45 protein-coding genes (2 of these 45 only partly in view) are annotated in these 57671 nt (G+C 72.7%); 24 read left to right on the top strand and 21 right to left on the bottom strand.

Going from position 1 to position 57671, the window contains the following annotated elements:
* The 3 genes from CcI49_RS28185 to CcI49_RS28175 form a co-directional block, all read left to right on the top strand.
* Nucleotides 1-2852, top strand: the 3' portion of a protein-coding gene (locus CcI49_RS28185) for an AAA domain-containing protein (protein WP_076831033.1). It extends 1717 nt beyond the left edge of the window; the window shows 2852 of its 4569 coding nt (coding positions 1718-4569); the start codon falls outside the window, past its left edge; the stop codon is at nucleotides 2850-2852.
* 13 nt (nucleotides 2853-2865) lie between these two features.
* Complete coding sequence (locus CcI49_RS28180) at nucleotides 2866-3333, top strand: hypothetical protein (RefSeq protein ID WP_076831030.1); 468 nt, start codon at nucleotides 2866-2868, stop codon at nucleotides 3331-3333.
* 267 nt (nucleotides 3334-3600) lie between these two features.
* The gene (locus CcI49_RS28175; protein ID WP_076831027.1) at nucleotides 3601-3816 is read left to right on the top strand and encodes a hypothetical protein; all 216 of its coding nucleotides are present in this window, start codon (nucleotides 3601-3603) and stop codon (nucleotides 3814-3816) included.
* 97 nt (nucleotides 3817-3913) lie between these two features.
* Here CcI49_RS28175 and CcI49_RS28170 read toward each other — a convergent pair whose 3' ends face one another.
* Both CcI49_RS28170 and CcI49_RS28165 read right to left on the bottom strand, forming a co-directional pair.
* A complete protein-coding gene (locus CcI49_RS28170; protein ID WP_054567166.1) occupies nucleotides 3914-4330 on the bottom strand; it encodes a hypothetical protein in 417 nt (138 codons plus the stop codon).
* Between the two features lie 212 nt (nucleotides 4331-4542).
* The gene (locus tag CcI49_RS28165) at nucleotides 4543-5766 is read right to left on the bottom strand and encodes an enoyl-CoA hydratase/isomerase family protein (protein ID WP_241840272.1); all 1224 of its coding nucleotides are present in this window, start codon (nucleotides 5764-5766) and stop codon (nucleotides 4543-4545) included.
* Between the two features lie 328 nt (nucleotides 5767-6094).
* Here CcI49_RS28165 and CcI49_RS28160 point away from each other — a divergent pair, with 328 nt between their 5' ends.
* From CcI49_RS28160 to CcI49_RS28130, 7 genes are all read left to right on the top strand, one after another.
* Nucleotides 6095-6853 carry a DUF3050 domain-containing protein gene (locus tag CcI49_RS28160; protein WP_347280145.1) on the top strand — a complete coding sequence of 253 codons (759 nt, stop codon included), beginning with the start codon at nucleotides 6095-6097 and terminating at the stop codon, nucleotides 6851-6853.
* Complete coding sequence (locus CcI49_RS28155) at nucleotides 6850-8967, top strand: class I adenylate-forming enzyme family protein (RefSeq protein ID WP_083749756.1); 2118 nt, start codon at nucleotides 6850-6852, stop codon at nucleotides 8965-8967. Before CcI49_RS28160 ends, CcI49_RS28155 begins: the two co-directional genes overlap by 4 nt.
* Nucleotides 8964-9695, top strand: coding sequence for a carboxymuconolactone decarboxylase family protein (locus CcI49_RS28150; protein ID WP_076831019.1), 732 nt, complete (start codon nucleotides 8964-8966; stop codon nucleotides 9693-9695). The genes CcI49_RS28155 and CcI49_RS28150 overlap by 4 nt, the downstream gene beginning before the upstream one ends.
* An 84-nt stretch (nucleotides 9696-9779) precedes the next feature.
* Nucleotides 9780-10709 (top strand): NAD(P)-dependent oxidoreductase, encoded by a 930-nt coding sequence (locus tag CcI49_RS28145; protein ID WP_054567163.1) that lies wholly within the window; start codon nucleotides 9780-9782, stop codon nucleotides 10707-10709.
* Nucleotides 10710-11337: 628 nt separating this feature from the next.
* The gene (locus tag CcI49_RS28140; protein WP_076831016.1) at nucleotides 11338-12738 is read left to right on the top strand and encodes a hypothetical protein; all 1401 of its coding nucleotides are present in this window, start codon (nucleotides 11338-11340) and stop codon (nucleotides 12736-12738) included.
* A gap of 79 nt (nucleotides 12739-12817) precedes the next feature.
* Nucleotides 12818-15046: a BTAD domain-containing putative transcriptional regulator gene (locus CcI49_RS28135; RefSeq protein ID WP_076831013.1), complete on the top strand. Its 2229-nt coding sequence runs from the start codon at nucleotides 12818-12820 to the stop codon at nucleotides 15044-15046.
* 102 nt (nucleotides 15047-15148) lie between these two features.
* The gene (locus CcI49_RS28130) at nucleotides 15149-16744 is read left to right on the top strand and encodes an amidohydrolase family protein (RefSeq protein ID WP_116437520.1); all 1596 of its coding nucleotides are present in this window, start codon (nucleotides 15149-15151) and stop codon (nucleotides 16742-16744) included.
* 99 nt (nucleotides 16745-16843) lie between these two features.
* On the opposite strand, the gene CcI49_RS28125 is transcribed toward CcI49_RS28130, so the two are convergent.
* The gene (locus CcI49_RS28125) at nucleotides 16844-18646 is read right to left on the bottom strand and encodes an ABC transporter ATP-binding protein (RefSeq protein WP_076831006.1); all 1803 of its coding nucleotides are present in this window, start codon (nucleotides 18644-18646) and stop codon (nucleotides 16844-16846) included.
* A 44-nt stretch (nucleotides 18647-18690) separates the two neighbouring features.
* Entirely contained in the window at nucleotides 18691-20592 is a 1902-nt protein-coding gene (locus tag CcI49_RS28120) for an ABC transporter ATP-binding protein (RefSeq protein WP_076831003.1), read from the bottom strand.
* A gap of 311 nt (nucleotides 20593-20903) precedes the next feature.
* On the opposite strand from CcI49_RS28120, the gene CcI49_RS28115 reads away from it, so the two are divergent.
* Both CcI49_RS28115 and ligD read left to right on the top strand, forming a co-directional pair.
* Nucleotides 20904-21956 (top strand): PAS domain-containing protein, encoded by a 1053-nt coding sequence (locus CcI49_RS28115; RefSeq protein ID WP_235497956.1) that lies wholly within the window; start codon nucleotides 20904-20906, stop codon nucleotides 21954-21956.
* A 71-nt stretch (nucleotides 21957-22027) separates the two neighbouring features.
* Entirely contained in the window at nucleotides 22028-23020 is a 993-nt protein-coding gene (gene ligD, locus CcI49_RS28110; RefSeq protein WP_241840271.1) for a non-homologous end-joining DNA ligase, read from the top strand.
* A 113-nt stretch (nucleotides 23021-23133) separates the two neighbouring features.
* Here the strand turns inward: ligD and CcI49_RS28105 are convergent, their stop codons facing one another.
* The 14 genes from CcI49_RS28105 to CcI49_RS28040 all read right to left on the bottom strand — a co-directional run bounded on the left by CcI49_RS28105 (nucleotide 23134) and on the right by CcI49_RS28040 (nucleotide 35738).
* Complete coding sequence (locus CcI49_RS28105; protein WP_054567157.1) at nucleotides 23134-23487, bottom strand: antibiotic biosynthesis monooxygenase; 354 nt, start codon at nucleotides 23485-23487, stop codon at nucleotides 23134-23136.
* Complete coding sequence (locus tag CcI49_RS28100) at nucleotides 23484-23807, bottom strand: antibiotic biosynthesis monooxygenase family protein (RefSeq protein WP_006538104.1); 324 nt, start codon at nucleotides 23805-23807, stop codon at nucleotides 23484-23486. The genes CcI49_RS28105 and CcI49_RS28100 overlap by 4 nt, the downstream gene beginning before the upstream one ends.
* Complete coding sequence (gene fabG, locus CcI49_RS28095; RefSeq protein ID WP_006538103.1) at nucleotides 23807-24544, bottom strand: 3-oxoacyl-ACP reductase FabG; 738 nt, start codon at nucleotides 24542-24544, stop codon at nucleotides 23807-23809. Before fabG ends, CcI49_RS28100 begins: the two co-directional genes overlap by 1 nt.
* A gap of 90 nt (nucleotides 24545-24634) precedes the next feature.
* Complete coding sequence (locus CcI49_RS28090; RefSeq protein WP_198955648.1) at nucleotides 24635-25861, bottom strand: beta-ketoacyl synthase N-terminal-like domain-containing protein; 1227 nt, start codon at nucleotides 25859-25861, stop codon at nucleotides 24635-24637.
* 65 nt (nucleotides 25862-25926) lie between these two features.
* On the bottom strand, nucleotides 25927-27219 hold the full coding sequence (locus tag CcI49_RS28085) for a beta-ketoacyl-[acyl-carrier-protein] synthase family protein (protein ID WP_054567319.1): 1293 nt from the start codon (nucleotides 27217-27219) through the stop codon (nucleotides 25927-25929).
* A gap of 50 nt (nucleotides 27220-27269) precedes the next feature.
* Entirely contained in the window at nucleotides 27270-27701 is a 432-nt protein-coding gene (locus tag CcI49_RS28080) for a cupin domain-containing protein (RefSeq protein ID WP_006538100.1), read from the bottom strand.
* 11 nt (nucleotides 27702-27712) lie between these two features.
* Nucleotides 27713-28201, bottom strand: coding sequence for an SRPBCC family protein (locus CcI49_RS28075; RefSeq protein WP_054567155.1), 489 nt, complete (start codon nucleotides 28199-28201; stop codon nucleotides 27713-27715).
* 42 nt (nucleotides 28202-28243) lie between these two features.
* On the bottom strand, nucleotides 28244-28501 hold the full coding sequence (locus tag CcI49_RS28070; RefSeq protein ID WP_054567154.1) for an acyl carrier protein: 258 nt from the start codon (nucleotides 28499-28501) through the stop codon (nucleotides 28244-28246).
* Between the two features lie 499 nt (nucleotides 28502-29000).
* Nucleotides 29001-29378, bottom strand: a complete 378-nt coding sequence (locus CcI49_RS28065) for a TcmI family type II polyketide cyclase (protein WP_054567153.1) — start codon at nucleotides 29376-29378, stop codon at nucleotides 29001-29003.
* 323 nt (nucleotides 29379-29701) lie between these two features.
* Nucleotides 29702-30700, bottom strand: a complete 999-nt coding sequence (locus CcI49_RS28060) for a LuxR family transcriptional regulator (protein ID WP_076830993.1) — start codon at nucleotides 30698-30700, stop codon at nucleotides 29702-29704.
* Between the two features lie 63 nt (nucleotides 30701-30763).
* Nucleotides 30764-31387 carry an ATP/GTP-binding protein gene (locus CcI49_RS28055; RefSeq protein ID WP_054567152.1) on the bottom strand — a complete coding sequence of 208 codons (624 nt, stop codon included), beginning with the start codon at nucleotides 31385-31387 and terminating at the stop codon, nucleotides 30764-30766.
* Complete coding sequence (locus CcI49_RS28050) at nucleotides 31368-31739, bottom strand: DUF742 domain-containing protein (RefSeq protein WP_006538094.1); 372 nt, start codon at nucleotides 31737-31739, stop codon at nucleotides 31368-31370. Before CcI49_RS28050 ends, CcI49_RS28055 begins: the two co-directional genes overlap by 20 nt.
* A 259-nt stretch (nucleotides 31740-31998) precedes the next feature.
* The gene (locus CcI49_RS28045; protein WP_006538093.1) at nucleotides 31999-32418 is read right to left on the bottom strand and encodes a roadblock/LC7 domain-containing protein; all 420 of its coding nucleotides are present in this window, start codon (nucleotides 32416-32418) and stop codon (nucleotides 31999-32001) included.
* Nucleotides 32418-35738 (bottom strand): nitrate- and nitrite sensing domain-containing protein, encoded by a 3321-nt coding sequence (locus CcI49_RS28040; protein ID WP_076830990.1) that lies wholly within the window; start codon nucleotides 35736-35738, stop codon nucleotides 32418-32420. Before CcI49_RS28040 ends, CcI49_RS28045 begins: the two co-directional genes overlap by 1 nt.
* Nucleotides 35739-36775: 1037 nt before the next feature.
* On the opposite strand from CcI49_RS28040, the gene CcI49_RS28035 reads away from it, so the two are divergent.
* From CcI49_RS28035 to CcI49_RS28010, 6 genes are all read left to right on the top strand, one after another.
* Entirely contained in the window at nucleotides 36776-39319 is a 2544-nt protein-coding gene (locus tag CcI49_RS28035) for a WD40 repeat domain-containing serine/threonine-protein kinase (protein ID WP_076830986.1), read from the top strand.
* 155 nt (nucleotides 39320-39474) lie between these two features.
* A complete protein-coding gene (locus CcI49_RS28030; protein ID WP_241840280.1) occupies nucleotides 39475-40521 on the top strand; it encodes a hypothetical protein in 1047 nt (348 codons plus the stop codon).
* 326 nt (nucleotides 40522-40847) lie between these two features.
* Complete coding sequence (locus tag CcI49_RS28025) at nucleotides 40848-41198, top strand: DUF6343 family protein (RefSeq protein WP_235497955.1); 351 nt, start codon at nucleotides 40848-40850, stop codon at nucleotides 41196-41198.
* A gap of 155 nt (nucleotides 41199-41353) precedes the next feature.
* Entirely contained in the window at nucleotides 41354-42643 is a 1290-nt protein-coding gene (locus CcI49_RS28020; protein ID WP_076831182.1) for a DUF445 domain-containing protein, read from the top strand.
* 213 nt (nucleotides 42644-42856) lie between these two features.
* Nucleotides 42857-44422: a glycosyltransferase family 87 protein gene (locus CcI49_RS28015; protein ID WP_076830979.1), complete on the top strand. Its 1566-nt coding sequence runs from the start codon at nucleotides 42857-42859 to the stop codon at nucleotides 44420-44422.
* A 665-nt stretch (nucleotides 44423-45087) separates the two neighbouring features.
* Complete coding sequence (locus CcI49_RS28010; protein ID WP_054567148.1) at nucleotides 45088-46527, top strand: DEAD/DEAH box helicase; 1440 nt, start codon at nucleotides 45088-45090, stop codon at nucleotides 46525-46527.
* A 138-nt stretch (nucleotides 46528-46665) separates the two neighbouring features.
* Here CcI49_RS28010 and CcI49_RS39985 read toward each other — a convergent pair whose 3' ends face one another.
* Nucleotides 46666-46842, bottom strand: a complete 177-nt coding sequence (locus CcI49_RS39985) for a hypothetical protein (RefSeq protein ID WP_165615411.1) — start codon at nucleotides 46840-46842, stop codon at nucleotides 46666-46668.
* Between the two features lie 191 nt (nucleotides 46843-47033).
* Between CcI49_RS39985 and CcI49_RS28005 the strand changes: the two genes are divergently transcribed.
* The 6 genes from CcI49_RS28005 (at nucleotide 47034) to CcI49_RS27980 (ending at nucleotide 55300) form a co-directional block, all read left to right on the top strand.
* Complete coding sequence (locus CcI49_RS28005) at nucleotides 47034-48452, top strand: pyridoxal-dependent decarboxylase (RefSeq protein ID WP_054567147.1); 1419 nt, start codon at nucleotides 47034-47036, stop codon at nucleotides 48450-48452.
* Between the two features lie 354 nt (nucleotides 48453-48806).
* Complete coding sequence (gene dnaE / locus CcI49_RS28000) at nucleotides 48807-52343, top strand: DNA polymerase III subunit alpha (RefSeq protein ID WP_076830976.1); 3537 nt, start codon at nucleotides 48807-48809, stop codon at nucleotides 52341-52343.
* A gap of 73 nt (nucleotides 52344-52416) precedes the next feature.
* The gene (locus tag CcI49_RS27995; RefSeq protein ID WP_076830972.1) at nucleotides 52417-53187 is read left to right on the top strand and encodes a methyltransferase domain-containing protein; all 771 of its coding nucleotides are present in this window, start codon (nucleotides 52417-52419) and stop codon (nucleotides 53185-53187) included.
* Between the two features lie 211 nt (nucleotides 53188-53398).
* Nucleotides 53399-53830, top strand: a complete 432-nt coding sequence (locus tag CcI49_RS27990; RefSeq protein WP_076830968.1) for a PPOX class F420-dependent oxidoreductase — start codon at nucleotides 53399-53401, stop codon at nucleotides 53828-53830.
* 30 nt (nucleotides 53831-53860) lie between these two features.
* Nucleotides 53861-54808 (top strand): NAD(P)-dependent oxidoreductase, encoded by a 948-nt coding sequence (locus CcI49_RS27985; RefSeq protein ID WP_076830965.1) that lies wholly within the window; start codon nucleotides 53861-53863, stop codon nucleotides 54806-54808.
* A gap of 78 nt (nucleotides 54809-54886) precedes the next feature.
* Nucleotides 54887-55300: a VOC family protein gene (locus CcI49_RS27980; protein ID WP_083749755.1), complete on the top strand. Its 414-nt coding sequence runs from the start codon at nucleotides 54887-54889 to the stop codon at nucleotides 55298-55300.
* A gap of 29 nt (nucleotides 55301-55329) precedes the next feature.
* Here the strand turns inward: CcI49_RS27980 and CcI49_RS27975 are convergent, their stop codons facing one another.
* Together CcI49_RS27975 and CcI49_RS27970 are read right to left on the bottom strand one after the other, a co-directional pair.
* Complete coding sequence (locus tag CcI49_RS27975; protein ID WP_076830962.1) at nucleotides 55330-55935, bottom strand: HAD family phosphatase; 606 nt, start codon at nucleotides 55933-55935, stop codon at nucleotides 55330-55332.
* 750 nt (nucleotides 55936-56685) lie between these two features.
* Nucleotides 56686-57671, bottom strand: the 3' end of a protein-coding gene (locus tag CcI49_RS27970; RefSeq protein ID WP_076830959.1) for an ABC transporter permease. Its footprint extends 1828 nt past the window's final position; only the last 986 of its 2814 coding nucleotides appear in the window; its start codon lies beyond the right edge, outside the window; its stop codon occupies nucleotides 56686-56688.

Genomic DNA, 57671 nt, shown 5'->3' with positions numbered 1-57671 from the left:
TGCCCCTCGACGAGCTCGAGGAGCTCTTCGCCCTGGCCCGGCGGATCCCGCCGGCTCAGGCGGAGGCCGCCGGCCTCGACCTGCCCGACCCGGTGGCGCTGCCCGGCGCCGCGCCGCTGTCGGCCCTGTTCGAGCGCCTCGACGAGCTCGACGAGGAGGTGTCCGAAGGGGAGCGTCTGGGCCTCGCGCCCGACGCGGTCGACCGGCTCGGCGCGGCGGGGCTCGCCGAGCTGCGCACCGAGCTCCTCGCCGGCGCGGAGGTCCTGCGCCCGTTGGAGGAGCCGTGGCTGGACCGCCTGCGGGAGCAGTGTGCGTACTCGCCGCGGCTGGCCGAGTTCTGGCAGGTCCAGGCGGATGAGCTGGCCGCGGCGGTGGCTGAGCTGCACGACCTGCGCGGGCAGCTGTTCGGGCACCGGGTGGGTGTTCCCGACACCGATCCCCGCACCCAGCTTGAACAGCTCGACGAGCTGCGCGGCCGGTTCGCGGCCGGGAAGAGCCTGCCCCGCTTCGGCGGGCGGGACCTGCGGGACTACGCCGAGGCACTGCTCGTCGACGGCTACCCGCCCCGTACCGCCGACGACCTGGACATCGTGCGCGCCGCGATCATCGGCCGGATTCGGGTCGGCACCGCGCTGGGCCGCTACTCCGATGTCGCCGAACAGCTCGGCGCGCCAGGCATCCCAGGCCCCGCGGGTCCCGCGGGGCCCGCGGGTCCCAACGATGACCGTGGCGGATCCGCCGCGGCGGTGTTCGCGCCCGTTCCCACGCTGGACGCGGTGAGCGGGCAGCTGGCGGCCGCGGTGGGCTGGGAGGCCGGCCAGGGCCGCGAGCTGGCGCACCGGCTGGTGGCGGTGTTCCGCGAGGCACCCACCCGGCCGACCGCGGCCGATCTGGTGCACCACGCCGGCCTGCTCGACCTCGCCGAGAAGCGGATCGCGCAGCAGGCCGCGCGGGCGGAGCTCGCCGGTCTCACCGAACACCTGCGCGTCGGCGCGTCGACGCCGGCGGCCAGCCCGCTGTGGGCCGAGCTGGGTGACGCGCTCGATCACCGCGACACGCTCCGCTGGGCACAGGCACTCGGCTCCGCGACCCGGCTGCGTTCGGCCCGGCCCGAGGTCGAGCGCCGGGCCGAGCTCGCCGGGCGGCTCGCCGCCGTGACACCCCGGTGGGCGGCCCGGGTGCTTGCCGAGCACGGCGACCAGGCCACCTGCGGCGATCCGGGGCTGCTCGCCGAGCTGTGGCGGTGGCGGCAGGCCGAGACCTGGCTCGCCGACCTGCATGCCGGCGCCGACATCCCGGCGCTGCAACGGCGCCTCGGCGCGGCGACCGAGGAGAGCCAGCGGCTGGTGCTGGAGGTGGCCGGTCGATCGGCGCGGTTGGCACTGGCGCGCAACCTCGGCTCCGAGCAGCGTCAGGCCCTGACCGGGTGGGTGCAGGCCCTGAGCCGGGTCGGGAAGGGCACCGGCCGGTTCGCCGGTCGGTGGCGGGCCGAGGCCCGTGCCCACATGACCGCGGCCATGGGCGCGGTCCCGGTCTGGATCATGCCGATCCACCGGGTGATGGAAAGCTTCGACCCGCGGGTCAACGAGCCCTTCGACGTCGTCATCGTCGACGAGTCCAGCCAGTGCGACGTGCTCTCCCTCGGCGTGCTGAGCCTGGGGCGCAAGGCCGTCGTCGTCGGCGACGACCAGCAGACCAGCCCGTCCGCCGTCGGCGTCCCGCGGGACAGGGTCTTCGCGCTGATCGAGAACCACCTGCCCGACGTGGCGCACCGCTCGCTGCTCGACGTCGAGGCCAGCCTCTACGACACCGCGGCCCGGGTGTTCCCGCGCACGGTCGTGCTCAAGGAGCACTTCCGCTGCCTGCCGGAGATCATCGGTTTCTCCAACCGGTTCTACGACCAGCAGATCCTGCCGCTGCGCGAGACTCCGGAGATCACCGTCGGCCCGGCGCTGCGCCCGGTCCGCGTCGCCGGGGGCGGGCGGGCGTCGGGCCGGTTCGGTGATGCCAACGAGGTGGAGGCCGCCGCGGTGGTCGACCAGATCGTCGACTGCTGCGCCGACCCGGCCTACGCCGGCATGACGTTCGGTGTGGTGACCCTGCTCGGGTCCGGCCAGCCCCGGCTGATCGAGCACAGCCTGGTCGAGAAGCTCGGGGAGGAGGAGTACGTCCGCCGCCGGATCCGGGTGGGCGACCCCTACCAGTTCCAGGGCGACGAGCGTGATGTGATCTTCGTGTCCGTCGTCGCCGACGACAACCGCTCGGCGGCGACCCGGCGCCGTGACCTGCAGCGGGTCAACGTCGCGGCGAGCCGGGCCCGCGACCAGCTCTGGGTGTTCCACACCGTCGCTGCGGAGACGCTGCGCGACGACGACGTCCGTCGCCAGCTCATCGAGTACATGTACGCCGCGCCCGCCGCCGAGGAGGTCGCCCGCCTCGCGGACCGCTGCGAGAGCGAGTTCGAGCGGGCGGTGCTGCGCGAAATCCTCACCCGCGGCTACCGGGTGCGCCCACAGCACCCGGTGGGGCGTTTCCGCATCGACCTGGTGGTCGAGGGCGACGGTACCCGGCTGGCCGTCGAATGTGACGGCGACCGCTACCACGGCCCGGAGCAGTGGGAGACCGACCTTCGCCGGCAGCGGATCCTGGAACGGCTCGGCTGGACGTTCTGGCGGATCCGCGGCTCGGAGTTCTACCGCCATCCGGGCCGGACTCTCGACGGCCTGTGGAAACAGCTCGACCAGCTGGGCATCCACCCGGCACCGGCCACACCCGCCGTGCCACCGGCCGCATCACCTGCCGATCCACCGGCGCCGGGGGCGTTCCCGGGGGCAGCAGCCGCCCTCGGTTAGCTACCCTCGGTTGATGCCAGGCCACCCGTCATCGCTGCGCGTCAGGCTGCTGTGGGCAGCCATGTTCGCGCTGATGGCGCTGGTCGCAGCGGTGCCGAGCACGGCCACGCTCCCGAGCGGGGCCGCCCTGGCACTGGCATCCGCGCCCGCGACGCCGACGGCAACGGCAACGGCGCAGCGGCTGTCGGCGACGGAGGGGCTGGATCTCTCCGAACCGGCCGAGGCCGTCGCTCCGGCGGTGCCGGGCCGCGCGGACATCCTGCGCTCCTGGCTGGACGCCAAGCCTCCGGCGAGCAGCCAGCACCAGCGTGCCGACCATCAGGTTCCCGCGTTGGTCGCGGTGCTGTGCGCGCTCGCCGCCAGCACCGCCTGGGTACGGGCACAGCGGGGCCCGCACGGGCGCGGGCCGCGTGAGGCCGGCGGCGGCGCGGGCTCCCGTGGGCCGCCGGGCAGCCGACGCCGCGTCGAAGCGTCAGCCTGACGCCGGATCCGGCGCCGCGTCACTTCGCACGCACAGCGAGGTGCCCACCCCTGAGCACAGGCCCCCGGGCCGTCTGCAAGGTGCCCGCGGCCGCATGCCGCGCACACCTCTCGCGCACCTGCCGCGTCTCGCGCATCTGCCGCGCCATCCGTGCCATGTGAGCCATCTGTGCCATGTGAGCCATCCGTGCCTCTCGCGTTGTCCGCGGGAGTTCGCACGGGGATGAGCGCTGCCGCGGCCCGGAGCTCCCGATCACCAGGAGCCCAGATGGATCCACAGTTCGAATGGGATCGACTGCTCGTCGCGGTCGCCCTGCTCAGCATCATGTTCATCATCCCGACGATCATCATCATTCGTGACCACCGGGCGGACCGCCGCCGCTTCGGCGAGGCGGCGACCAGCGCGCCGATCCGCTACAGCGTGGACGGGCACCGCTACCGCGAGGGTTACCCACCGCCCGAGCCGGTCCGCACGCAGGCCTGAGACCTGCCCAGGTCTCAGGCCTGAGACCTGGGCAGGGACCGATCCCGCCGGCCGGTGTGGGCGGCGGCTCCGCGGAGCCGCCGCCCACACCGCTCCATCACGGAAAGTGGAAGGTCCGGGGATACAGCTGCGGCCGGATCGGCAGCATGAACGGGAAGGCGGAGCGGCGTGGCGGCCACTCGTCACGAACCCCGGTGCGCCACGACGGCCAGGTAACCGACCGTGCCTGCCGCGGGGAGACCGGACCGGGCGTCGGCGGCCGCTCCTGGAGCGGGGGCAGCGGGGAATCCGACCAGTCGACCCGCAGGCCACCGCAACTCAGGCAGACCGGGCCGCTGCGCGGGGAAGGCACCGGCACGCCGTTGTGCCGGTAGACCTCCATGTAACCACCATCGTCCTCGAACCATCGAGCGACCGTGTACGAACGATGCCAGGTGCTGTGGCACCGGCGGCACCGGAAGTAGATCTCCTCGGTCGCGCTCTCGACATCCAGCACGTGGCGCTCGCCGGTCATCTGCCGAGCCCTTCGTCCGCTTCGATGGGGTCAGGCCTGTCCTGACCGTGCCCCGCCACGGGCGCGCTAACCAGCCCCGAGTGATCGTCGAGTGGTGCGATCGACGTTCGCCCGGAAGTGCGGGCCCGGCCCGAAGGTGGGCCCCGGCGCTGACCGGTTCCGTCGGTCGAGAGGACTTCCGTGATCGGACTTCCGTGAYCGGACTTCCGTTATCAGCGTTCGGGGTGCTGGTCACCGCCGACYGGGCGCACCTCGTCGACCAGGCCCCAGTCCGCCGCGACGGACGTGTCCAGGGCCCAGCCCGTCAGGGCCATGAACGCGGTGCGCTCGCGGCCGACGCGCCGGACGATGCTCGACGTCCCACCCGCGCCCGGTACCAGGCCCATCGCCAGCTCGGGCAGGCGGAACGTGGTGGCCGGGTCGGCGACGACCCGCTCCGCGAACGCCGGGATCTCCACCCCGGCCCCGACACAGGTCCCGTGCACGTAGGCGGTGACGGGACGGCCGCAGCGCAGCAGCGCCAGCGGAATGCTGCGCGTGGTCCGCACCGCGTGGGCCCGCGCCGGATCCGGCAGCGTGCCGAACTCGGCGAGATCCCCGCCGCTGCAGAAGGTGCGCCCCGCCCCCCGCAGCCGCACCCGGGTGATGGACGGATCGGCCCCCGCCAGCGCGAACGCCGACACCAGCCCGTCACGGACGTCCCTGCTGACCGCGTTGTGCACCCGCGGCCGGTTGAGGACGACCCACAGCTCGTCGCCGTCCCGCTCGACGAGCACCGCCGGGTCAGTCGTCGGGGCAGTCGCGGGCCGACCCTCCGGGGCGGGTGCGGGCCCGCCGGCCGCGGCCCGCCGGGCCGCACGGCGTTCCCGCTCGGCGCGGTGCCCGGCCAGCCACGCCGCGAACTCGGGGCCGCCCTGCAGCGTCGAGTAGGTGAATGACTCGGCCACCACGGCGTCGTCCACATCGACACCCGCCGAGTAGCGCACCAACTGCGCGAACGCGACGGCCGCGGACGGCACCGCGCGCGCCGTCGCGGCGATCGCCGCGAGCGCGTCCCCGGTGGTCTGCCCCGGCCGCAGCGGGCCCACCCACGGCGCCGGCGGCGCGTTCTGCGGCGTCAGCAGGACGTCGAAGCCAGCGGACTCGACACCGGACGGCGCATCGGCCGGGTCCGCGGCGACACCGACGAGCACGCAGGGCAGCCGCCGGGCGAACGCGGCGACCTCGAGCGCCCGCGGACCGCACACCCGGACAGCCAACAGCGGCTCCCCCGTGAACGCCGCGAACATCTCCGGGTCGGCGCGCAGCAGGGACAGTGCCGTCTCGGGGTCCAACAGGCTGACCGGCGCGGCCCCGAGGGGCGGCGAGTCGCCGGGGGCGGGCGGCATCGCTGCCACCGGAGGCCCACCGCCACCGTGCGTCTGATCCACGTCCACCGGACCACGTTAGGGCGCGGTGTGCGGCGGCGGGAGGACTGCCGCCGGGTAGCGGCGGCGGGTGGCGGCCTGCTGGCGCAACGCTACCGGGACGCTACCCGGGACCGGGAACCTGCCGGCTACCGGCCAGCGCCGGTGGTCCACATCGCAGGTCAGCCGGCCGCAGGGCCCTTCCCGACGTCGACGGAGGTCGACGCGGTCGACGGGTTCGAGCGTAGCGGCGCCGGGTGGCCCACCGCCGCGGTTCGGCCCATGTCGTGTTCCGGTACTCCCGAAGGGTTGATGACCCGTGCCGAGTCGCTATTCCTGGGGCGGCGCCCATCCGTCGATCGTCTGGCTGACCGCGGAGACAGCCCCGGTCCGCGACACCGTCCTCGCCCACCCGGTGTACGCCCGCCTGGTCAGCCCGGACGACGTCACCGCCTTCATGACCAGCCACGTCTTCGCGGTCTGGGACTTCATGTCGCTGCTGAAGTCCCTTCAGCGCACCCTGACCTGCGTCGACGTGCCGTGGACGCCGACCGTCCACCGCGCCTGCCGCCGGCTGATCAACGAGATCGTCCTCGTCGAGGAGAGTGACGAGTACGGCGGCTCCTACATCAGCCACTTCGAGCTCTACCTCGAGGCGATGGAGCAGGCGGGCGCTGACACCGGGCCGATCAGGCGGTTTCTCGACGAGCTCGCCGCGGGCACGCCGGTACCCGCCGCGATCACTCGGGCAGCGGTTCCGGCCCCGGCCGCCGCGTTCGTGCGGGCCACCTGGGACCTGCTCGCCACCGCTGCGCCGCACGCCCTGGCGGCCGCGTTCGCCTTCGGCCGCGAGGACCTGATCCCCGAGATGTTCACCCAGGTCCTGGCCGGCAACGTGGAGATGGCCACCTTCCGCGACTATCTGGCCCGGCACGTCGCCGTCGACGGGGAGCAGCACACCCCGATGGCCATGGAGATGCTCGTCGCGCTGGCCGGCGACGACCCGCGGCGCTGGCGGGAGTGCGCCGATGTGGTGCGGGGCTGCCTCCAGGCCCGCGCCGCGCTGTGGGACGGCATCGCCGCCACGCTCCCCGATCGACAGCCGGTGTCCCGATGATCGTCGCCCTGTTCGTCCTGCTCGGACTCGCCGCCGCCTACGTCGCCTTCGTCTGCGCATCGGTCGCGCTGCCCCGGCGGCTGTGGCTCGCGCTGGGCCCGATGTCGCTGGAGCGGATCCCCGACCGGGCCGCCCGTCGGCATCGCGACCGGGTCCTGTTCACCAGCGACGAGCCCTGCACCTGGTCCCTGCCCAGTCCTGCTCCCGGTGCTGGTTCCGGTCCTCGTCCCGGGCCGCCCCCCGGTCCTCGTCCCGGGCCGCCCCCCGGCCCTGGCCCTGGTCCCGGTGCCGGTCCCGGTGCCGCGCCCGGTGCCGCGCCCGGTGCCGGTCCCGGTGCCGCGCCCGGTGCCGGTGCCGGTACCGCGCCCGGCCCGGTCGCCTGGACGGCGCGGGACATCCAGGCGACCGCCGGCCTGGTCGCGGCCGCGCTGCGCGCGCTCGGTCTGCGGCACGGGCAGCGGGTCGCCATCCTCAAGCGGAACCATCTCGACATCCACCTGCTGCACCTCGGCGTCGTGCGGGCCGGTGGCGTCGCCTGCCCCATGAACGGCGCGTTCGCCGCGGGCAAGGTCGCGCCCTACCTGCTCAACATCGACGCCCGGATCCTGTTCGCGGACGTCCCGACCCTGCTGCGGGTGCTGCGGGAGGGCGGAACGCCCGGCGGCGTCGACGCCGTCGTGCTCGTCGGGCGGGCCGCCGACGTCCCCGCGGCGGACGTGCGGGAACTGACCGCGGCGCTGGGTGGCGTCACGGCAGCCGCCGTCCACTGGATCGAGGATCTGCTCGCCGCGGCCGGCGAGCCCGCCGCCGCGGTCCGCCGCGGTCCCCGGGAGCCGCTCCTGCTGGTGCACACGTCCGGGACGACCGGGTTCCCCAAGGCCGTGATCCTGCGCAACGGTCCACAGTCCCGCGCCGTGCGGGGCTGGCTGTGCTACGTCCACGTCTCGCCGCGGCGCGACCGGGGGTACCTGGCCGTCCCGAACAACCACCAGGCGGTGATCCTCACCTTTAACTCGATGCTGCTGCTGGGGATCCGGGCGCACTGGACCACGGCGACCGGACGCGACTTCGACGCCCCCCGCGTCGTCGAGGAGCTGGCCCGGGAGCGGTACACCGGCTTCTTCGGCTTCCCCATCACCTACACCCAGCTCAAGGAGGTGCCCCTCGCCGCCCATGACCTGCGTGCCATGCGGTTCTGGGCGAGCACCGCCGACGCCGCGCACGAGGAGATGATCCGGCCGTGCGTGCGGGTGGGTGGCACCTTCCGCCGGCTGGGACTGCCCATGCGTGGATCCGTCTACCTCGACGCACAGGGCTCCAGTGAGGTCGGGACACCGTCGGTCCTGCGGTACTACTCGCCCGTCACCCGCCGGTACGACCGCCGGATCGGCCGACGGCACTCGGCTCCCTTCGGGCCGAGGGTGCGCATCGCGCGCGACGGCGTGCCGGTCGGCCGCGGGGAGGTGGGACGGCTGGAGGTACGTGGGAAGACGCTGTTCGAGGCCTACTGGAACAACCACTCCCTCACCTACGAGGCGGTCCGGGACGGCTGGTTCTTCACCGGGGACGTCGCCCGCTGGTCGGGTGGTCACGTCGTCCAGCTCGACCGCGAGGTCGATGTCATCCACACCGGTGACGGCGACGTCTACAGCCTGCCGATCGAGGAGCGTGTCCACCGGCATGCCGCCGTGTTCGACGTCTGCGTCTACGGGGCGCGCCAGCCCGACGGAACGCAGCGGCCCGCCGCGGCGGTGGCCCTGCGGCCCGGCGTCGAGATCGGCGCCGAGCGGCTGCGGGAGGAACTGAACGCGCTGCTCAGCCCGGCGGAGGAGCTGGTCGCGCTGCAGATCATGCCGTGGTCGGAGTTCCCGATCGGTGTCACCGGCAAAACCCTCAAGCGGGAGTTCCGGGACGGGACGGAGCCGTCGCCGGTGCCCGAGGCGAACCGCCCTGTCACCTTGCGGACCTCCCCGCCGCCTCCGCCTCCGCCGTCCCCGCTGGCGACGGCGGTCCCCGCGGCGGGTACGGCCACTGGGACCGCCCGGTCCGAGGTGGCCGTCTCGCCGGCCCAACCCGCCGGCCAGGCCCTCGTCGCCAGCAGGTCGGACTGGTGACCGCGGCGCCGCCCGCCCAGAGCGGGGAGAGGACGGAGGAGCCGCCTGCCGCTGCCAGCGGTCGCGGGGGCCTCGGGGCCCGGGACCGGCACCTGGTGCGGCTCGTGTGCCTGGCGTCGTCCGGGGCCACCGAAGCGCTCGCCGCCAGAGTGCGCGAGGTCCTGGAGCGGGAGGAGATCGGCCTGGGCGATCTGCTGGAGTTCGTGCTGCACTACGCCGTCTACGCGGGCTGGCCGCGCGGATCCGAGCTCGAGGCGATCGTGCGGCTCCAGTGGGCGTCCGTGCACGGCGAAGGCTCGGAGCACCGGGCGACCTGGCCGGCGCTCGAGTCCGACACCCCGCTGAACGAGGAGACCACGCGGGAACGTGTTCGGGCGGGCGAGGAGGCGTTCCGCACGGTGAACCGCGTCGAGGCACCATGCCCGGACAGCCCCTTCGTCGAGGCCGGCATGCTCGCGTTCGTGTTCGGGCACGTGTGGCGCAGACCGGGCCTGACCGTGCGCGAGCGCCGCCTCGTGGCGATCAGTGCCTGCGCGTCCGCGGGCGCGGTCCATCCGCTGCGGCACCACCTGCGCTCAGCCCTCGCCTCCTCGGACCTGTCCACCGCCGACCTGCGGGAGCTGATCGCGGAGATCGACGGCCGTGTACCCGCCATGGCCACGGCCGCTCTGCGGGACGGACTGCGAGACGGGCCGCCGGACAGGCCGCGCGGGCCCGACCACCACTGAGGCCCGGCCACCGCCGAGGCCCGGCCACCACCGACGAAACTCCGCCAGGTCCCTGACCAGAAACCATCTTGAGGAGAGCCCGCCATGCACACCGCGCACACCGCCGCGCAGGGAGACGGTCCGTCGGACACCGAAAGCTACGGTTTCGTCGGCCTCGGGCACCAGGGTGCCCAGATCGTCCAGGCCTGTGTGGCGGGCGGACTGCGGCCGATCGTGTACGACCTGCGAGCCGACCGGGTCGAGCAGGTCCGCTCCGCACGCGTCGAGGTGGCCGGGAGCCTGTCCGACCTCGGCCGCCGGGTCACGATCGCGTCCGTGTGCGTCTTCTCCGACGACGACGTCCGCACGGTGGTCGCCGGGCCCGGCGGCCTGCTGGAGACGATGCCCTGGGGCGGCCTCATCGTCATCCACAGCACCTGCTCGCCCGGGACCTGTGCCGAGCTGGCCGCCCTCGCCCACGAGCGCGGACTCGTGCTGCTCGACGCACCGGTCAGCAACGGAGCGCGCACGGAGTCCGGCCGGGCGCTCGTCGTGCTGGCCGGCGGTGACGAGGAGCAGGTACGCCGGTGCGCCCCGATCTTCGATCTGTTCGCGCACACCGTGCTGCACACCGGCGAGGTGGGCAGCGCCCAGCTCGTGAAGCTGCTGAACAACGCCGTGTTCGTCGTGCACCGGGGCGCGGCGGTCGACGCGCTGCGGGCCGCGCGCGAGCTCGGCCTGGACCCGGACCGGGTGCGCCTCGCCCTGCAGGCGTGCAGCGCCAGCGCCCGGGCGCTGCCCCCCGGCGACCGGCCACTGGGTCTCGCCGGCGGCGGGCCCGACCTGAGCGCGCTCGCCGCGCTGCTCCGCAAGGACCTGTCGCTTCTCGGCTCGGCCCTGGCCGACGTCCGCCAGGACGCCGGCCCGTTGGGCGCGCTCGCCCGGCAGGCCCTCGACGCGCTGCTCGACCCGCTCGCCGCCACGGCTCGCCCCGACCCGTCGTCACGGCTGGCCGTCGCGGAGCTTCCGGGCTGATCACGGACACGGTGGGAGCACCCGGGGAGACCTGGCCGTCGTCCCGGCGATCGCGGCGCGGGCCGGGCACCGGACGTCCGCTTCCGCCCACGCCGGTCAACCGATTTCGCGGATAACCGCGAGATCGCGCGCCGCCCCACGGGCCGGTGGTTTTCCGATACGGACATCCGCAGAACCCGCCAGTAACCGAAACGGAGAACAACACCCCCCGGGCCGCGCCATTCCCTGCAACACAGGCGGTCTGACGAGTTGACAGCTATGCGCACACAGATGAAACTCCTAGTCGAACTGACGGGAGAAAGCCGATTCACGACCGGCTGGGCGGACCTTCGGCGGCAGGCCGGAATGCGGGCCGATTGAGTCCCCCGCCGGTCCACGAACAGGCACCGCAGGAACCATAGTAGGAAGGGTGGACTCGCCCGTGTCGCAATGCGGCGACTGCCAGAACACGGCCCATTTCACCTCGACACCGCCCGGCACCACGCGGAATCGGGGCGGACGACAGCCGGCGGGACGGGCCTTGTTATTCGATTTGCGACGGCGAAAACCGCCAACCCGGGAAAGAAAGGCGACCCGACTGCTGCAGAAGGCCCGGCTCGCGCAGAACACCGGAGACACGAAGCGGGCCGTGGAACTCCAGTCGGCGGCCGCACAGGTTATGGCAGAACTGCACGCGGAATCGCCGGACGACCAGCGGTGCACGCGGATTCTCGGTGGCATCAGCTACGACCTGGCCGGTCTGTGCCACCGGGCCGGTGACGCGCCAGCCGCGATCCGGGCGCTGGACGCCGGCGAGCGGCTCTACGCCGCTCTCGCCGACCGGGCACCGGCAGCAGCCGGCCCGCTCGCCGACGTGCGCGTGCGGCGCGGCCTGATCCACGCCGGGCAGGGGCACGGCGCCTCGGCGCTGGCGGACGTGCAGGCGGTGTTCCACCCATGGTTGCGGCCGGACCGGTCCTGTCGGCGAGGCGGCTCCTGCCAGCTGGAAGGGGCGCGCCCGCCGGACCCGCCCGCCGTGCCCGACGGGCCTGACGGGGCGCGGGTGCTCGCTCTCGCCAGTGACGTGCTCGCGGCGTTCGGGGACCCGGACCTGGCACTGGTGGCGGCCGACCTCGCGATCCGCGCCGGGCTCGGCACGCTCACACCGGGCGGCACCACCGCCCCGGCGATCATCTCCAGTCATCCCGCCCATCCCGACGAGCATCCCGCGCTTTCCGGGCATCCCGGCTATCTCGCGCGCGCCTGCCGGGTGGCGGCGGTCATCAGACAGGCCCGCGGACCCGCCGAAGCCGACCGGGCCGAACGGCTGGCGGCCGCCGCCGCACACCTCGGCGTACCGCCGGCCGTGACCGTGGTGGAGCGTCGGCTCGCGACGCGGAACCCACCAGACCTCACCCTCGGTCTGGCGGGCGCCCTGCGGGCCGCCCGGCGCCATGGCGACCGACAGGCGGCGGACCATCTGCTCGAGACGGTGATCGAGCCCTGGGCCGGCGAGGCCGGTCAACCGGCCTCGCCGGCGCTGGCACCCGCGCGAATGCCCGCACCGACCTGGCACAGCCGGATCACGGCACTCGATCCGGCCGATCCGGCTGGGCCGACCGGGCCGGCGCGAGACGCGAAGGCGGCGGACCACGCCGCCGTGCTGGCCCGGCTGGCGGGCGATGTCCTGCCCGCCGACCCGTCCGCCGGGATGCGGCTGGTGCTGGAGGCCCACTGCCTGCGCACCGCGGCCCCCCGAGCGGGCCTGCGCGGCCTCACCGCGGTGTCGGCGGACTCGGACTGGGCAGGCCTTCTGCTCACCGCGAGCGGCCAGGCCGCCGCCGCGCAGGATCCGGAGCTCGCCGCCGATCTGGCGGTTTGGGCGGCCCGGCCGGCCGCTGCCCGGACAGGGCCCGAGGCCGGTGGCCGGGTCGGGATCGGCGGCCGGGTCGGGGCCGACCGCCGGCCGGAGACCCCCGGCCAGGGCACACCCAGGCACCCGACGCACGCGCCCGCCCGGGCCGAAGCCTGGTGGTCGCTGCCGTGCTGACATCCCGGAACGATCGAACCCATCGAACCCATCGAACCCGTCGGAACCGGTCAGCTCCGCCGACAGCCCTGGAGGACCGATGAAGACAATCGGACGGACACCGGTGGCCGACGGCCCCGGCTTCGCCTTACTCGGCCCGCTCGAGGTCCGCGACGAGCTCGGCCGGCTGGTTCCGGTCTCCGCCCCCAAGCAGCGCGGCGTCCTGGCGGCCCTGCTGGTCGACGCCGGCACCGTCGTGTCAGCCGACCGCCTGGCGGACCTGCTCTGGGACGGGTCGCCCCCGCCGTCCGCGCGCAAGACCCTCGAGAACTACGTCAGCCGGCTGCGCAGGTTACTGGAGCCGTCGTCGGCCGGCCGGATCGTGACCCGCTCCCCGGGGTATCTGCTCGAGCCACGGGACACCGCCGACATCGACCTGGTGGCGCAGGCCGCTCTCACCGCGCGGGCGCAGGACGCCGCGGCGCGCTCGGACTGGGTCCACGCGGCCGCGGACGCGCGTGACGCCCTCGCGCTGTGGCGCGGTGACCCCTTCTGCGACGTGCCGGTGGAGCGCCTGCGGCGCGAGCAGGCGCCGCATCTGGCCGAAGCCCAGCTGCGCCTGCGGGAGCTGGCACTGACCGCCCAGGTGATGACGGGCGACCACCACGGCGCGGTGACGGGCCTGCGACGCCTCGTCGAGGAGACCAGGATCCGGGAGCATCCCTGGGAGATGCTGATCCTTGCCCTGTACCGCTGTGGCCGCAAGGCCGAGGCCTTCGACGCCTACCGCGCGGTCGGGCGCGTCCTGCGGGACGAGCTCGGGGTCGGCCCCGGCCGCGGCCTTCAGCGGCTGCACCGGATCATGCTGGCCGACGACCAGCCCGCCCCGGCCTCCCCCCTCGACCCAGCCGACCTCGAGGGTGCCCACCGGACCGCGGCGCCCGTCGCCACGGTCGCGCGGCGGCGGGCGATGGACGAGCATCCGGCGAGGCCCGTCCGGGCCACGGTGGGAACACCGCAGGAAGCCCCCTTCCGACCGCCGGCGGTCGTGCACCAGTCCCTGGCACTGCGGTACCGGAACCTCCCGGCGCCGCGGGCGGCCACCGACCCCGATCCGTCCCGGGCGCTGCGTCTGCTCAGCGAGTGGAACGGCGCGGACCTGCCGCTGTCGGCGATCTGCGCGATGCTCCGGCGTCCGCGCGGGCTCGTCCGGCGCGACCTGGGCGCCCTCGTCGACCAGCAGCTCGCCGAGTCGCCGGCACCGGACCGATACCGGCTGCCCACGACGGTGCGGGTGTTCGGCCGGACCCTGACCGGCGACGGGAACGACATCGTCCCGGGCCTGGCCCTGCGGCGGCTGGTGGGGTGGTACCTGCGGACCGCGGTGGGGGCCGCCAACCTGATCCACCCGCACGGCCGCCGGCCGGCGGCGTACCCGGCCTCCGACGAGTGCCCACCGGACATCTTCGGCAGCTACCGACAGGCCTCGGTCTGGCTCACCACCGAGCACCCGAACCTCATGACCGCTGTGCGCGCGGCTGCCTCGGCGGGCGAGCACGCCCTCGCGTGGCGCCTGGCGGCCGCGCTGACCGGTTACTTCCACGTGAGCAAACGGTGGGCAGACTGGATCACCTGCGCGCAGATCGGCCTCGCCTCCGCACGGCATCTGAACGACCGGCTCGGCGAGTCCACCCTGCTGATGAGCGCGGGGCTCGCCTACGAGGATCTCCGCATGTCGGGGCGCTCCCTGGACATGTTCGAGCGGGCGCTGGCGATGGGCCAGGTCACGGCGGACCAGTGGAGCGAGGCCGTCAACCTGCTCTGCATCGCCCACGTACACGGGGCGGACCGGACGATGGTCCACCACCAGGGCGCGCTGCGGATCTTCGGCGAGGTGGGGAACCTGTGGGGCTTCGCGCTGACCCAGCTCGAGCTCGGTCGGGCCCACCGCCGGCTGGGCGACCTGGACCAGGCGATCACCTGCCACCGGTCCGGGGCGGACATCCTGGCCGAGCTCGGCGACGACTGGGGGCTCGGCCTGGCACAGCTCGGTCTCGCCGAGGACCATCTCGCCCGCGGCGACCACGCCCAGGCCGCCGCGGTGTGCCGCCAGACGCTGGCGCTGTCCCGCGAGATCCGCGACCGTCACACCACCGCCCGGGCGCTCGCCTTTCTCGGCGAGAGCTATCTGCGGGCGACCGACCAGACCGCGGCGCGGCGTTCCTGGGCCGAGGCACTGCGGATCTTCGAGGATCTCGCCGACCCGCGGGCGACCCAGCTGCGGGTCAGCATCGCGACGCTGGACGCGGTCACGGCACTCGCCTCCTGACCGCGCGCCGCAGGCCGCGCGCCTCCTGACCACGCGCCACAGGCCGCGCGCCGTAGGCTGAGACCGCTCGTTCCCAGCCCAGGCCGCAGACGAGGTGATCGTGTGCTGGTCCGACGTGCCGAGGTCCTCACGGGCTCCGCGGGCGGGCACGGGTTACGTGACGTCCGGATCGACCGCGGATACGTCACCGCGGTCGGGCCGCCGGGCCGGCGCCTGGAGCGCCGCGCCGGCGAGGCCGAGCTCGACGCGGCGGGTGGCGCGCTGCTGCCCGGCCTGCACGACCACCACATCCATCTCATGTCGCTCGCCGCGTCGCTGGCATCCACCCAGCTCGGACCGCCCGCGGTCACCGACCGGCCGGCGTTCGCCCGGACGCTGGCCACGGCCGCCGCGGCCGCCGCGGCGGCCCGGGGCCGGGGCGGTGACGGCTGGGTGCGCGGGATCGGGTACCACCCGTCCGTCGCCGGGGACCTCGACCGCTGGTCACTCGACGCGCTCACCGGCGACGTGCCCACCCGGGTCCAGCACCGCGGCGGCGCGCTGTGGGTGCTCAACTCGGCCGCGCTGCGGGCGGTCGGCCTGGGCTCCGGCTCCTTCTCCTGGTCGCCCGCATCCTCCGGCTCCTGGTCGCCCGCATCCTCCGGGCCCGCGGGATCCTCCGGCTCCTCCAGCCCCGCGAGCTCCTCCGGCGCCGCGGGCGGTGAGGGGGTCGAACGCACCGCCGCCGGAGCGCCGACCGGGCGCCTGTGGCGCCTGGACAGCTGGCTCGCCACCCGGGTACCACGGGTCGCGGCGGACCTCGCGGCGGTCGGCCGGACCGCGCTCGCCGCCGGGGTCACCGGCTTCACCGACGCCACGCCCGAGCGGCGGCCCGCCGACGCCGAGGCGCTCGCCCGGGCCGTCGCCAGCGGCGCCCTTCCACAGCGCCTGGCCCTGATGCTCCCCTCGACCGAGCCAGTGCCACCCGGCCCGCTCGATCCGTCCGGCGTGGGCCCGCACGACGCACGGCTCACCGCCGGACCAGTGAAGATCATCCTGGATGACACCGACCTGCCGAGCCCGGACGCCCTCGCACCGCGGATCCGCGCCGCCCACCGGGCGGGGGCGGCCGTCGCCGTGCACTGCGTGACCCGGGTCCAGCTCGTGGTCGCCCTCGCGGCGATCCAGGAGGCCGGGCCCGATCCCGGCGGCCGCGCCCGGCCCGCCGACCGGATCGAGCACGGCGCGGTGATCCCCCCGGAGCTGGCCGAACTCGTCCGCGCCGCCGGGCTCACCGTCGTCACCCAGCCGAACTTCGTGGCCGAACGCGGCGACGCCTATCTCACGGACGTCGATCCGGAGGACCTTCCCTGGCTCTACCCGTGCCGGTCACTGCTGGCCGCCGGCGTCGCCGTGGCCGCCGGCACCGACGCCCCCTTCGGCCACCCGGACCCGTGGCGGGCCGTGCGGGCGGCCACCCGGCGGCGCACCGCGGCGGGCGCCCTGCTCGGCGGGGACGAGCGGGTCGACGGGCGCACCGCGCTCGACCTTTTCCTAGGGCATCCCGACACCCCCGCCCGGCCCCGCCGGATCCGGCCGGGCCTTCCCGCGGACCTCTGCCTGCTGCGCGGCTCGCTCGACGAGGCCCTCGCCGACCCGGACGCGGCCCGGGTCGCCGCCACCCTCATCGGCGGGACCCTCGCCCACACCGCCGGCTGATCCACACCGCCGGCTGATCCACACCGCCGGCCGACCCATGCCGCCGGCTGATCGATGCCGTGCACGGACCGGCACCGCTCACCGGCCGCCCGGCCAGGCTCAGACCGCGGCGGCGGGTTCCAGAGCATCCATGGACGACGGCGGCGCGCCGGACGACGACCAGGCGGACCACATCCGCGCGTACCGCCCGGACGCGGCCACGAGCTCGTCATGGGTCCCCCGTTCGGCGACCCGGCCCTGTTCGAGCACCAGGACGTCGTCGGCGGCGGCGGCCTGGGTCAGCCGGTGCGCGACGACGATCACGGTCCGGCCGTCGAGCGCGCGCCGCGCGGCCCCCTCCAGCCTCCTCGCACCGGCGCTGCCGGCGTCGGCGGTGGCCTCGTCCAGGACGACGACCGGCGCGTCCACCAGCAGCAGGCGGGCCAACGCGAGCTCCTGTGCCTGCGTCGGGGTGAGGCGGTGGCCGCCCCGGCCCACCACGGTCCGCTCGGCGGAGGGCAACGCGGCGACCCAGGACAGCGCGCCCGCGCGCTCCAGCGCCTGGTCGACCTCCGCGTCCGAGGCGTCGGGCCGGGCGAGGCGAAGGTCGTCGATCAGCGGGCCCGCGAAGACGTGGACCTCCTGGGTCACCAGCGCCACCGTGTCACGCAGCTGCTCCGGCCCGAGCTCACCGACGGGCACGCCACCGAGGCGCACCTCGCCCGCCGCCGGTGGATGCAGCCCAGAGATGATCTTGACCAGGGTCGTCTTGCCGGCCCCGCTGGCGCCCACGACCGCCGTCCACGTGCCGGGACGGACGGCGAGGTCGACGCCGTGGAGGATCTCGCGGCCCTCGTCGTAGGCGAAGTCCACGCCGTGGACGTCCACGGACGGCTCGCCGAGGGCGGCCCGCTCCCGCGGCGGCGGCGGGGCTACCCGGGCCACGCCGACGAGGCGAGCCAGCGCGGCGCCGGCCTCCTGGGTCGTGTCGATCATCATCAGGATCATGTTGACCGGTTCGAACAGGCGGCTGAAGTAGAGCGCCGCCGCGGTCGCCGCGCCGACCGACACAGCGCCGTCGCGTACCAGGTAGAAGCCCGCGACGAGGACGACGCCCACACCGATCGCCTCGGACAGGTGCATGCGCCCCCAGAAGCGGGTCCGGAAGTGGATCGCCCGGTAGGCGACCTCCACCGCCTCTTCGGAGCGACGCGCGGATCGGCGGAGGTGGTCGGGGCCGAGCCGGAACGCCCGCACGGTGTCGACGCCACCGACCGAGTCCAGCAGCTGCTGGGCCCGCGCGCCCTCGGCGATCCGCTGGGCCGCGAAGACCGGTCCTGACCGGCGCAGGTACCACCGCAACGCGTAGATGTCGGTCGGCAGGGCGAGCAGCGCGACGACGGCGAACCTCCAGTCGATGACAGCCAGGCCGACGGCGGTCATCCAGACCAGGAAGACCGACATCGCCAGGGTCGGCACGGTGGAGCGGATCGCGGCGGTCACGACCTCGACGTCGCCGCTGATCCGGGCGACCAGGTCCCCCGAGCCCCCGCGTTCGACCTCGCCGGCGGGCAGCCGCAGGGCCCGCTCCAGGACGTCCTCCCGCAGCGACGCGAGGACGGGCTCCCCGACGAGCGCGATGAGCGTCCTGGTCAGGGCCTGCAGGACGCCGGCGGCGATCGTCACGAACACGAGCACCTGCACGGGCCAGACCACGGCGCCGCGGTCACCGTCGATCGCTGCGTCGACGACCCAGCCGAGGGCTCGTGGCGTGACGAGCTGGAGCGCGGTCCCCGCCGACAGCACCAGGACCGTGAGCACCGCGAGCGCCCAGCGCGGCCGTAGCAGCCGCACCGCGTACCGCCACGTCTCGCCCGCGGTGGCGGTGGGGAGAAGGCCGTCGTCCGATAAGTGTGTCTGCACGTGTTCTCCTGCTCTCCTCGTCCGGGGACCATTCCTGAGGGCGGTCAAGCGAGGACCAGCTCGCGGTAGCGCCCGTCGCTGCGGACGAGCTCCTCGTGGGTTCCCTCGGCCGTGATCGCGCCGCCGTCGAGGAGCACGACCCGGTCGCAGGACGCCAGCACGGCGGGGCTCGCCGTCACGCACACCGTGCTCAGACCGGTGCGCAGGTCCCGCAGCCCACCGGCGATCCGCCGCTCCGTCAGCGAGTCGACCGCGGTCGTGGGCTCGTGCAGCACGAGCACGGGGGCGGCGGTGGCAAGGGCACGGGCCAGGGCGACCCGCTGCCGCTGGCCGCCGGACAGGGACGCCCCGCCGGAGCGCAGCCGGGTCTGCAGCCCGTCGGCGAGAGCCTCCCGCAGATCGTCGACGCCGGCCGCCGTCACCACCGGGTCCAGGTCGGCCGCCGGGGCCGCCGACCGGATGTTGTCGAGCACGGTCCCGTCGAACAGGACGGCGTCGTGCGGGGCGACGACGACCGACCGGCGGCTCGCGTCGGGGTGCAGCCCCGTGACGGGCGTCCCGTCGAGCAGCACGGATCCGGCCACCGGGTCGGTGTCCCGGGCGAGGACGGACAGCACCGCCGCGGCCTCGCCCGGGTCGGCCGCGACCAGGCCCAGGAACTCCCCGGCGCGGACCTCCAGGTCGAGCTCGCGGACGCTGCCCACGGTGATCCCGGCCAGCCGAAGACGCGCCTCGCTCCGCCCGGGGCCGTCCGGCGACCCGGCGCCCTTCGCCGGCCGCGGACGTCCCTGCTGGTCGCCGGCGCCGTCGCTTTCGCCGTGGCCCTCGCTTTTGCCATGACCCTCGCTTTCGCCGTGGCCGTGACTTTTGCCGTGGCCGTGGCCGTGGCCGTCGGGCGTCGCGTGCTCGGGGCCGTCGACCGCCCAGGGGGCGTTCAGGACCGTGGCGATGCGACCAGCCGAGGCAACCGCCTGTGCCCGCTGGGCGCCGAAGCTGGTGATCCGATTGAGCGGGTCGATCAGGAACTGGGCCAGGCCGAGCGCGGTGATCAGTGCTCCGATGCTGATCGAACCGTCGGCGGCGAGCCGACCGGCCACCAGCGTGACGGCCGCGAGCAGGCCGCCCGCCAGCACCACCGCCAGTGCCCGGACCATCGACTCCACCGCCGCCGCCCGCAGGGTGGCACCCAACGCGCGGCGGCTTGCCGCCCGGTAGCGCCCGACCGCGGCGCGTTCGCCGCCGAAGCCCTGGAGGACGCGCAGACCGGCGATCAGGTCGGCCGCCATGCCGGTCGCGGCCGCCATGGTCGCGCGCTCGGTGCCGCTGCGCCGTTCCAGCGGCCGCCCGAGCAGGTGGGTGATCACCATGAGGAGCACGGTTCCGGCGACGACGAGGCCGGTCAGCGGCAGGGAGAACCGGGCCAGGGAGACCACGGCGACGCCGACCCCGGCCACTCCGGACACGGCCATCGCCAGCGCGTAGTTCAGCATGCCGACCTTGAGGGTGTCGCCGGTCGCCAGGGCGACGAGCTGCCCGGGAAGCTGGTCGGCCTCGGCACCGCCGCGCGGGTCGAGGACGCGGCCGGCCACCAGCATCCGCAGGTCGTGACCGGCGCCCTGGACGGCGCGCAGGTTCGCGCGGAAACCCCAGCGCATCGCGCAGGTCAGCGCCACGAACAGCCCGAGCAGCACGGCGAGCCAGCGCAGCATCGACGCGCCGTCCCCGGTGGAGATCGCTCGGTCGACCGTGAGACCGATGGTGACCGGCACGAGGGCCTCGGCGACCTGGTGGCAGGACAGGAAGAACGACGACGCGCCCACCTGGCGCAGCTGGCCCTGGCGGGCCAGGCGCAGCACCGAAGCGGCGGTGTGGGTCGTGGTGGTCGCAGTGCCGCCGCTAGCGCCGCCGGCGGGGGTGGCGCCGGCAGGCGCGACGGGGTCGGTCATGACGCTCAAGGCGCGCTCCCCGTCCCGGCGCGGGGCCTCGCCGGCCGACCGACCACACGTTCAGACAGGATCACGGCTCTCCTCGGGGTCGGGTGCTCGCGAGCAGGAAGGGGTCACAGGCCGCGGGGGTGGGGGTGTCGCGGGGCGCGGAAGGTCCCCGGGCTGGATTCGAACAGTCGCCCAAAGCGACCGCGGCTGCGTAGTGTCACTTTTACGCGCCATCGCAATGGCCGTCGCGGCACATTCGGCCAGAAAACACGCCCGAGCGGCCAACGGTGCCGTCAAGGTCGTGCCGTACCGCCGGGAGCGCCGTGCGCCGCTACTCGCCGCGCTACCCGGGGCAGCCCGCCGCCACGGCCCGCCGCTACCGCCGCTACCCGGCTGCGGGCGGCGCGCTACCGGCCCCGGCGATCCTCACCTGGCATCAGGCCCGGCGGGCGCCGAACGCCGCGGCCCCGACGATCCGCGCCCTGGAAAGGCTGGCCGCCATGCCGATCGACGCGTCGCAGTACGCCGGTGTACCCGCCGCCGACTACCTGCTGGAACTCGTGGACCTCTTCGACAACTCGAACATCGGCATCGGGGTCACCGACGCCGGCGGGGCCGTCAGGCGGGCGAACCCCGCGCTTCGCCGCCTCGCCGGCTGGCCCGCGGTGGGCCAGGTCGAGCCGTCCGCGCGGGCGCTGCTGGGTGAGCAGACGTGGGCGCGGGTGACCGCCGCCGCGCTCGACGGGCGCGCGCTGCACAACCTGCCGGCCACCTTCCACCGCGCGGACGGGTCGACGGCCGACGCCCTGCTCGACGTCAACGGGGAGGCGGACGGCGCGGCCCTGCGCCTCGTCGCCCGGCCCGTGTTCCGGGGCTCGCTCCCGGGCCCGGACGGGACAGCCGAGACGGATGTGCGGGACTGGCTCGGCCAGTGCGACCGGACCGACGGCGCGCCGCTCGTCGAAGGGCTCGACGAGGCCGGGGTCACCGCGCTGACGAAGGAGCTCGAGGACCTCTTCGAGCTGCTGCCCGTACCCCTGCACGGCATGGCCCGCACCGCCGAGGTGAAGCGGACCAACCAGATCCATCTCGAGTTCCTCGGCTGCGCCGACGAGCCCACCAGGTTCGTCGGCCAGAACCTGCTGGCCATCTTCGCCGTGGAGGCGGACCTGGTCGCGCTCGGCGCGAGCCTGACCGGCGCCGGCGCGATCCTCAACTTCCCGACCACGATCCGCCGTCTCGACGGCTCCGAGCTGCCCATGCGGGTCTACTCGAGCGCGGTGACGCGCGGCGACGATTTCGTCGGCACCCGCTGCTACCTCTTCTTCGACGACGCCGCGGACGCTCCCGGCGGACTCACCCCGGCCTCGGCCTGACAGATCGGACGCACGGTGAGTGACGGGCCGGCGGCGTATCGTCGAGGTCGATGCCGGCTCTGCCTTCTCCCATGYTCGCCACCGCCGGGAAGCTGCCTCGCGGGGCAGAGTGGGCCTACGAGATCAAATGGGACGGGGTCCGGATCCTCGCCTCGGTGGCGGGCGGCCGGGTCCGCGCCCGCGGCCGGTCGGAGCGGGACGTCCTGACCGCCTACCCCGAGCTGGCAGCGCTCGCGGCCGACCTCGGGCCCACCGACGCCATCCTCGACGGGGAGATCGTCGCCTTCGGGCCCGACGGCGTGCCCGACTTCGGGCGGCTCGCGCACCGCATCCACATCGCCGACCCGCACCGCGCGCGCCGGGCGGCGGCAGCCGTACCCGTCCGCTACCTGGTGTTCGACCTGCTCGCGCTGGCCGGGCGCGAGACGGTCGATCTCCCCTACGACACCCGGCGGGCGATGCTGGCGGAGCTGCCCGGGATCGACGTGCCGGAGTCCTTCCCCGGTGGGCCCGCGGGCGCCGCCGCGCGCGAGTCGGTGGACATCGGCGATTCAGCGGACGTCGGAGAGTCGGTGGACGTCGGAGAGTCGGTCCTGCGGGCGAGCGCCGCGGCGGGCCTGGAGGGGGTGGTCGCCAAGCGCCGGGCGTCCGTCTACCAGCCCGGGCGGCGCAGCGCCGACTGGATCAAGGTGAAGAACGTGCGGCGACAGAGCGTGGTGGTCGGCGGCTGGGAGCCCGGCCTGGGCCGTCGCTCGGCGCGGATCGGCGCGCTGCTGGTCGGCGTGTCCACCCCCACAGGGCCGCGCTACGCGGGCCAGGTCGGCACCGGCTTCTCGGAGGCAACCCTGGAACGGCTCGCGGAGCTGCTCGCGCCGCTGCGCACCGACCGCCCGGCCTTCCCCGACGTCGGCCCCGAGCAGGCCCGCACCGTGGTCTGGGTCCGTCCCGAGCTCGTCGCCGAGGTCGAGTTCACCGCGTGGACGGCGGACGGCCGCCTGCGCCACCCGTCCTTCAAGGGCCTTCGCGACGACCTGAGCCCGCTCGACACCGCCCGCGACGAGTAGCTGGTCACGGTGCCCGCCAGAACGACATCCGGCGGCAACGGACGGGGCCGAGGCCCCGCCGTGCCGCCGGATCATCCGCGTCGTGGGTCGGCGCGGTCTGCCGTCCAGTCAGATCACGTGCCGTCCGGGTCGTCGAACGGGCCGTCCGGGCCGTAGGAGGCGACCTCGGTGTAGATGACCGCCCGCATCGCCGGGTCCTGCAGCGGGCGCAGCGGTGAGGTGGCCGGCTTGTGCTCCGCCCCGCTCTCCCAGGCGGCGAACTCGGCCATGCCGGTCCACTCGCTGACCACGGCGAAGCGGGACGGCTCCGCCGCCGAGCGCAGCAGCCGGTTGCCGAGCAGGCCGGGCGTGCCCACGAGCTTGGAGCTGATCTCGTGGTAGGCCCGCTCGACCGCGCCGGGGTCGTCGGCCGGGTCGACCGCCCACAGCATCACCCGGACCCGGCCGCCGGCCGCGCCGGTGGTCATGCGGACGCCGCGCCGACCAGGTGGGTGAGCACCGTGCCGGTCACCATCGACCCGCTGGCGCGCAGCGGGTGCAGGATCTTGCGGTGCTCCAGGTGGCCCGGGCTCTGCTCGAACGCGCGGAACTGGGCCTCGTCCACCCAGTCGCTGATGATGAAGTAGGTGCTCGCCTCGTCCTCGGAGCGGATCAGCCACTGGCCGAGGTTGGCCGGGTGGCTGGTCACGCCGTCCCCGATGCGCAGCCAGGTCTGCTCGAACTCCTGCTCACGGCCGGGGTGGATGTGCATGGTGAGCATGATGCGGAACGGCTGCGGGTGACCCATCAGATTCCTCCGTCGACCGTGAAGGTGGCGCCGTTGACGTAGCTGGACACGTCGCTGGCCAGGAACAGCACGACCGCCGCGACCTCGTGCGCCTCACCGAGCCGGCCGAGCGGGATCCGGTTGGTGTAGGCGGTGCGGGCGGCCTCGGGCATGCCGGCGGCCTGGTCGGTCTCGATGACGCCCGGCGAGACCAGGTTGACCCGGATGCCCTTCGATCCGAGCTCCTTGGACAGCGAGCGGGTGAGGCCGATCAGACCGGTCTTCGCCGCGGTGTAGTGGGCGCGCAGCGGCACGCCGACCACACCGGCGCCGGAGCCGATGTTGATGACGGTGCCGGAGTCGCCGAGCAGCTCCAGCGCGCCCTGGGTGACCAGGTGCGTCGCGGTGAGGTTGGTGGACAGCACCTGCGTCCACGCCTCCAGCGGCAGCTGCGCGTACGGGACGTGGCTGATCGTGCCGACGCTGTTCACGACGATGTCGAGACCGCCGAGGTGGGCACCGGTGGCCGCGATGAGCTCGGTGATCTGCGCGGGGTCGGCGACGTCGGCCTGCACCAGCAGATGCTCGTTGCCGGTGGCCTTGAGCTCGCGGCGCAGGCTCTCCGCCTCCTCGGTCTCCCGCTGGTGGCCGACGACGACGGTGGCGCCGGCCTGGGCGAGCCCGAGCACGACGGACCGGCCGATCCCGCGCGTGCCGCCGGTGACCAGGGCACGCTTGCCGGCCAGGTCTGGGAACATCGATGGTCCTCTCTACCGCCGAAGCGGATGACTCTGATGATTCGGATGAAGCGGGCCCGGCCAGGCTGAGCCCGGTCGGACCGAGCCCGGTCAGGCCGGGTCGACGGCCCGGAGCACCAGCGAGCTGTTGAAGCCGCCGTAGCCGCGCGCGTTGACCAGCGCGACCCGGACCCGGCCCTCCCGCGGCGTCCGGACCAGGTCCAGGCCGTGGGCGGGGTTCGGTTCGTCCAGGTTGCCGACCGCGGGGATCACGCCGTCCCGGATGGCCAGCAGGGCGGTCGCCGCCGCCACCGCCGACCCGCCGGCGCACAGGCGTCCGATGAGGCCCTGCGGCGCGGTGACGGGCACCGCGCCGGCGCCGAACACCGAGCGGATCGCCTCCGCCTCCAGCGCGTCGAGGTCCGCGGAGCCGGCGCCGTCGGCGAAGACGACGTCGACGTCGACCGGTGCCAGGTTCGCGTCGGCGAGCGCCCGGCGCATCGCCGCGGCGAGCCAGCGGGCGTCGCCCGGGGCCTGCTCGTGGTGGGCACCGTCATGGGTGGCCGCGTAGCCGGCGATCTCGCCGTACACCCGGGCACCACGGCGGGCCGCGGTCGCCGGGTCCTCGACGAGCAGCGTCGCGCCGCCCTCGCCGGGCAGGTAGCCGTTCGCGCGGACGTCGAAGGGCTTGTACCCGTCCGCCGCCTCGGTCGCGGTGCTGACCCGGCCGCTGCTGAGGTGGCAGGTGAGCGCGTACGGCGTCAGCCCGGCCTCGGCCCCGCCGGCGAGCACGGTCGGTGTGCCACGCCGGATGGTGCGCCGGGCCTGCGCGAGGCTGTCCAGCCCACCGGCGGTGTCACTGACCAGCACACCGGACGGACCCTTGAGCCCGTGCCGGATGGAGGTCTGACCGGTGGTCGCCGCGTAGAACCAGGCGATCGACTGGTACACGCTGACGGCGGTACGCCCCCGCGACCACAGCCGGGACAGCTCACGCTGCCCGAAGTCGTTGCCGCCCGAGCCGGCACCGAACACGACCGACGTCTCGTAGGGGTCGTGGTCGGCCGGGTCGTAGCCGGCATCGGCCATCGCCAGCCGGGACGCGGCCATGCCCAGCCAGGTCCATCGGTCGGTCTGGACGATGTACCGGTTGTCGATGAAGGCGTCGGCGGCGAAGCCCGGCACCTCACCGGCGAGCCGGGCATCGTAGCGGCTGGCGTCGAACCGGGTGATCGGTGCGACGCGCAGCTCGCCGCGCAGCGTCGAGGCCCAGTGCTCCTCGGTCCCCAGCCCGCTCGGCGCGATGACACCGAGCCCGGTGATGACCGGGCGCACCACCGGATCAGGCCGCGCCGATCCGGTGCCGGTGTCCGTGCTGGTCGACGCGCCGGTGTCGAGAATCGTCACCGCCGGTCCCCCGCCGCCAGCACGATCGCGGACTGGAAGCCACCGAAGCCGCTGCCGACCGACAGCGCGACGTCGACCGTGTGATCACGGGCGATGTTCGGGACGTAGTCCAGGTCGCACTCGGGGTCGCGGGTGGCCCAGTTCGCCGTCGGCGGCACGACGTTGTGCTCGATCGCCAGGGCGCAGGCGGCCAGCTCGATGGAGCCGATGGCGCCCAGCGAGTGGCCGACCATCGACTTGATCGAGCTCACCGGGGTCTCGTAGGCGTGCGCGCCCAGCGAGCGCTTGAAGGCGGCCGTCTCGTGCCGGTCGTTCTGCTTGGTGCCCGAGCCGTGCGCGTTGATGTAGTCGACCGCGGTCGGGTCCAGACGCGCCTGGTCGAGCGCGATCCGGACGGCCTCCGCCATCTCGACCCCGTCCGGGCGCAGGCCGGTCATGTGGAAGGCGTTCGACCGCGACGCGTAGCCGCCGACCTCGCAGTAGATGTGCGCACCGCGGGCCCGCGCGGACTCGAGCTCCTCCAGGACGAGGACGGCGCTGCCCTCACCCATGACGAAGCCGTCGCGGCTGGCGTCGAACGGCCGGGAGGCGTGCTCGGCGTCGTCGTTGCGCGCCGAAGTGGCCCGGATGGCGTCGAAGCAGGCGATGGAGATCGGTGACAGCGGCGCGTCCGACGCGCCGGCGATCACGATGTCGGCCTCGCCGTCGACGATGAGCTGGTGGCCGTAACCGACGGCGTCGATGCCGGAGGTGCAGCCGGTCGAGACGACGAACGACGGGCCGTGCGCGCCGAACCGGCAGGCGATCTCCGTCGCCAGGCAGCTCGGTACCAGGGCGTGGTAGAGGAACGAGCTCGCGTAGCGCGGGTCGACCTCCCACAGCTTGCCGCTGTCGCTGACGACGACGTACTCGTTCTCCAGCCGGGTGGTCGCCCCGACGGCGCTGCCCATGCTGACGCCGACGATCGGGCCGTCGCCCGGCTCGCCCTCACCCCCCTCGCCGTCGAGCTCAAGGCCGCTGTCGGCGACGGCCTCGATGGCAGCGGCCAGCGCGAACTGGACGAACCGGTCGTTACGGGCGATCTCCTGGCGGCTGAGGCCGGCGGCCAGCGGGTCGAAGTCGCATTCGGCCGCGATCTGCGACCGGAACGGCGACGGGTCGAAGAAGGACAGCCGCCGGGTGGCGGTGCGGCCGTCGGTGAGCAGGGTCCAGAACTCCTTGCGGTTCGAGCCACCGGGAGCGACGACGCCGATCCCGGTCACCGCGACGCGGCGCGGGCCCCCGCCCAGGGACGCCGGCCCGTGGGCGTCGTCCGGCCGCGACCGCTGGGTCGGCTCGTTCACGGCTGCGGCTGCTCGGGGTGCGGCAGCGGCTCGGTGTCGACATGGCCCAGGTCCGGCCGCGGGGCGAGCGGGCTGAGATGGAACACCAGGAAGGCCACCTCGTCACCGGTGTTCACGATCCGGTGGCGCATGCCGATCGGAATGAGCAGGCCGTGCTCGGCCGGCAGAGCGGTGTGCTCGCCGTCGAGGCGTGCCGTCACCGAGCCGGAGACGCAGTAGAGGAACTCCTCCGAGTACGGGTGCCAGTGCTCGGTCACCACTTCCTCGGGCTGCAGGGTCAGAGTTCCCAGGAAGCCCGACTTGGCGCCGACGGTCGCCGGCGAGAGCAGCGTCCGGATGTCACCGCCACGACGCCGGTTCGCGGGAACGTCGTGGATCGAGAGGACCTTGGGGACCGTCAGGGCGGCGGTCGGGGTTGCGATGGTCACCGGGATGCTCCTCAGACCTGCTCGGAAACGGCGCTGCCCACCGGCACTGCGGACCGGGCGGCCAGTTCGACCTTGTCGCGGATGGCTGCCATCTCGCGGGGGGTGTTGGTGTTGATCCGGGCCGCCATCTGCTCGTCGTTCGCCGGGGCGGACGGGCGCATCTGGAAATCCTGGACCCAGCGCATCCGGGTGCCGGTGCCCTCGGGGGCATAGGTCCACTCGATGTGCATGTACTCGAACGGGCCGGTCTCGACCCGGTAGGCGCGGACCTTGTGGTTCACCGGGTCGAGGATTCGCTCGGAAACCCAGCTCCAGGCGGTGCCCGACTCGTCCGGATGCATCGTGAGACGGAACTTGAACGTGTTGTCCGTACGTTCGAGAATCTCGACCGACGCGTACTCGGTGAACAACGTCGGCCAGGATTCCAGGTCGTTCGTCATCGACCAGACCAGGTCGATGTCGGCATCGATGAAGATCGAGTTGTCAGTATGTGCGCTCACGTGCTGCTCCGGTCTGCTCTCTGGCGGAAGTGGGTTTGCGGCTCAGGCGAGCTCGGGCTGCAGAAGCGCGTTGTTCACGGTCGCCATGATGTCGGCGAGCGTGAGGCCCTCGGGAGCCTCGTTCGGCAGCTCCACGTCGAAGCGCGACTGGACCTCCGCCTGAAGCTGAAGGTAGGCCAGCGAGTCCAGACCAATGTCGGTGAAGGTCACGTCAAGGTCGGCCGGACGGTCCTCCGGCGGAAGGCCAGCCTGCTCCACCAGGAAGCCGAGCAGATCGTCTGCGGTCCACTGCATTGACATTCGACTTTCCTCCCCATCGTTTCCGCGCACGCGGAACAACCCTGTGACACATGTCTTAAAACCGCGACGGCTCTCACCTCGAGAGCGAGTGGTGAGGGCACGAGAACGCGAGAAAGTGTGGTGACGCCTGGGCACGCACCGGCGGCTCTGCACGGCGGTGTGCGTCAGCGGTTCTGCCCGGCGGTGGGCGCTGGCTGCCCTGGCCATGGGCCCTCCGGCCGCGGTACGCGCGCGGGCAGGGCGCCTCTGCTCAGGGCCCCGCTCCCACGGCGGCCGGCAGCCGGGCCACGACATCCGCGCCATCGCGGACCTGCGGACGAGCCGCGGTCGAGGCGGTCGTCGCGAGGTAGGTGGGTGGCCAGACGGCACTGCGGGCACGTCGGGGCAGGACACACCGTCAGCGGCTCCTCGGGCCGCCAGACGATCGGACTGCCTGGCGGCCGAAGGACACGCGGAAATCCGCTGTCGGAGCCTTCTGGCGGGCTTGATACGGCGCTGCTCAGGGACTTTTCTGATCGGCCACCCAGGTGTAGAAGCTGTGTGCCATCGCGTCCCGAGGACCGCGCCAGGTCTGTGGGTCGTACGCAGCGACGTACTTCTCGAGCTTGCTGTTCACATCCACGAACAGGGGATGCTCCCGCACCGGCGGCAACGTGCCCTTGATGTCGGCCCGACTCTCGATGAGATGGAAGTACAGGCCGTGGAAGTGAAAAAGGTCACGCCGGCCGACGCCGACTAGGTGCGGAAGCTCACCGGCATCCGACTCCGCGAAGATGTCGGCGACCGCGTCGGCGTCGGCGGAGTTCATCCGGGCGACGATCAGCGTTCGTTGCGTGGGTGTGCTCTGGTTCGGAACCGAGCCGGATTCCGTCGGCACTCGATGCCTTCTTTCGGAGTCAGGGTGAACAGACCGCGTCGAGCACTCGTGGACTGCTGACCCACTCCGCGGAGACCGGAGTGTTCCGGGCAACGGAGCCGGCCGTCCTCGACACGGACGCGCGCGCGACCGGGACCGCGTGACCGCCGATCGGCGGAGTCGCCTGACATGTTCCTGCTGTGGTGGACCGTGTCAGGTGAACGCGATTCCGGTTGCTCATCGGAATCATGCGGCGCTTCGGCACTTCTGTCCCCCAAACCGGGTGGCAGGAAGTTGCCCTGACCATCTACTGCCAACACTTGCACCAGCCGACAACAACATGTTTACAACCATCCGCGCCGAGCCGCGACGGTGCCGGCCTGAAAGCGGCTGCGGGCGTCGAGCCGCAGCATCAGGTCGGCGACCATGCGCCGCACGGTGCGGACGGAGACCCCGAGGTGCCGGGCCGCGGCCTCGTCCTTCACCCCCAGGCTGAGCAGCCGCAGCAGCAGCCGCTCGGAGTCGCTGGGGAGGTCGTCGGATCCGTTCTCCCGCTCGCCGTCGGCTTCCACGGCAAGTGGTTCGGCGGTCTCCCAGATCTGCTCGAACAGCTGGGTGACCAGGTTCGCCAGCGCCGGTGAACGCACGATCAGCGCGAGCGACTCGGTGCCGGGTGCGGCGAACTGCACGAGGCCGATCCGGCCGTCCACCGTTGTGGCGTCGATGCGGGGATCGTCGGTAAGACGGGCTTCCAGGCCGTGCGACGCCACCGTCCGGACGTACCCGACACCGGTCTCATCGGCGCTGACCGCTCGTGGCAGGACGCTGCGCATGGTCACGCCACGCCTCAACGCGCGCAGTTCGACCGGGAGGACCTCCGTGGTGAGCGCGGGCACCAGGCCGTCCCGCGTGTGCAGGGTCAGCACCTCCTTCTCGGCCCGGCCGAGAAGGGCCAGCAGTTCGACCCGGGCCTGGTCGGCGCTGTCGATGTGCTCGACCTCCGCGCCGTCCCCACCAGGCCGGTTGTCCAGGTACTCCGAGACGAAGGTGCTGACCTGCGCCCGGGCCCGGACCAGCCGTTCGTGCCGGCGGATCAGTGACTCGTGCTGGGCCTGCAGGAGATGTTCGAGACCGGCTTCCGGATGCACGGCCACCAGGTGGCCCGGATGCTCGGTCGAGGGCAGCAACAGTGACAGCTCGACGAGCCGATCGCGTGATCGGCGGACCGTCCCGGTCGCCTGGCCGACGGCGGTGRCAACCCCGTCGACATCCATCTCGGGATGTCGTAGCCACTGCCGGTAGGCCGCGAGCGTGACGTCGTCAAGTCCGAGGAACTCGAGCAAGGTCCCCTTCCCGGGTCGGATCGGAGGGTCCGCGGGGCGCCGGGGCGGCACTCGCGGCTTCTCTCATCGCGAGCCGGTCGGCAGCCCCGGTCGCTGGCTCTCCGCCGACACCACCTCCAGCGCATGGCGGACGAGGGCGATGAGGGACTGGCGGACGGACTCCCGCTGGCGGGCATCGCAGTGGACCATCGGCCGGCGGGGGTCGAGGTCCAGCGCGGCGCGGATGTCCTCGCTGCGGTGCTGACGGGCACCGTCGAAATGGTTGAGCGCGATGAGGAACGGGATGTCGCGTTCCTCGAAGTAGTCAATCGCCGGGAACGAGTCGGCGAGCCGGCGGGTGTCCACCAGCACGACCGCTCCGATGGCGCCGAGGACGAGCTCGTCCCACATGAACCAGAAGCGGTCCTGGCCAGGTGTACCGAACAGATAAAGGATGACGCTGTCGACCAGGGTGATGCGGCCGAAGTCCATGGCCACCGTGGTCGTCGTCTTCGAGGTCACCGCACTGGTGTCGTCGACGCCAATGCTTGCGGCCGTCATCGCGGCCTCGGTCGTGAGCGGTGGAATCTCGCTCACCGCGCCGACGAAGGTCGTCTTCCCAACCCCGAAACCTCCAGCCACGATGATTTTGACCGGATGCGGCGCCGCTGTTTCCGGCGCTCGGGGCCTAGAGAGCCTGGAGTCCACTGAGAACCTTCTCGATAATCGCCACGCTGGGGCGGTCCGCCGGTTGTTCGGGCCGGTAGACGGTCACCAGCCCGGCATCTAGCATGTCGCCGACAAGAACACGTGCCACGCCGACCGGAAGATTGAGCCGGGCGGAGATCTCCACAATCGACTGGTGCCGACCGCAGAGCACCGCGATGGCGCGCTGTTCCGGCTCCAGCGTGTTCGTCATTGCACGGCCCTGTGGCGAGGTGGTCACCAACGCCACCAGATCAAGGGCCCGGTTACGGGGACGGGTGCGCCCCCCCGTGACGGCGTAGGGCCGTACGACCGGCCCGGCATCGTCGTCGAACCATTCCTCATCCCCTGACACCGCGGTCCTCCTGTCTTGGATCGTCATGTGCCGACGGTCGGCGCGGCGCAGTGCCCAGCGCGGTCCAGCCGCCCTGGGCACTGCGCCTTCTCCATCTCACGGCCCGCGGCCAGGGAACGCCGCGGGTCCGAGTCGAACGACGGAAAAGGCTCATCGAGCCCTTTTCATCTCACTGCGCTGATCGTGATGCCGCAGATCCGGGCCGATAATGAAAAGGGGTCATTCGTGACGCGCCGCCGCGCGTGCATTCGGACAGGTCCTAGATCGGGAGCGCCGACTGGATCTCGGCGCGCAGCTCTGGTGTCAGGAACTCACCCACCCTCGTCACCAGCAGTGCCATCTCGTACGCGATCAGCCCGATGTCGGCACCCGGACTGCTGAGAATCGCGAGACAGGACCCGTCGCCCACCGCCGTGACGAACAGGAATCCCGCTTCCATCTCCACGATGGTCTGCCGCACGTTCCCGCCGCCGAAGAAACGACCGGCCCCCCGTGCCAGGCTGTTGAATCCAGAGGCGACCGCAGCGAGCTGGTCCGCGGTGGCCCGATCCATACCCCGCGAGGTCGCGAGCAGCAGACCGTCCGAAGAAAGCACGATCACATAGGTGACCTCGGGGACCTTCTTGACCAGGTTGTTCAACAACCAGTTCATGTTCTCGGACGGCCCCAGCGGACGCATCAGGTTACCTTCCCCACATCATCTCCGTCGTTGGACAGCGTTCCGTCCTCAAGCCCGCGGCCGAAGTTGGCCTGGAAGGACGACATCATGCTGCGGATCTCCTCGGGAGAACGCGGACCAGCGGCCATCGCCGTACGGTTCGTGTCCGTGTTCTCCCGCCGCAGCTGAGGTGCCAGACTCGCGCGGCGCCGCCGCTTCGGCAGGCCGAGCTCGTCGAGCTCGATGGGCGGTTCCCCGGCCCCGCCCTCCGTCGCGACGCCTGGCTCGCCCGGCCCGGAATCGGCACCGTACGGCGGTCGGCCGGGGTTCCCCCCGGGTGCCCGTGACGATCTGCCGCCCGTACGGTAGCCGTCGCCGGAGGCACCTCCGTCGTGGGGCGCGGATCCGGGATAGCCCGGCGTCGTGAACTCGCCGCCGCGGTACGCACCGTCGCCTCGGCCGCCTTCCCGGGCCGGGCGGCCGTAGCCCGCCGCGCGGTCGGCGCGTGGGTCCCGCTGGCCCGTTCCGGCGTCGGCGCCTCCGTGGTACGCGGACGCCGAGCCGTTGCCGTTGCCGTTGCCGTTGCCGTTGGATGTCCCGCGCCGGCGCAGTGGTAGTGCGTCGTCGGGCGCGGGCGCACCGTATCCGTCGCCACCGCCCGGCCGGAACCCGGAGCTGTCGCCCGCGAAGCCCCCGCCCGCGCCGAATCCGCCGCGGCTGGTCTCCGTGGTCGGGTAGTCCGTGTTGGCGAACCCACCGGGACCCGCCCCGTTGGCGCCACGTCCATCGTCACTGCCGGCCCCGGCAGCGGTGCCGTGGTCGAAGCCGCCCGGCCCGAAGCCGGGGAACTGGCCGGTGTCCGGGGGTGCGTTGAACAGCGAGCCGGTCGCGGGCGGGCTGAACAGCGAGGACGGCGGCCGGTAGCGCCCGTCGGAGGGCTCCTGCTCCTGGCGGCCGTACCCGCCGCGCGACCAGCCGTCGGAGGGGTCGTCCGTGGCCTGCTGGTCACCGGCGGCCTCGTCGTCGGGGTCGGTGACCTCCGACAGCGGCATCGGGCTCGTCCAGTCGCCGGTACCGTTCGGTGGCGGCGCCGAGTCCTCGTCCAGAGGCCGTCCGCCCCGGGGCCGGTCCGCGACGAACCAGCTCGACCGCGCGGTCGCGAAGACGGGAAGATCGTCGATCAGGGTCTCGTCCGCGGTCGGGCCGGCGGTCGGCGTGCCCGCGACCTTCGACTGGGCGCCGGCCCCGTCGGCGGAGTCACCGCCGAGGTCGCCGTGCCACCGGCCGTTGCTCGTCGAGGCGGCCGGGCCCAGCTCGCCGAGCTCGGAGAGGTCCGCGGGAATCTCGGTCTCGGCGTTGAGAGACGCGACGCTGCCGTTCAGCGCACCGGCGTTCGCCGCTCCCACCGCGGCGAACTCACGGGGGCCGCTGTCCTCCGCCTTGTCGTCCGAGGCGCGCAGCAGGGCCTCGGGCAGCAGCACGATCGCGAGCGTTCCGCCGTACGGCGAGGAACGCAGCTGCACCTGGACGGTGTGCCGCTCGGCCAGCCGGCCGACGACGAACAGCCCGAGCCGCTCGCTGGTGGACAGGTCGAACGGCGGCGGGTTCGCCAGCCGGTGGTTGAGCGCGTCCATCTCCTCCTGGCTCATCCCCAGCCCGCGGTCCTCGATCTCGACGACGAAGCCGTTGGAGACCGGGTGCCCGGCGACCTGCACCGGCGTGTGCGGCGGCGAGAAGGAGGTGGCGTTCTCGATGAGCTCGGCAAACATGTGGATCACGTCACCGACGGCGTGGCCGCTGACCGCCCCACCGGTGATGGGCAGGACCTTGACCCGGGTGTAGTCCTCGACCTCGGCGACGGCACCTCGCACGACGTCCTTGATCGGAACCGGGCGGCGCCAGCCACGGGCGGGCTTGGAGCCGGAGAGGACGATGAGGTCCTCGGCGTGGCGTCGCATACGGGTCGCCAGGTGGTCGAGGCGGAACAGCTCCTCGAGCTCGTCCGGGTCGGTCTCCTTGCGCTCCAGCGCGTCAATGATCTTGAGCTGACGGTGGATCAGGGCCTGGCTGCGGCGCRCCAGGTTGAGGAAGGTGTCCCCGATGCTCTTGCGCATCGCGGCCTGCTCGACCGCGGTGCGCACAGCCACCTCGTGCACGGTCGCGAACGCGTCCGCGAGCTGCCCGATCTCGTCCTTGCTGGTCGCGGGGATGGGGAAGGCCTCGGCGTCGATGTCCACCGGCTCACCCCGGTGCAGCCGGTCGACGACCGCCGGCAGCCGCTCGGACGCGACCTCGAGGGCGCCGCCTCGCAGCCGCCGCAGCTGGCTGATCATGGGGCTGGCGACGAGCAGCGAGATGATGATCGACACGATCAGAATCGCCGCGACGCCGATACTTCCGAGCAGGGCACCCCGCGAGGCGTCCTTCGAGATCTTGGCGCTGGTGGCCCCGAGGTCGGAGGCGACCCGGCGCTCGACCTCCCGCATCTGCGCGATCTTCGCGTTGGCGAGCTCGACCCATTCCGCCGGGGCCATGGTGAGTTCCCCGGAGCCGGTCAGCGTGGAGATGATGCGGTCACGTGTCTGGTCGACGGTGGTCTTCGACCGGCCGACCGTGGTGTTGAAGAAATCCTGCTGGCCGGCGGTCGCGGTGGTGCGGAACTGCTCGATCCAGGCGTCCTCGGAACCCGCTGTCGCCTGCAGCGCCAGAACGGTCGGCCAGTCCGCCCCCTTCTTGAAGAGGATCTGCGCGATCGCACCACGCTGCTGGGACGCCTGTTCCTTGGCCTGCGAGATCCCCGCCAGGGTGGTGGCGCCGTTGACCAGGCTGGCGTCGGAGCTACCCGAGGCGACCCGGGCGTTGAGCAGCATCAGGTCCTTCACGGCGGCGTCGTAGAAGGCGATGTTCGTGGTGACCTGGAGCTTGCGGGCGTCGAACTGCTTGCGATGCTCGGGCAGCTGGTTGAGATGCTCACTGATCGCGGACAGCGTCACAGCGAGCTGTTCACGGGCCGAGGCGGGTAGCCCCTGCTCGCCCGTCCGGTACACCGCGAGCGCCTCGTCCACGGGCCCGCGGGTCGTCTCGACCGCCTTGGCGAGCGGCGCGGCGAGGGCATTGAAGTTCGAGCCGGCGAAGGCGTTGGTCGCGTACCGTTCGTTCTGCAGCGCGTCGACCAGGTCGCTCGCCTTGATCGAGAAGTTGGCGAGCGCCTCGATGCGGTCCGCTTCCCGGACGTTGTTGACGTCCCCGCGCACCTGTATCGCGCTCAACACGGCCAGCGCGGCCAGTGGGACGAGGAGAATCACCACCAGCTTCGAGCGGATGGGCCAATTTCGAAGCATCCAGTCCTCTCGTCCGACGCCCCGCCTGGGCGCCTCGTGTGCGGGGTGAGCGAATCGCTCATTCGATGCCTGATCCGCGACGGACGGCGCGCGACAAGAACGGCCCGCGCATGATTGCCGCCCGGTCCGCGCTCGGCTGAAAGCCTCCGACGCCGGACAACTCTAGCGACCGAGCTGACAAGCCCTTCAACATGTCCCGCTCGCACACCGATGACACGGGCCACCGCCGCCGGCATTGTCAACCGCTACCTACGGAAGCCGTATTCCCAGCAGGAATCAATTAATCACAGGCTGTAAGCACTCACCGCATCGACAGTCCCTATTACCTGGGGACTGTTGATATAACGGAATGCTCACGGTAGCGGTGAGGCATCTCACATTGAGCAGGTCCGAACACTGTCCCGGATGCCGCCGGGCAGACGTTCTACCTGCGCAGACGCAAAGAAGCGCGGCTGCTCGTGACAAGTCCTGCGGCACCGGGCAGCCCGCCGGAGCGGCACAGGCCGCCGGCACCCGACCACACGATGCGACCTACGCCACATCCGGCGACCCACAGTACGAATCTGCCGGCTTCACAGGTTCCGGAGCGCCGCAGGTGAGCAACTCCGGCGCCTGTTGTGTTCAGGTCGGGTGTGAGTTCGCGGTCCGGAGCGAACCGGGCCGGGCAGCCGGCGGCCGAACGTGAGGCATTCGTCTTCAGTTCGCGCCGGGGCCCGCACTCACCGAGCCCCGGCTCCTTGCGCGGACAACCGGCGTCGACCGGCCCATGGCGTGAACAAGCCAACACGTGCCGACACAGCAGCACAACCAGGTGTCGGTGCCACGACACGAACTCGCCGGGATCATCCGATAACCACGCAAGGTGTCAAAAACGGCATTTCGTGCGTGATGCGGCGACCGAGACCGATGCCGGCCCCACCCCGGCCCGCCACGTCCCCGGCCCCCGCCGACACATCCACCGACCCCTCGGCCGCCGGGATCGATCGGGCATAGTGTGGTGACAGGTTCGATGCGGCACCGGGGGGTGCACAGACCGCATGTCGGGAACCACGCCGTCTTCCGTCCCAGGCTCGCCGTTATCGGGCGCCGCCGTAACGCCGCTCGGTCCCCACGACCCACGCGAGATCGGCTCCTATCGAACGGTCGGGCTTCTCGGCCGCGGCGGCATGGGCGCGGTCTACCTCGCCGCGGCTCCCGGTGGCCAGTGGGTCGCCATCAAGGTGATCCGGCCGGAGCTGGCCCAACGTCCCGAGTTCCGGGCCCGGTTCCGGCGGGAGGCCGAGAACGCACGCCGCGTGCGCCGGTTCGCCACCGCGGCCGTGCTCGACGCCGGTACCGAAGGGCCCAGCCCCTACCTGGTCACCGAGTTCGTCGAGGGGCCGACCTTGGCCAGGAGGGTCTCCACCCGTGGCCCCCTCGGCCACGGTGACCTGGAACATCTCGCCCTGAGCGTCGCGACCGCGCTGGGCGCCATCCACGCCGCCGGCATCGTCCACCGCGACCTCACGCCGGCCAACGTGCTGCTCTCGCCGGTGGGCCCCAAGGTCATCGACTTCGGGCTGGCCCGCGCGCAGGTCAACACAACCACGGTGAGCCAGCAGATCGGCCGGGTCGTGGGAACCCCCGGCTACATGGCACCGGAGCAGATCCTGGACGAGCCGATCACCCCGGCGGCGGACGTCTTCGCCTGGGGCGGCGTCGTCATCTACGCCGGCACGGGCCGGCCTCCCTTCGGCTCCGGCCCGACCGACGCGGTCCTGTACCGGATCGTCCACGAGCCCCCACGCCTGGACGGACTGCCCGACGAGCTGCGCGGCCTGGTCGAGCTCGCGTTGTCCCGAGACCCCGGCGCCCGGCCGAGCGCGGAGGAGCTGCGCGAACAGCTGGCGGGGACCGGCGGGGTGGCGGCGGCTCCCGTCCCCCGGCCCCGGTCCCGGCGCACCGGCGCACTCCGCTGGCAGCGCCGCGGGCGGTCCGAGCAGACCACCACCGCCGCCGTTCCACCCGGGCCGACATCCAGGCGGCCCGAACGCGAGCAGCCGGTCACGGTGGTGACGCCCGCGCCCGCGCCAGCACCTCCATCAGCAGTACCACCACGGTTGGCGGCACCGGCACCGGCACCGGCTCAGCACCAGCGTCCCGGCCGCTCCCGGCGCACCCCGCTGCTCGTCGGCACGACGGTGGCCGGCGCCGTCCTCGTGACCGCGGTCGGTACAACGCTCACCGTGACCGGAGGGCAGCGGCACACCGGCGTCCAGGCCACGACCGCGGATTCCGCGGCGATCTCCCGCGAGCTGGCGAGCCGCTCCGATCTGGCCCGTGCGAGCGATGCCGTGCTGGCCGGCCGGCTCGCGCTCGCCGCCTACCAGCTGTCACCGACGCCGGGGGCCGGGACCGCCGTCATCGCCTCGTTCGCGGCCCGCACCGCGCTCACCACCCGCGCCGCGGGCCCCGGGGCGGTCGACGTCGCACTCAGCAGGTCGGGTGAGCGCCTGGTCGAGGCCGGCGCCGACAACCGCATCCGGGTCTGGGACCTGCGCTCCTGGCTTTCACCCACGGCCACACCGGCGGAGCCGCCGGCACCAGCGTCCACGATCGTGCCGTCGTCACCAACCGCATCATCTCCGCCGACGGCACCGTCCCCACCGACGGCACCGTCCCCACCGACGGCACCGGTGCTCCCGGCGCCCCTCGACCTCGGCGCGCAGGGTGCCCTGGCCGTGACGATCAGGCCCGACGGGGCCTGGGTCGGCTGGGCCACCGCCGACGGGCTCGGCCATCTCGTGGGCACCGACCGCGGCTCGGCGCAGGCGGCGGCCGGCACCCTGACCGGTAACATCAGCCCGATCGAGCGGATCACCTTCAGCTCCGACGGAACCCTGCTGGCGACGGTGACCCGGGACGGATCCGTCGGTGTCTGGGACGTCAGCCAGCCTGCCCGGCCGCTGATACTCAGCCGTCTCACCGACCACAGCGCACCCGTCACCGACGCGGCGCTGCGTCCCGACGGCGCCGTGTTGGCCACCGCGGGAATCGACCAGAAGGTCCAGGTGTGGAGCCTCGCCGACCGGCGTCGACCCGCCCTGCTGGCAGAGCTCACCGGGCACCAGGGGGCCGTCGACGCCACGGAGTTCTCCGCGGACGGCCGCACGCTGGCGTCCGTGAGCGGGGACGACGCCACGTTGCGCCGCTGGGATCTCTCCGACCCCGCGCACCCGCGCGTCCTGGACTCCCGCCGGGTCACGGCCAGCGGCTCCCTGACCGATGTCGTCGTCGGCATTCACGGCAGCACCGCCACCGCCGCGGACGACGGTTCCGCGGTCGTGTGGTCCGCACCTGGTCCGGGCGGTGCCACGGACCTCGTCCGCCTCGCCACCGGAACGACCGGCCAGGCAAGGATTGTCACCGACGGACCAGGTACGACCTTCGCGATCGCGGGTGGCGGGCGCGGGCCCGTCGTGTTCACCGTCGACCCGCTGCGACTCACCCGGCTCGCCTGCGCCCAGGGGCTCGGCCCGGACCGGCGGTGGTGGTCCCGCGAGATCGCGGACGTCCCGTTCGAGGACCCCTGCCGCCGCTGACCTGGGCGGATCTGCGTCACAACGCTTTCGTCTCCCGGCTCGGCGCGCGAACGTGGACGAGGAGGACACAAGGGCGTGCCAACGGCCGGACCGGATCCGACGCCGGATCCGACGCCCGCTCCCCCGGTCGATGAGGAAGAGGAGCGTTCGTGGCGATGACATTCGGAGAGTTGCTCGTCTCGGTCGGAACCGGTCATCTGATCACCCTGCCCGGTTCCCGCGCGGCGCGGACGCTGGCCGCGGGATCAGCCTCGCCCCGGTTGGTCCCGGCCCCGGACGAGATCTGCGCGCGCCTCATCGCCCTGGCGGCCGCGGAGCTCGACCACGGACCGGGTGCCTGCTGGGACGGCGCGGTGCTCACGCTGCTGTTTCCCACCGACGCGCCACGGGACCCCGCGGTGCCCGGCCCTCGCGGGCCGGTGGAGGAGGTGGCGACGCCGGCGGAGCTCCTTCGCGCGGTCAGCGCCGCTCGATCCGCCGGCACCCACGAGATCCGGCTGCGCCCCACGTTCCGTCTGGACACACCCCTCCCGGACGCCGTACCACTCCCGGACACCATGTTCCCCACACCCGGCACCCACGTCACGGCCACGCCGGGCGTCACCGCCGACAACGCTGCCGACAACCCGATCTCCCGACGGCTGGCCGGGATCGTCGGCACGCTGGCGGCGCAGGACGAGGCACCGCTCAATCCCGCCCGTGCCGCCGCCGATCTGGCCGAGACGCTGCCTACCAGCGGGTTCGTCGTGGCGGAGGCCGGCCCGGCCGGGCTCTGGATCGAGCACGCCATGCGACCGGCCCACGGCCGGGTACGGGTCCTGCGAGCTGGCGGCCCGGTCGCGCTGGCCGGCGCGCTGCTGGCCGGCCTGCACGGCGACATCGGCGTGGCGGTGGTCGAGGACCCGCCCGTGGGGCCGGCGGCGACCCTGCTGCATCTCGCGTCCGCACTGGACGTCGACCTCGTTGTGGAGGTGTGGGGACAGCGAGGCGGCCTGCGCCGCGCCGCCGACCATCGGCAGCGGCTGCGAGCGGCGCTGCGGGGGCACGGTGTGCGGGTGATCGAGGTCCCGGTGGATTTCACCAGCACAAAGCTGCTCGTCGACGCACTCACCGACGGCACCGAGGACGCCCTGGACGCCCTGGACGCAAAGGGTTCCGCAGGCACGGGCGAGCCTCAGGCAAACTTCGAGCCGCAGCAGTGATTCGCGGGATATTCTGCGGCCACCCCGGAGATTTCGCCACCGGCTCCCCCGGGCGGCCGACCGACCCGTCCCGAAATCAGGGATACCTCCCCGAAATGGCTTCTTCCGCCAAGGTCTGACACTCCCGCGCCGAGCGTTCCACCGCTCCCACTACTTGATATCCATACTCCGGACGAGGCTTTTACCACACGCAATGCAGGCCGCCACCACCAAACATCCGCATGGCAACTTCATGCCAGGCCATTTTCTCCCTGTTGACGGGAGGTGCTGACGCGGAACCTGGGCCAGGTGCGCCGCGGTCGTGGGGAACAATCGCCCACGCCGGCGTGAGGTGGTTCATCGGTGCGGACGAGGGCACACCGCAGGACGTGACCCGTCAGGTACCCAGCCAGCGCACCGAACGCAAACCGCGGCAGCAGCCGTGGTGGCGCTCGCCGGGCACCTGGGGGGACCGCCGCACCGGTGCCCCACCGGCCGCCAGCGCGCTTGGTCTCCGGCGCGCGCTGGCGCTGTTCGGTGTGGTCTTCTGTGGCGTCGTGAGTGGCCTCTTCGCTGTCGCGGATCACACCGCGCCTGCGGTCGCCCTCATGGTGATCGGGGCCACGGCGCTCATCGATCTGATCGTGATCCACCGCCGGATGGTCACGCAACGACGGAGCGGGAGCCCACGCCCGTAGGCTGTTCGGAGATCCCCGCCGGCGCGGCGCGCTCGTTCCTGATCGCGCCGGGCACCTGCCGGCGGGACCACGGGGAGGGTGGGCCGGCGCGGATGGCACGTGACGCGGCGCGCACGGAGCCGGCTGCGGGCGTGGGTGTGCCGCCCGGCGCCGCGATGCCCGGAGGGCTGTCCGGCGGAGGTCTTCCCGGCGGCGACACCGACGCGGAGTCCCGGATGCGCGGTGGGCTGCGCCGGATGCGTGCGATCGCCACCGCGCTGCTCGCCTTCATGGTCACCGTCTACGTCCTCACCTGGCGGTGGGACGCCTCCGGCGCACCCGGCTGGGTCAGCTACGTCGCCGCCGCCGCGGAGGCCGGCACCGTCGGCGCGCTCGCGGACTGGTTCGCGGTCACCGCCCTGTTCCGGCACCCGCTGGGGCTGCCGATCCCGCACACCGCGATCATCCCGCGCCGCAAGGACGCGCTGGGCCGCGGGCTGCAGAACTTCGTCGGCACCCACTTCCTCTCCGAGGAGGTCGTCCGCGAGAAGGTCGACCAGCTCGGGGTGGCGGCCCGGGCCGGCGGATGGCTGGCCCGGCCGGCGAACGCCGAACGGGTCACCACCGAGGTCTCCACCCGGGCCGCCGCGATGATCTCCGGCATCGAGGACGACCTCGTCCGCGAGCTCGTCGAGAAGTCCGTCCTGCCCCGGCTGCTGGAGCGACGCTGGGCCGGCGCCCTGGGGCTCGCCCTCGACCGGGTGGTCTCCGAGGGCACCCACCATCATCTGATCGACCTGCTCGTCGATCAGCTCGCCGACTGGCTGGTCGCCAACCCGGAGACGGTCCTGCGCCTGGTGCGTGAGCAGGCACCCGCCTGGACACCGAGGTGGCTCGACGAGGCGGTCGCCGCGCGGGCCTACGCCGAGGCGCTGCGCTTCGCCGCGGATCTGCGGACCGACCGCGGGCACCGGCTGCGCCGCGCCCTCGACAGCTTTCTGCTCACCTTCGCCGAGCGGCTGCGCACCGATCCCGCGCTCGGCGACAAGGTCGAGGCGCTCAAGCGCCGGATCGTCGCCCACCCCGAGGCCGACCGGGCGGTGACAGCGATCTGGGTGACCGCCCGCGGCGTGCTGCTGGATCTCACCACCGACCCCGCCGGCGCCGCCCGCACCCGGGCCACCGAGGCCCTGGCCGCCTTCGGGGCCCGGCTGGTGAGCGAACCCGATCTCGCGGCCACCGTGAACCGGGCCGCAGCCGATGTCGCCACCCGCGCCGTCCGGCGGTATCGGGCGGAGATCGCCGCCGTGATCGGCGACACCGTGGCCCGCTGGGAACCGGACGAGACCTCCCGGCGGATCGAGCTGCACGTCGGGCGCGACCTGCAGTTCATCCGCATCAACGGCACGGTCGTGGGTGCGCTCGCCGGTCTGCTCATCCACCTCGTCACCGAGGTCCTGCTTTGATCCGAGGTCCTGCTCTGATCCGGGGCGGTTCACCACCCGATCCGGGCCCCGTGCCACCGTCACCGCACCCGCCCGGTCCACCTGGTGTGACGTAGGCGGCCGGCTGCGTCACCGAGCGCACCAGTGAGGTGGGAACATGGCCGTAGCAGGCGCCGAGCGGCCACGAGCCGAGGAACCGGGAGACTGGGTGGAGCGCAGACCGAAGCGGGCGTCATGACGACGGCCCCGGGCCGACCGGCCGGGAGCACCCGCCCGGCCACGCGACGCCAGCCGGCCGGGCCGGCCGGCCTCGTCGGCGCGACCGTCACGAACGCGGCGGGCCCACTCGTCCTCGCGGGCATCATCGCCCTGGTCTGGGTCGGCTTCGTGGCCCCGATCGCCCACTTCGACGTGGACGTCTTCCTGCGGGCCGGCGCGGCTGTCGCCGACGGGCGGGATCCCTATCCCGTGCCGGGCACCCCCGAGGTCTACTCCGGGTTCTCGTTCGTCTACCCGTACCTGATGTCCCTGCCGTTCGTCCCGCTCTCCGGCCTACCGCGAGCCGACGACCTGTTCATCGCGCTGTCGGTTGTGGCCCTGTTCGTGGCCTGCCGGCTCGCCCGGGCCGGCTGGTGGACGTCCGCCCTCGTGCTCGGTGCCTCCTGCACCATCACCGGCCTGCAGATGGGCACTCTCAACGCGCTGCTGTTCTGCGGGCTGGTCGCCCTGTGGCGGCTGCGGGACACCCCCGTGGCGGCCGGGGTGCTGGCCGCGCTCCTGGTGTACAGCAAGCTCTTCCTCTTTCCGGTCGTGCTGTGGCTGGTGCTGACCCGCCGGTGGCGCGCGACGGTGCACGCGCTGGCCGCGCTGGCCGCGCTGGCCGCCGTCGGGGAGGTGTACAGCCCGGTCGAGGCCCGCACCTACGCGGACATGCTGGGGGTGCTGGCCCGCGAGGAGGCCCCGGACGGCCTGAGCCTGACCGGCCTGCTGATGAACACCGGGCTGGGCACGGGCACCGCCACCTGGGCGGCGCGGATCACCGCCGCGGCCCTGCTCGCCGGATGCCTGTGGTCTGCGCGGCGGGCCGGCCGCGCGGAGGCCGACGGCCTGCTGTTCGCCGGTGTGATCGCGGCGGCGCTGGTGGCGTCGCCCATCGTGTGGAGCCACTATCTCCTGCTCCTCGTCGCCCCGCTGCTCGCGATCACCCGTGGCGTCCCCGGGCCGCGGGCGGGCGCCGGCGCGGGTGATCCCAACCGCCCGCTGGCCCTGTTCACCGCCGGTAGCTGGCTGCTGGTGACCCCCCACCTGAGCACCCCGATGGACCTGCTCGTCGCGTCCGTCGTCCTCGTACCACTGGTCGCCGTCCCGTTCCTGCGTCCGCTGCGCGCACCGCGCCCACCGGGCGAGGGACGACCGAGGGGCCCGGGGCATCCGGCGGGTCTGGCCGGGCTCCCCCGCACGGCGGCCCGGGCCGCCCTCGCCGCGGGGCTCGTCGCTGGCCTGGGAGCGGCGCTGTGGGCTGTGGCACGCGTGCACGGCGATGACCATCGGGTGATCGGTGCCTACGGCACGCTCGTGGGAACGATCGTGCTGGTGGCCTGGGCCGTCCGCGCCTGCCTCCCCACCGGGGACGGCCCGCTCTCCGACCTGGCTCCGGCTCCGGCTCCGGGCCCAGCCGCGCACGCAGCCACAGGCCAGGCCCCGGCTGCGGCCTCGGACCCGGGCCCGGGCCCGGCGGCGGATCCCGCGCCGGCCGCGGGTGCATCGCGCACCCGAACGGGCCGGATGCACCCCCAGTAACAGATGCATGCCGGGCATGGGCATTCCGGCGTGTGGCCACGTCGCCATGGTCATCCGAGAAGGAAGTGTCGTCCGGACGACTGCGAACCGCTGTTCGGCGGTTCACCGGGGCAGATGTGACGTAGAACGTCCTCCCCTGATGGTTAAGCACACACCGCACGGCCCCCGATCACGCCCGGGTAGGAGGTAACGTCTTCCTGTCGGCGTCACCGAGGGCAACCAGCCCGCGAGGCGGCGACAAGATCTCGGGACATCCGATCAACCAGGTCGGATGTCCAAGGTCGGTGCGAGCGCCATGGCGGTCCGAAACCGCGGTTGGGTCCGGTCGCGTGAAACCGGCCGCCCCCCGGCCGCCGGATGACACTTTCCGCGTTCGTGAACCACGCCGCATGGCGCGTGGAACCGATGTGGCGTGTGTTCTGTCGGCCCTGACCTGATCGGCGGATCCCCTGACTCAGCCCCGCAGCACCCAGCCCAGCCCCGCCCACCGTTCGGCCCGTCCCGCCCGGGGCAGCCGTCCCCGCCCCAGCGGACACGGTCGCGGCGGGCCCCGTCCCGCCCCCTTCAGAGCTGGCGAGCGGCCGGCAGCGCGTCCGGCGCTGGCCACCCGCTCACCCCGTCCGCCCGCCGAGTCGTTCGCGGCGGYCGGGCTCCCCCCGAAGCTTGTGGCGGCCCTGGCCGACCGCAAGATCCTCGCCCCGTTCCCGGTGCAGGCCGCCACGCTGCCTGACGTGCTGGCGGGCGAGAACGTGCTCGGCCGGGCCCGCACCGGCTCGGGCAAGACCCTGGCGTTCGGCCTCCCGCTGCTCGCCCGGCTCTCCGCGACCGGCCCGGCCCGGCCGCGCCAGCCCCGTGGGCTGATCCTCGTCCCGACCCGGGAGCTCGCCCAGCAGGTCAACGACGTGCTGGCGCCGCTCACCCGGGCGCTGGGGCTGTGGATGACCCCGGTCTACGGCGGTACGTCCATCAGCCGGCAGATCTCGGCGATGCGCCGCGGTGTGCACCTGGTCGTGGCGACCCCCGGCCGGCTCACCGACCTCATCGAGCGGGACGCCTGCCTGCTGGACGAGATCGAGATCACCGTGCTGGACGAGGCCGACTTCATGTGCGACCTCGGGTTCCTGCCGGCGGTGAAGGCACTGCTGGACATGACCCCGTCGGGCAGCCAGCGGCTGCTGTTCAGCGCCACGCTCGACCGCGAGGTCGAGGTCCTGGTCCGCAGCTACCTGCCCGAGCCGGTCCTGGTCGCGATCGACCCGGAGGTCTCGCAGGTCTCGACGCTGGCGCGGCACGCGCTGGAATCCGTGGACCGTGCGGCCCAGCTCCGTCTGGTGACGGCGCTGGCCGGTGGCGCCGGGCGCACGCTGGTCTTCGTGCGCACCCAGCGGGACGCCGACCGCGTCGCGCAGGCGCTCACCGAGGCCGGGGTGCCGGCCGAGCCGCTGCACGGCGGGATGCCCCAGGGTGCGCGCACCCGGGCGCTGGCCGGCTTCACCGACGGCTTCTACCGGGTGCTGGTCGCCACCGACGTCGCCGCCCGCGGCATCCACGTCGACGGCATCAGCCTGGTGCTGCACCTCGGTCCGCCCGACGACCCGAAGACCTACCAGCACCGTGGTGGCCGCACCGCGCGGGCCGGGGCCGACGGCGCCGACGTCCTCGTCACCGTGCCGGCCGAGCGCGGGAAGGCCCGCTCGCTGCTGCGGGCCGTCGGTGTGCCGGCCCAGCCGGTACCCACCCTGCCCGACGACCCGATCGTCACCGAGCTCGCCGGCCCGCCGGCACCGCCGGTCGACCCGGCCACCATCCAGGCCCGCCGTCGGCGGGACGGGGGGCGCCGGGAGGGCGGGCGTCGTGAGGGCGGCTTCCGCGAAGGTGGTTTCCGTGACGGCGCACGGCGTGACGGTGCCGGGCGTGAGGGCGGTTACCGGCGTGGTGGTCCGGGCGCCGGCCAGGCGGGCTCGGGGGCGAGCGGCTCCGGGCGTGAGGGCGGCGACCGTGACGGCGGTTCGCGCCCCCGCTTCGACGGCCACCGGCCGGCCCGGACGGGCCGTGGCCTGAACCGCGCCCCGCGGGTCGAGGCCGCGCCGGCCTCCGGCAGCTGAACCCGGCCAGCCGGGTAGGACCGCGGTAGGCGACCGCGACGCTGCGGGCCCACACGCGACAGTGCCCCGGAACGCTTCGGCGTTCCGGGGCACTGGTGGTTCGTCCCGATCGTCCGGCGCGAGGCCGCGACGGTCCGGTCACAACGAGCGTGATACGCCCAGTCGCAGCCGCTTCGGGTTCGCCAGCGACCCGAAGGACAGCCCGTCGCTGCTCTGTTCCGCGAGCTCGACGCCATCCACGGTGCCCGGGACCGCCTCCCGCTGGCCGTGCGGCGCAGACCCCGTCTGGGGAGCGACCGACTCGTCCTGATCCATGCGCAACACCTTTCGAAGAGTTACCGAATCGGCACTGAATACCAAAACGGTATCCAGTGGGCGCGTCGGCCAGTGCGGGAGGTGTCGGCGGTCACAGTGAGGTACGTCCACACATCGAACTGCACCCGAACGGCACCCGAACCACGCCCGAACGGCGTACAGACGACGGGGAACGACGGAGAAGGAGCACGATGGCGCCACGTCCGCGGTGGGAGGCCGGCACCGCTGCGGAGCGGGCCTTCGCCCACATCACGGACTACCTGGCCGGTCTGCCGGAGCGGCCGGTCGGCGCGGCCGAAGGCTACGCGAAGATCCATGCCCGGCTGAGCCTCCCGCTGCCCGCCGGCAGCACCGATCCTCTCGAGATCGTCGACGAGCTCGCCGCGGCCGCCGAACCCGGGCTCGCCGCCACCGGATCACCGCGGTTCTTCGGCTATGTCATCGGCGGAACCGTCCCGGCGGCCCTGGCAGCCGATCTGATGGCGGTCGCCTGGGACCAGAACGCCGGCCTCGCCAGACTCTCCCCCGCCGCCGCGGCCGCCGAGGCGGTCGCCGGTGTGTGGATCAAGGAGCTGCTGGGCCTGCCCGCCACCGCCTCGGTCGGCATCACCACCGGCACCCAGATGGCCCATGTCACCGCGCTGGGCGCCGCCCGGCACCGTGCCCTGGCCCGGTACGGGTGGGACGTCGAGGCCGACGGCCTGCACGGCGCGCCGCCGGTACGGGTGTTCGTCGGGGCCGCCCGTCACACGACCGTGGACGCCGCGCTGCGCCTGCTGGGGTTCGGCTCCCGCCGCCTGACCGTGGTCGACACGGACGACGCCGGCCGGATGCGGCCGGAGGCGCTGCGGGTCGCGCTCGCGGCCGGCACCGGCCCGGCGATCGTCGTCGCGCAGGCCGGCGAGATCAACACCGGCGCGTTCGACGCGATGGGGCAGATCTGCGCGATCAGCCACGAGCACGGCGCCTGGGTCCATGTCGACGGCGCGTTCGGGCTGTGGGCGGCCGTGTCCGCCTCCGCCCGGCGACGCGCGCTGGTCGCCGGGATCGACCAGGCCGACTCCTGGGCCACGGACGGGCACAAGTGGCTGAACCTGGCCTACGACTGCGGCATCGCGATCGTCGCCGACGAGCGGGCGCACCGGGCCGCGATGTCGACCCGCGCCCCCTACATCCCGCCCCCGGCCGTCGACGAGCACGACCCGTTGGAGTGGACACCCGAGTTCAGCCGGCGGGCCCGCGGCTTCGCGCTCTACGCCGCGCTGCGATCGCTGGGCCGGGCGGGCCTGACCGACCTGGTGGACCGCTGCTGCGCGCATGCCCGGCGCCTCGCCGACGCGCTGGGCGCGCTCGACGGGGTCGCGGTGCTCAACGACGTCGAGCTCAACCAGGTCCTGGTCCGGATCGACGACGACGACGCGACCACGGCGGCGGTCATCGAGCTCGTCGTCACCGGCGGCGAGGCGCTCGTCTCCGGCACCGTGTGGCATCACGCCGTGGCGATGCGGCTGTCGGTCTGCAACTGGATGACGACCGAGGCGGACGTCGACCGGGCCGTCGCGGCGATCGCGGCCGCCATAGCCGACGCACGTGGCCGTTGTCACGCGTGAGTGGCCCGGTGGTGCGCGGCCGGCATGTTCTCTTCAGGCCTGTCGGCGGGCAGCGCTAGGCTGCGTCAATGCCGCCGGACCCCCGCGCGACAGCCGTCGACCGCCTTCACCGCCACCGAGAGACCACAATCCTTCACCGAGAGACACAGTGAAGCCACACTAACGACCTGAAGTAGCCGGGAACAATAGGCGAGTAAGTTCGGCGGACTTTCCGGCCGGCTTTCTTTTCGCCCTGCCCGCACTCGTATTGCCACACCGATATCGTCCCACCCATATCGCCCCGTCCCTGCCCCCGCCCCGTCCCTGCCCCGCATCGACCGGCGTGCCCTCCGCGCGCGGGAAGGTCCCGACGACATGCCGAACTCCTTCGTCCACCTTCACGTCCACACCGAGTACTCGATGCTCGACGGGGCGGCCCGGCTCAAGGACATGTTCTCGGAGGTCTCCCGGCAGGGGATGCCCGCCGTCGCGATCACCGACCACGGCTACATGTACGGCGCCTACGACTTCTACAAGCAGGCCACGGCGGCCGGGGTGAAGCCGATCATCGGGTGCGAGGCCTACGTCGCGCCGGAGTCGCGCCTGCTCAAGCAGCGGGTGCGGTGGGGTGACCCGAACCAGAAGAGCGACGACGTCTCCGGTGGTGGCTCCTACACCCACATGACGATGTGGGCACGGAACGAGACCGGGCTGCAYAACCTGTTCCGGCTCAATTCCCGTGCGTCCATCGAAGGCCACTACATCAAATGGCCACGCATGGACTCCGAAATCATCGCCGAGCATGCCGAAGGGCTGATGGCGACAACCGGGTGCCCGTCCGGGGAAGTGCAGACGCGGCTTCGCCTGGGGCATTACGACGAAGCACTCAAGGCCGCCGCGAAATACCAGGAGATCTTCGGCCGCGAGAACTTCTTCTGCGAGATCATGGATCACGGCATCGAGATCGAGCGCCGGGTGCGGGACGGGCTGATCGACATCGCCCGCGCACTGGACATGCGCTTCGTGGTCACGAACGACTCGCACTACACCTACGAGTCGGAGCGGGCCACCCACTCCGCTCTGCTGTGCGTCCAGACGGCGTCGACGGTGGCGAACCCCACCTTCCAGTTCGAGGGCTCGGGCTACTACCTCAAGAGCGCCGAGCAGATGTACGCGATCGACACCTCCGACGCCTGGCAGCAGGGGTGCGAGACCACGCTGATGATCGCCGAGCGGGTCGAGCCGGCCGGCATGTTCACCAAGCGCAACCTGATGCCCCGCTTCCCCGTGCCCGAAGGCGAGACCGAGGAGTCCTGGTTCCGCAAGGAGACCTGGGCCGGCATGGACCGGCGGTTCCCGAACGGGTTCGACGAGGAGCACCGCACCCGGGTCGAGTACGAGCTCGGCGTCATCCTCTCGATGGGCTTCCCGTCGTACTTCCTGGTCGTCGCCGACTTCATCATGTGGGCGAAGAACCAGGGCATCCCGGTCGGCCCGGGCCGTGGCAGCGCGGCGGGCTCGATGGTCGCCTTCGCGATGGGCATCACCGACCTCGACCCCATCCCGCACAGCCTGCTGTTCGAGCGGTTCCTCAACCCCGACCGCGTCTCCATGCCGGACATCGACATCGACTTCGATGAACGTCGGCGCGGTGACGTGATCCGCTACGTGACGGACAAGTGGGGTGAGGACCGCATCGCCCAGATCGTCACCTACGGCACGATCAAGGCGAAGGCCGCCATCAAGGACTCGTCCCGGGTCCTCGGCTACCCGTACGCGGTCGGCGACCGCATCACCAAGGCGATGCCCCCGGCCGTCATGGGCAAGGACATCCCGCTGTCCGGGATCTTCGACCCCAAGCACGCCCGTTACAGCGAGGCCGGTGAGATCCGCGGCCTCTACGAGTCCGACGCGGACGTCCGCAAGGTCATCGACACCGCCAAGGGCCTGGAGGGGCTGATCCGCCAGGCCGGCGTGCACGCCGCCGGCGTGATCATGTCCGCCGAACCGATCATCGACCACATCCCGGTGTGGCGCCGCGACGCCGACGGCGCGATCATCACGCAGTTCGACTACCCGACCTGCGAGAACCTCGGCCTGCTGAAGATGGACTTCCTGGGCCTGCGCAACCTCACCGTCATGGACGACGCGGTGCGCAACGTCGAGTCCAACCGCGGTCACAAGGTCGACCTGATGGGCCTGGAGCTCAACGACCCGCCCTCCTACGAACTGCTCGCCCGCGGCGACACCCTGGGCGTGTTCCAGCTCGACGGCGGGCCGATGCGCTCCCTGCTGCGCATGATGCGCCCCGACAACTTCGAGGACATCTCCGCCGTGCTCGCGCTCTACCGGCCCGGGCCGATGGGCGCGAACTCGCACATCAACTACGCGCTGCGCAAGAACGGCCAGCAGGAGATCACCCCGATCCACCCGCAGCTCGCCGAGCCGCTGGCCGACATCCTGGACACGACCTACGGCCTGATCGTGTACCAGGAGCAGGTCATGGCCATCGCGCAGAAGGTCGCCGGCTACACCCTCGGCCAGGCCGACCTGCTGCGCCGGGCGATGGGCAAGAAGAAGAAGGAGATCCTCGACAAGGAGTTCGTGCCGTTCTCCGACGGCATGAAGGCCAACGGCTTCTCCGCCGAGGCCATCAAGATGCTGTGGGACATCCTGGTCCCCTTCTCCGACTACGCCTTCAACAAGGCGCACACCGCCGGTTACGGTCTGGTCTCCTACTGGACGGCCTACCTCAAGGCCAACTTCCCCGCCGAGTACATGGCCGCGCTGCTCACCTCCGTCCGCGACGACAAGGACAAGAGCGCGATCTACCTGAACGAGTGCCGGCGGATGGGCATCCGGGTGCTGCCCCCGGACGTGAACACCTCCGACGCCGACTACACCGCGCACGGCGACAACGAGATCAGGGTGGGCCTCGCCGCCATCCGCAACGTCGGCGTCAACGTGGTCGAGTCGATCGTCCGCAACCGGAAGACGAAGACCCGCTTCGCCTCCTTCCCCGACTTCCTGGACAAGGTCGACGCCGTCGTCTGCAACAAGCGGACCGTGGAATCGCTCATCAAGGCCGGCGCGTTCGACTCGCTCGGGCACACCCGCCGCGGTCTCGCCGAGAAGCACGAGCAGGCCGTCGACGCGGTCATGGGCGTGAAGAAGAAGAACGCCGAGGGCCAGTTCGACCTGTTCGCCTTCGACGGCGAGGACGGCGAGCCGGACGCCGCCCCGATCTTCGGTGTCCAGGAGTTCTCCGACCAGGAGTGGGAAAAGTCCCTGCTGCTCTCCCTCGAGCGGGAGATGCTAGGCCTCTACGTCTCCGACCACCCGCTGCTCGGCGTCGAGCACATCCTCGCGGCCAAGGCCGACTGCAGCATCGCCGCGCTCAACGGCGGCGAGTACCCGGACGGCGCCGTCGTCACGATCGGCGGCATCATCTCCGGCCTGCAGCGGAAGGTGACCAAACAGGGCAAGCTGTGGGCCCTGGCCACCGTGGAGGATATGGGCGGCGGCCTGGAGGTGATGTTCTTCCCGGCGACCTACGAGACGTGCTCGACCCAGCTCGCCGAGGACGCCGTCGTCATCGTCAAGGGGCGCATCGACAAGCGCGAGGACACCCCCCGCCTCGTCGCCTCCGATCTGACCGTCCCGGACCTGAGCGATCACGCGCTCAGCCCGCCCGTGGTGATCACCCTGCCGGCCTCACGGGTCAACCCCCCGACCGTCGACCGGCTGCGTGAGGTGCTCGGCGACCACCCCGGCACCACCGAGGTCCACCTGCGCCTGCAGTCGTCCAGCCGGGTCACCCTCCTGCGGCTCGACGACGCCTACAAGGTCCAGCGGACACCCGCGTTGATGGGCGACCTCAAGGCCCTGCTCGGTGCCTCCGCCGTGGCCTGATCGACGCTGATCGGCCGGATCACGGCCGGTCGTGCGGAGGCGGCCGCCGCCATGAACGGCTACAAATCAGAACATGGATGCGAGTGACCACACGCGGACGGTACGTCAGTCCTTCAGCCGTCAGACCCGCCTGTTCACCGACCGCGACGCGGTCTTCGCCGCCCGCGAGCCCGCCGTCCCCTGGCTCGAGCCGCTACACCCCGACATGATCATCCTCGACGTGGCCTGCGGAGCGGGCCACGTCGCCGAGCTCGCGGCACCGCGCGTCCGCCAGGTCGTCGGCCTCGACGTCACGACCGAGCTGTTACGGATCGCCGCCACCCGCCTGCGGGCCGCCGGTGTGGCCAACGTGCTGCTCCAGGAGGGCGACGCCACCCGGCTGCCGTTCCTCGACGCGTCCTTCGACGTGGTCTACTGCCAGGCCGCCCTGCACCACTTCCCGGACCCGCGACCGTACGTCGCCGAGATGGCCCGGGTGTGCCGGCCCGGCGGCCGGGTGGTGATCTCCGACATGGTCGCCCCGAGCCCCCGCCTGCGCGGCCCCTTCGACGACCTGCACCGCAGGATCGACCCCTCCCACGCGGCCACCCTCCTCGACACCGAGATCACCACGCTGCTGCGCGCCACGGTGGGCCCGCTCGCCGGGGACCCGGCCCGCCACCGCTCCACCCTGCCCATCGACCGGATCCTGACCCCGGTCGCCGACCGCGAGGCGGTGTTCGCCGCCCTGCGGGCCGAACTCGCCGGCGGCCCGACCACCGGCTTCGCCCCGACCGAGCAGGACGGCCAGCTCCTCATCAGCGTCACCACCATCGCCGTCACCGCGACCCCGGCCGGCCACTGACCACCCACCGCGTTCCCGTTTACGCCGGGGAATTCGCGAACCCACCGGAGACCTTCATCAGGGTGTGAACGGCCGACGTCCAGCACCGGGTGCTGGACGAAGATGCCGCTGTGAGCGACTGACATCACCTGCCATCGGGCCACACATGCCCGGGCACGCCATGCGCAGGCCCGGCGTTGGTCGCACAGTCCCGTAGCCCAGGAGGACGACCATGACCACCACGCCGTTCGACCCGCATGCGCTGCTCGCTGAAAGCCGGCTCGGGGTGCTCGCCACCATCAAGGCGGACGGGCTCCCCCAGCTCTCCCCCGTCCTGCCCTTCTACGACCGGCCGGCCGGTGTCCTCTACGTGTCCATGACCGAGGGCCGGGCCAAGACGGCGAACCTGCGCCGGGACCCGCGCGCGGCACTGGAGGTCACCAGCCCCGACGGCTGGGCCTGGGCCACCGCCGAAGGCACGGTGACACTCACCGGGCCGGGCACCGACCCGCACGGGCCCGAGGTCGAGGCACTGGTGGACTACTACCGCCTCGCCGCGGGCGAGCATCCCGACTGGGACGGGTACCGCTCGACAATGGTCTCGGACCGCCGAGTCCTCATGACGATGACGGTCAACCACGTGTACGGCGCCAGGCTCCGCTGACCGAGCGCAGTCGATCGGGAGGGAACACCGTTGTCGCAGCACCGCCGGCCGCTGGTCGTGGCCGTCCCCACCGAGGAGCTCCGCGAGGCGCTCGCCTCCGCACCCGGAGCCGAACCCGGAGCCGAGGTGATCATCTGGGATCTGTCGGGCGCGCCACCGCGCCGGGACCTGGACATCGTCGTGGTGCCGTACATGTCCGATCCGTCGGTGCTCGGCGCTCTCGGCGGGCTGCGGCCCCAGCTCGTGCAGAGCCAGTCGATCGGCTACGACCGGGTCGCCGCCGCCCTGCCCGCCGGTCTCACCTTCAGCAACGCCACGGGCGTTCACGAGGCGTCCACCGCCGAGCTGGCGATCGGCCTGATGATCGCCAGCCAGCGACGGCTGCCAGCGCTGGTCGCCGCGCAGCTTGATCATCGCTGGGCGCACACCGAATCCCTGTCGCTGGCGGACTCCAGAGTCATCGTGGTCGGGCAGGGCGGCGTCGGGCGGGCGATCGTCAGCCGCCTGCGGCCGTTCGAGGTCGACATCACCCGGGTGGCCGCAACGCATCGCCAGGACGCCGACGGCGTCGTCTGGTCGATCGACGAGCTGCCCAAGCTGCTGCCCGACGCGGACATCGTCGCGCTCGCCGTCCCGCTGAACGCCGAGACGGAGGGCATGGTCGACCGGGACCTGCTGACCCTGATGAAGCCGGGTGCCCTGCTGGTGAACGTCGCGCGGGGCAAGGTCGTCGTCACCGCCGACCTCGTCGAGGCGGTCCGGGCCGGCCATGTCCGCGCCGCGCTCGACGTCGTCGACCCCGAGCCGCTGCCACCGGAGCACCCCCTGTGGCGCCTCGACGGCGTCGTGCTCACCCCGCATGTCGGCGGGCACAGCGCCGCGATGCTGCCGCGGGTCGTCGCCCTGGTGCGCCGCCAGATCGCCGCCCTGTCCGCGGGCCATCCCCCGCACAACGTCGTCATCCCGGCCCGGGCCTGAGGCCGCGCGGGACGCGGGCGCGGGTCGTCTGCGGCTACCCTGAGCCCGGGGACACCGGGCGTTCGGGAGGCATCCTCAATGACCAGCGTCGACATGAACGACGTCGTCAGCGAGCCGTACACCGGCATCCTCGGGCTTCATCATCTTCAGCTGGCGATCCCGGCCGGGGCGGAGGACGCCTGCCGGGCCTTCTGGTGCGGTCTGCTCGGCCTCACCGAGGTGCCGAAGCCGCCGCCGATGGCCGCTCGGGGTGGCGCCTGGTTCCGCGGAACCGGCTTCGAGCTGCATGTCGGTGTCGATCCGGCGTTCACCCCGGCCACCAAGGCGCATCCGGCCATCCTCGTCGACGACATCGACGCGCTGTCCGAGCGCCTGGCGGCCGCGGGCATCGCCGTGACCTGGTCGCACGACTTTCCGGGCCACCGCCACTTCTACAGCCCCGACCCGGTCGGCAACCGGATCGAGTTCATCTCTCCCGACCCGGTGTCGTAGGCCGCTAGTACCCGGAAGGCCGCGAGCCGTCAAGGCGCCAGGTACGCCTCGACCTCGGCGATCGCCTGCGCCGTGTCGCGGAAGAGGACACCATGCCAGCCGGCCACCCGAGCACCCTCGACGGCCGCCGGTGTGTCGTCCAGGAACACCACATCATCGGGAGCGACACCCAGCCGTTCGCAGGTCAACGCATAGATCCGCGGATCCGGCTTGGCCAGCCCCACCTCATGGGAATAGACGATCACATCGGTGACGTCCGCGAACCCGTACCGCTCCTGCTCACGCTCACGTGCACCGACGAAGCTGTTACTGAGAATGCCGGTACGAAACCGCGGCCGGAGTGCCCGGAACCACGCGAACAGCTCGACGTTCAGCGTGCCCAGATACTCGTCCCACATCAGGCCCCAGAAGTCTTCCAGCTGTTCCTCGGAGACATCCAGGCGCGCGCGGGCCATGGCGATCACCTCGCTCTCCGACATCGTCCCCAGCGAACCCGCGAGGAAGACGTCGGCCAGACGCTCCAGCACCGTGCCCGCCGCCAGACCGGTCCGCTGTTCCCAGCGCGGCATCCACCCGGTCTGCGGCGTCACCTCGAGTACGCCCCCGATATCAAGGACCACACAGCGCGCACCCATTCATCCACCTCCCCTCGAGACAAGCCGCTTCCGCCCATCCGCCTGGAGGTCCGAATGCGGCCAGCTCAAGCAGCATGCCGGACACCGGATACCAGTCGTCGAACGCCAGCGCAGTCAGCCAACCCGGCCAGCTCCGCGCAGACCGCTCCGTATGGCCTTCAGCGCATGGCCCGTTTGACGGATTGAGCCGGTCGAGGCGCACGAGCCGACGACTACCTCGCCTGACCTCACAAATCGCCGGGAATCACCTGATCTCGGCCGATCGGTCCTCGGTCATCCAGGACACCAAGCTATCGACCGGGTCGCCCGACTTCCACCCGCATGTAACCAAGCAGCCACCTGCTGCAGACTTGCATAAGCACAGTTATCATAACCACGCTTACGAGAAGCCCGACCTTCGGCAATACGAACAAAAAGGCCACACGACCTGGCCGCGACCCGTCTGCCGCCCCCAGCCACCTCCCTTCGGCAGAACCCGTCCAGCAGAAAAAACCCAAACGGAGACTGACCTTCCTGGACGACACTCGGCCTCACGAACCCCCGAACACCAGTGACTCGCCGTCTGCGGCCTCGTCTGCCCCGTTGTGATTCTCACCAGGAACGGATCCCGGTGCCGTTTGTGGGTCCGCGCCGCGCTCCACCACGCATTGCCGAGGTTTTCGGGGATACCGAAGGTTCCGAAACAGCGCCGTCGGGTGATCATATCCGTCGCGGCGTGCCCCACGGAGCCCGCCATCGCGACCGTAGGCGTCAGAGGACGGCGCGGCGCGTCATGGGGAGCCGTGACCGCGTGAACAGCCAGCCGGCGGCGACCGCGAGCAGCGGCACGGCAACGATGACGATCAGCAACGTCTCCCAGGGGATGACCAGCCGCCAGGGCGGACCGACCACGTCTTCACCCTGCCGCATCATCAGGACCGTGGCCGCGCCAGGAAGGAAGCCGGCGATGCCGCCGAGGACGGTGCCCAGGCCGGCCACCACGCCGGCCTGGCTCGCCGCGAGCCGCCGGCGAAGGCCGGGGCTGGCGCCGATCGAGGCCAGGGTGGCGAGGTCGGCACGGCCGTCCGCGGCCGCCAGCCCGACCGTGATCACGGTGGCGCTCAGGGTGATCAGGCCGGCGCCCGCGGCCAGTGCGAGCAGGCCGATGCCGAACTCGCTGACGTAGCCGCGTTCCACCACCGGGGAGCTGAGCCCGAGATCCTCCGCCGCCGCGTTGACGCGCTCCACCTCGGTCTGGGTGGGCGTGCGGTCCGTGGCGGCGACGATCTGGGCCGGGCCGCTGTGCAGGCCCAGGCCGCGGGCGGCTGCGGGGGAAAGGAGCAGGCCGCCGAAGGTGAGGTCGGAGGAGGGCGCCGACGTCGGGACCGGCGTGGCGGGTACCACGATCTCCCGCAGGGTGCCCCCGTCCGCGTTGTCGCCGCCCGCGTTGTCGCCGTCGACGGTGACGGCGATGTGCACTGTTCCGTCCGGCCAGCGCAGCCGGTCGTCGAACACCGCCGCACCGCCTCCCGCCAGCACCCGGCGCAGGGCGGGTTCGGCGCGGCCGAGTGCCACCTCCACGCCCGTCCCGTCATCGACCACCACCTCGCTGCCGCCGAGGGTGACCGGGTAGGGGCCGGTGCCGTCCCAGCCACCGAAGCCCTCCAGACACCGCGGGTCGTCCGCGGGCGGCCCCCCGGCCGGCGATGAACAGCCTGCTGGCAGGGGTGGTGACAGCGTCATCGACAGGCTCTTGC

Origin of the sequence: Frankia sp. CcI49 (genome assembly GCF_001983215.1) — a bacterium.
GTDB classification, from domain to species: domain Bacteria; phylum Actinomycetota; class Actinomycetes; order Frankiales; family Frankiaceae; genus Parafrankia; species Parafrankia irregularis.
This window is presented reverse-complemented; position numbering and strand designations above follow the sequence as displayed.

What these genes read in the sequence shown, in the direction of transcription:
- CcI49_RS28015 (WP_076830979.1), top strand. Translation starts at nt 42,857, where the DNA reads ATGACGACGGCCCCGGGCCGACCGGCCGGGAGCACCCGCCCGGCCACG.
- CcI49_RS28035 (WP_076830986.1), top strand. Translation starts at nt 36,776, where the DNA reads ATGTCGGGAACCACGCCGTCTTCCGTCCCAGGCTCGCCGTTATCGGGC.
- CcI49_RS28020 (WP_076831182.1), top strand. Translation starts at nt 41,354, where the DNA reads ATGCCCGGAGGGCTGTCCGGCGGAGGTCTTCCCGGCGGCGACACCGAC.
- CcI49_RS28170 (WP_054567166.1), bottom strand. Translation starts at nt 4,330, where the DNA reads ATGACCGGCGAGCGCCACGTGCTGGATGTCGAGAGCGCGACCGAGGAG.
- CcI49_RS28135 (WP_076831013.1), top strand. Translation starts at nt 12,818, where the DNA reads ATGAAGACAATCGGACGGACACCGGTGGCCGACGGCCCCGGCTTCGCC.
- CcI49_RS28100 (WP_006538104.1), bottom strand. Translation starts at nt 23,807, where the DNA reads ATGGGTCACCCGCAGCCGTTCCGCATCATGCTCACCATGCACATCCAC.
- CcI49_RS28105 (WP_054567157.1), bottom strand. Translation starts at nt 23,487, where the DNA reads ATGACCACCGGCGCGGCCGGCGGCCGGGTCCGGGTGATGCTGTGGGCG.
- CcI49_RS28005 (WP_054567147.1), top strand. Translation starts at nt 47,034, where the DNA reads ATGGCGCCACGTCCGCGGTGGGAGGCCGGCACCGCTGCGGAGCGGGCC.
- CcI49_RS28175 (WP_076831027.1), top strand. Translation starts at nt 3,601, where the DNA reads ATGGATCCACAGTTCGAATGGGATCGACTGCTCGTCGCGGTCGCCCTG.
- CcI49_RS39985 (WP_165615411.1), bottom strand. Translation starts at nt 46,842, where the DNA reads ATGGATCAGGACGAGTCGGTCGCTCCCCAGACGGGGTCTGCGCCGCAC.
- CcI49_RS27980 (WP_083749755.1), top strand. Translation starts at nt 54,887, where the DNA reads ATGACCAGCGTCGACATGAACGACGTCGTCAGCGAGCCGTACACCGGC.
- CcI49_RS28070 (WP_054567154.1), bottom strand. Translation starts at nt 28,501, where the DNA reads ATGTCAATGCAGTGGACCGCAGACGATCTGCTCGGCTTCCTGGTGGAG.
- fabG (WP_006538103.1), bottom strand. Translation starts at nt 24,544, where the DNA reads ATGTTCCCAGACCTGGCCGGCAAGCGTGCCCTGGTCACCGGCGGCACG.
- CcI49_RS28120 (WP_076831003.1), bottom strand. Translation starts at nt 20,592, where the DNA reads ATGACCGACCCCGTCGCGCCTGCCGGCGCCACCCCCGCCGGCGGCGCT.
- CcI49_RS28180 (WP_076831030.1), top strand. Translation starts at nt 2,866, where the DNA reads ATGCCAGGCCACCCGTCATCGCTGCGCGTCAGGCTGCTGTGGGCAGCC.
- CcI49_RS28045 (WP_006538093.1), bottom strand. Translation starts at nt 32,418, where the DNA reads ATGCGTCCGCTGGGGCCGTCCGAGAACATGAACTGGTTGTTGAACAAC.
- CcI49_RS27990 (WP_076830968.1), top strand. Translation starts at nt 53,399, where the DNA reads ATGACCACCACGCCGTTCGACCCGCATGCGCTGCTCGCTGAAAGCCGG.
- CcI49_RS27995 (WP_076830972.1), top strand. Translation starts at nt 52,417, where the DNA reads ATGGATGCGAGTGACCACACGCGGACGGTACGTCAGTCCTTCAGCCGT.
- CcI49_RS28155 (WP_083749756.1), top strand. Translation starts at nt 6,850, where the DNA reads ATGATCGTCGCCCTGTTCGTCCTGCTCGGACTCGCCGCCGCCTACGTC.
- CcI49_RS28030 (WP_241840280.1), top strand. Translation starts at nt 39,475, where the DNA reads ATGACATTCGGAGAGTTGCTCGTCTCGGTCGGAACCGGTCATCTGATC.
- CcI49_RS28145 (WP_054567163.1), top strand. Translation starts at nt 9,780, where the DNA reads ATGCACACCGCGCACACCGCCGCGCAGGGAGACGGTCCGTCGGACACC.
- CcI49_RS27975 (WP_076830962.1), bottom strand. Translation starts at nt 55,935, where the DNA reads ATGGGTGCGCGCTGTGTGGTCCTTGATATCGGGGGCGTACTCGAGGTG.